The sequence below is a fragment of the Streptomyces sp. NPDC059832 genome (genome assembly GCF_042731715.1).
In the GTDB taxonomy this organism is placed as follows: Bacteria; Actinomycetota; Actinomycetes; order Streptomycetales; family Streptomycetaceae; genus Streptomyces.
Window position 1 is genome coordinate 313,706 of record NZ_JBHWIY010000008.1, and the last position, 47,351, is coordinate 361,056.

Consider the following 47,351-nt stretch of genomic DNA (forward strand, 5'->3'; position numbering starts at 1 on the left):
GCTGACGACTGCACCGATGTGACCGCGCTCCGTCACCGCCTCGGAGCTCACCTCAGGGGGCGGCAACAGCCACATCGGGGCGAGCACCGTCCCCTCCCTTGCTGCGCCTTCCAGGGTTCGGGTGGCCTCGGAGGTGGATGCACGCCGCAGCACGATCGAGAGGGTCGAGGCGATGTCGGCCGGGTTCTCCAGCCCGTTCAGCAGATACCCGGCACCGGTCAGGGCCCGGGCGGTGGCCCACACCTGGTGCTGCGGGTGGCCGGCGTCGTGGCGCCCGGGCAGGGCGTCGAGCACGGCGGCGTCCGCGGTCAGCGACTGGTGACCGACGAGTGCGACCTTGCGCATGACGTACGTCGGCGAGGCCAGCAGGCTGACGAGCTCGGCGTCGAGGCCCGCCTCACGCAGGTGGTAGGGGAGGTGACGCCACAGGTATCCCTCGCCCTCGGCGAGGGTCTCCCAGGCACCGTCCGTGCTCTGCCGGTACGCCTCGATCAGGGACCGGTGAAGGGTCGCCCACTGGTCGCCGATCAGATGGCGCAGGTAGGACCGGAACACGTCGTGCAGCACGATGGCGTTCCGGTCGGCGAGGTAGGCGCCGATCAAGGAACGGTCGGACAGCACCCGGCAGAACTGGCGCACCACGTGAGGGGCCCACCCGTTCGCAGTGCCCCACCAGTGGGTGAGGATCGACATGGGGATCGGCACCGACGGAGGGAACACCGCCAGGGACAGGTACCGGTCTCGCAGGTCCGTGCGGCCGGCGATCGAGACGCTTTCCGCGAGACTGTGGAAGCTGGATTCGAGCGCCTGCCCGATGGCGTTCTTGCGCTGGTCGGCGTCCCAGACGTCGAAAGCCTGAGGGCCGTACGCGCGGATCGCCGCGTTCGTCTCTGTGACGGCGCGGTCGGCCGGGGCGCCGAAGCCGACCTCCTGGGAGACGTTCGCGCCGACGATCGACGCGAGCAGCGGCCAGCCCCCGCACACGTCTGCGAGGCGCGCGGCCTCGGAATCGTCCAGGGCACCGACGTTGCGGACGAGTAGCTCGCGGATCTCCCCCGGGGCCATGGGCCCCAGGCGCACGACTCGGGCGGAGCTGGGGCAGACGCGCACGTTCCTCGTGGTCACGAGCCGTACGCAGTCGTCGCCTCCGAGCAGGAAGGGGTTGAGGTCAGTGGCGGACCAGACGTTGTCGACGACGAGGAGCGCGCGTCGTCCCTGGAGCAGACGGGCGAGGTGGAAGCCGGCCTGCTCCGGATCGGCAAGGGACGGACGGTTGCCGTCGAGGTGGACGCACAGGTCGGAGATCAGCTCGACGACCCTGGCGGCCGTGCATCCCTCGCCGGTCTCCACCCAGAGGATCTCCGAGAAGGAGTCCCGTACGCGGGGGTCGTGGCACACCTGCGTGGCCAGCGTCGTCTTACCGAACCCGCCGGGGCCGCATAGGGCGACCGTGGCGACGGTGTCGTCCTGCGTCGCCTCCCGGAGTACGGAGACGAGCCCTTCGAGATCTTCGGACCTGTGCACCAAGCCGGGCTCCGGAACGGGTATGGGGCGGTATTCGTCCGGTGCCGGCGCGGCCTCGGGCGTCGGAACACCGACGGAGTCCCAGAAGCGCTGCCGCACTTCCGCGTCGCTCCGTTCCAACGCCGTGTCGAGTAACGCCTGGGAGTCCGGTGCGACGACGATCTCCTCACCCCGGGCCTCCCAGTTGGACACCGTCCGGTCGCTGACGCCGAGGTAGGACGCGAAGCCACGCACGCTCCGTCGCGTCGCGAGCCGCAGAGCACGCGCCTCCCGTCCGGTCCAGCGCTGCACTGTGGCCACCTGAGCTCCTTCGACCGACACCGACGACGGTAACAGGGTAGGGCGGCCTGACCAGCGGCGTAGAGCCTTCGCTGCGACGGGAGTTCAGCACGGATGCAGCACCCGGGCCATTTCGGCCAGGTCCGGGCGAGGCACACCCGTCGCCCTGGACAGCGGCGGTGCTGCACCGCGAGTGCGACGCCACGGCAGCCCGCTGTCCAGCGCCGCTCGGCAGTCTTCTCGGCACGGAGCACCACGGCTCCGTAGGTAGTCGAGAGGGGTGGTCACAGCGTGACCGGAACGAAGGAGCGACAGGGCGGTCCGGGCGACTGGTCCGGAGGGCAGATCGCCTACTACCGGGCGCGAGCCGACGAGTACGACGCCACGTACAGCACCCGCATGGACATGCCGCGGCTCGCGAAGGCCCTGGACTCGCTGCCGATCGGCGGCGACGTCCTGGAGATCGCATGCGGCACGGGCCAGTGGACGCGGCTGCTGTCCCGCCGGGCCCGCAGCCTGACCGCGCTGGACGCGGCGCCGGAGATGCTCCACCGGGCCCGCGACCGCAGGCGAGGCACCGAGACCCGCTTCATCGAGGCCGACGTCTTCGGCTGGGAGCCGGACCGCCAGTACGACACGGTGTTCTTCGCGTTCTGGCTCAGCCACGTGCCGCCGGTGGAGATGGAACCGTTCTGGGACCTGATCAGGTGGGCCTTGGTGCCCGGCGGTCGCGTGGTGTTCCTCGACGACTCGTCGGCGAAGGCGGAGATCGAGGACCAGGTGGAAGCGGCGCCCGTGCCGACTGTCCATCGCGCCCTTTCCGACGGTTCCCGCCACATGGCTGTGAAGGTGCTCCGAGACCCCACCGAGCTCACCTCCCGGCTGAGCGGTCTGGGTTGGGACGCCCGCGTCGAGACGATCGACCCGTTCCACCTCGCCGGCGTGGCCCGCACCAAGGAGGGCTCGTGACCACCGTCAACGGCTACGTGGCCCGGCCGAGCGTCCGGGTCGGCGAGGTGGTGCGCCTGCACATCGCCACCACCGCCCCCCGCTTCCACGTCGACTTCTACCGCTGGGGAGCCGAGCCGCGGCACGCGGGACACGTCGAGTGGCCCGGCCGAACCGCCTCCGCCGGACGCTTCGACGCGGACTGGCAGTGGCCCGCGTACGAGTTCCTCGTCCCCCCGGAGTGGCGGTCCGGTGTCTACATCGCGGTGCTGAGCACGGGGCGCGTCTCCGGCACACCGCAGCTGGATGCCCGGGAGGCTCGCATCCTCCTGGTCGTCACCCCCTCCGCGCCCTCCGACCGCCGGATCCTGTACAAGATCCCGACTTTCACCTACCAGGCGTACAACACGGCGGGCGGCGGCAGCCTCTACAGCGCCGCCCAGGTCACGACGCGCCGCCCAGGGGGCGGTGTCGGCGGACCGGTTAAGGGTCTGCCGGACGCGTACGACCCGTCGTCGCCCCGGCAGACGTTCGCGCACTGGGACGCCCCCTTCATCGCCTGGATGGAGCGGAACCGGATCGAGGCCGACTACTGCACCGATCTGGACCTCCACGAGGGGCTGTTCCTACGCGACGGATACCCCCTCCTGGTCGCCGCCGGTCACGACGAGTACTGGAGCGCCGACCTCCGACGCCACGTGACCGCCTTCCGGGACACCGGCGGCCACATCGCCAACTTCGGGGCCAACACCTGCTGGTGGCGCGTCGACGTCGCCCCGGACGGGACGGGGCTGTCCTGTGACAAGTTCCCACCCGGAGCCCCCGCCGGCACCGATCCGGACAGCTCGCACGGGTGCCCGGACCATTGGTGGGAGTCGGAGCCGGAGAACACCCTCCTGGGCGTGAGCTACCGCAACGGCGGTGGCCACTGGGACGGCACCCGCGCTTCCCAGGGCTTCGTCGTCACCGACGCCGGCCACTGGGCGTTCTCCGGCACCGAGCTCAGGACCGGCGACAGCCTGGGACACGGCGGGGCGCTGATCGGCTATGAGTGCGACGGCGCGGCGTACGAGTACGACGACGCCGGCCGCCCGCGCCCCACCGGCCAGGACGGAACCCCGAAGGACTTCGAGATCCTCGGCATCGCCGAACTCCCCTCGGACTGGAACTTCGCCGCCCGGGGGCCGACGCTCAGCACCCGGGCCGCCACGCTCGGCGTCTTCGCCGCCGGCGGCACGGTCTTCACCGCCGCCACCACCGACTGGGCCCGCCTCCTGGCCACCGACCCCCAGGTCGCCGCGATCACCCGCAACGTCATCACCCGGCTCTCCTGACCGAAGGGATGGAATCGTCGTGTCCGGAAACGGAATCGGCAACGTACGGCCGCTCAACGTGATCATCGGTGTCAACGGCATCGGCATGGGGCACACCGTCCGGCAGAGCGTGATCGCCCAGTACCTCCGCGACCGCGGGCACCGGGTCCGGATCGTCACCAACGGCCAGGGCCGGGTCGAGTACTTCCGGGACCTCGGCTTCCCCGCCTGGGACGCCTGGATGCCGACGCTGCTGGCGCGTGACGACCGGATCCACGTTCGCGACGCCATACGCGCGAACATCAGGCACGCGCCCGGAGGTCTCCTCCGCCACCTCCAGCTGCGTCGGGCCGTCCGGAACAGCGGCGTCCCGGACATGTTCGTCACCGACTACGAGCCCAACACCCCGCGCCTCGCTTACCACTTCAGCCGGCCGCTCATCTCCATCGACCAGCAGAGCAAGTACCGGCACTTGGCCCTCCCCGCCGTCGGCCGGTACGCCCGTACGGCCGACGAGCAACGGCTTCGGTACTTCGCGCCCCGCGTGGACCGGTCCTTCATCTGCTCCTACGTCCCGCTCGGCACCGACGACCGAAGGGTGGAGTTCATCTCCCCTGTCGTTCCCGACCTCGTCCGGTCGGCACCGGCCACCACCGAGCCCCTCGCCACGGCCTACTTCTCCCGCTACTTCGACCACGGACCGGAGGATTCCGTCCGTGAACTGGCCTCGGTCTTCCGCCAGTCCGTACCGGACCGCACACTGCGGATCTACGCGCAGCCGACGGAGCTGAGGTCGCTGCGCGGATATGCCGATGCCCGGATCGAGATCCGCGCCTTCAACCGTGAGGCGTTCATCGCGGACATGGCCCGTTCCGAGGCCGTCTTCTCCAACGCGGGCTTCAACCTGATCAGCGAGGCTCTCGTCCTCGGCAAACCGGTCCACCTCATCCCGTTGCCCACCTACGACCAGCACTGGTGCGCCAAGGTCGTCGACGAGGCCGGGCTGGGAACTGCGGCCCCGTGCGTCGAGCGGCGAGCCGTTCTCGACTTTCTCGCGAGGGGGCCGGTGCTCCGCGACAACGTCGTACGCCATCGAGACCTGTACCTCGCAGCCGATCCCCGGGAACGGATCGCCTCGTACCTGGAGAGCCAGCCGGCCGTCGACCGGCCGACGCCCGCGCCGATCGCGGGGTAGCCGACATGCCGACTCCCCCGGTTCCTTCCTACGTGGTGACCGTAGCGGTCATAGCCGCTGTGGTGGCCTGCTACCGATTCGGGGTCTCCCCTGCGGTACGGGCTCTCGCCCGGCACCCCACGCCACTGGCGATGGGTGCGGCCGTCGCGGTCATCGCCCCCTTGGCCCTCCGCCCGTCGCCCCTCCCCGAACAGCTGCGCTGGTTCGTCGTCTCCGTGATCGCTCTCCTCACCTGGCGAGGCGCCACGAGCGACTACGACGTCACGCTGCCCATCGGTCCCCAGCGTCGCGACAAGATGCTCCTCCTGTTCCTCGCCACCTCGTCGGTCCTCTGGGCTCCCGCCCTGCTGGCGTGGATCGCCGTGTTCTGCGGCAGGCTGCGTGGCTGGCAGCACCACGCGATGATGCCGGTGAGGCTGCTGAAGGGGTACCTCGCCTGGTTCCTCGTGACCGCGGCCCTCGTCCCGTCCCCGTCCGACTCCACGGCGGGCCTAGTGCTGGTGCTCGGCTGTGTCTCGCTGTCCCACTACGTCAAGCCGGCCTGGAGCAAAGCACGTCTGGGGCCGCGCCCCTGGTCCTGGGCCTGGCACAACCGCACGCACTACCTCATGGCCTCGGCGTACTCCTGGGGCTGGGCGCGCTTTCTCCCCTCGCAGAAGGTGTCCCGGCTCCTGCGCCGGGCGGGCCTCATCGACCGCCCCGTCAACCTCCTCACGATGGCCGTGGAGGCCGTCGGGCTGATCGCCTTCCTCGACCGCCGACTGCTGATCGCGATCCTGGCGGCGACCGCACTCTTCAACCTCGCCGTCGTCCTCGCCTCCGGCATCTTCTTCTGGGAGAACATCGCCGCCAGCATCGGACTCGCGACGGCCGTCGGGCTGCTTCCCGAAACGGAGCACGACACGTCCTTCGGATGGCCCGCCGCACTGGTCGCGCTCACCGTGATCCTGCTCAGCATCGCCGACCTGCTGTGGCAGCCCTGGCATCTGGGATGGTGGGACGCGCCCTTCACCGCCCGCATCCACTGGCAGGTGGAGACCGTATCCGGCGTGACGCGGGGTCTCTACAACGACTACATGTGTCCGTACGAGCGCGAGTTCGGCCGCATCGAGGGCTACTTCCTGACGGACGAGCCCGTCCTCCACGGCCACCTCGGAATCGTCTGGGACCGGCGGCTTCGCGATCTCCTCGTCCAAGCCGGCGGGCACCGGTACCAGCTGCACCAGCTCAAGCAGACCTACGGCCGAACACACAGGAACGAGGAACGGTCGGCCGGGCACGTCGCCTTCCTGACCACCATGTTCACCCGGCTCAACGCCGGTGCTCCAAAGAGCCCTCTGCCCCGGTGGCTACGTCACCTCAAGGCGCCTGGGGGCCAGCTCTACCGGTGGGGCGATCTGCCCGCCTACCGCGGCGAGGAGCCCGTCCGCGGCATCACCATCCGCTACGAGGAGCGCTGCTATCTCCCGGAGACCGGCGGCTTCCTCCTCCTCGCTGATCGCGTCGTACGGGAGATCGACCTCGGCGCTCCAATCACTGACCAGGAGAACACCTCATGCGCAAGATCTTCGTCGACTGCGGCACCAACCTCGGAATCGTGCTGAAGCGCTTCATGCACGAGCTCCCGGACCACGACTTCTACGCCTTCGAGCCCAACGCGAGCCTGCTTCCCTCCATCCGAGCGAACATCCAGCAGGTCCGCCACGCCGGCCTGGTCGAGGTCTCCGCCAGCGCGGTGTGGACCGAGGACGGGATGATCGACCTCTTCCTCGGCCACCACGAGAGCTCCACCGTGATGCCCGGCAAGCGGGTCCCGCCCGTGTACGACCAGCAGATCGACTACAGCTCGCCCGTCGCCGTGTCGGCAGTGGATTTCAGCGCCTGGCTCCGCCGGACCGTCACGCCGGAGGACCACGTCGTCGTGAAGATGGACATCGAGGGCGCCGAGTACCCCGTGCTCAGGAAGCTGCTCGCCGACGGGACGATCGACCTCGTCTCCGTCCTGTACGTCGAGTGGCACCACGACCGCTTCCCCGCCATGAACCTGGCCGAGCACGACGAGGTCGCCGCCGCCGTCTCCGCACGCGTCGACGTCCGCCACTGGGACTGACGGGAATGAGGAGACACGACGCCATGAGCACCCAGCACATCTACCTGATCAAGCACGGTGAGACGGAGGAGAACCTCCAGGGCATCCACCAGGGCCGCGCGGTCGGCGGCCAGCTCAGCGAGCGCGGCCGCGCCGACATACGGCTGATCGGAGCCTCCCTCGCGATGGCCGGGGTCGCCGTGGACCAGATGCTCGTCAGCCCGATGTCCCGTTGCCGTGAGTCGGCCAAGATTCTCACCGCCGCGCTCGCCCCGGCCGATGTTCGCGTCGACGAGCGTCTGGCCGCCAAGGACAGCGGTCACCTCGGGGGCCGACCCAGGGAACTCGCCGCCGCCGAGGCCGCTCGCCACGGTGTGCCGATCCACCGGCTCCGCACGCCGGGCGGCGAGTCGTCGGAGGACGTCCAGGCCCGCTATGTGGATCTCTGGGACGAGGTCTGCTCCGGGGCACGACGAACGACCGTCCTCGTCGGGCACGGTGGAGGCATCGCCTGCCTGTTGCTGTGGCTCACCGGGAACGGCTTCGACCGGTACCTCCAGCACGTGCCCGGGTCCGCAGGGGTCACGCGCGTGGAGATGGGCGGTCCGGCTCCACGCGTGCAGCTCATGAACGTCTCGCCCGCGGACCTGCCCGTCCTCCTCCACTCCCGTACCGCCCGATGAGAGTCGGGGCGGTACGGGTGCGGGGATGCCTGTTAGGCCTCCGGGGCGCCGCCGAAGCGCTCACGGTAGGACTCCAGGTCCTCCTCCGTGATCTTCGCGAAGAGCACCGGCGGCACCGTGAACGCGGTGCCGGCCGGGACGGTTTCCAGGGACTTGGCCTGGTCGGCGGTCACCCAGGTCGCGGTGTCGTTCTCCAGAGCGAAGGCCCCGCGCATGGCGGCGGTCGACGTCGGGATGAACGGCTCGGAGACGACCGCGTACAGGTGGATCAGGTTCATCGCGGTACGGAGCGTCAGCGCGGCGCCGTCGGCGTCGGTCTTGATCTCCAGCCAGGGGGCCTTCTCTTCCAGGTAGGAGTTGCCCGCGGACCACAGCGCACGCAGGGCAGCGGCGGCCTTGCGGAACTGCAGGGCCTCCATCTGCTCCTCGTACTCGCCGAGCAGCCGTGCGATCTCCTCGCCCAGCTTCGCCTCCGCCTCGCCGGCGGCGTGCCCGGCCGGGACCTCGTCGCCGAAACGCTTGCGGGAGAACGACAGCACGCGGTTGACGAAGTTGCCGAGGGTGTCCGCCAGGTCCTTGTTCACCGTGGCGGTGAAGTGCTCCCACGTGAAGGAGGAGTCGTCCGACTCGGGGGCGTTGGCGATCAGGAAGTAGCGCCAGTAGTCGCCGGGCAGGATCTCCAGGGCCGCGTCGGTGAAGACTCCGCGCTTCTGGGAAGTGGAGAACTTGCCGCCGTAGAACGTCAGCCAGTTGAAGCCCTTGACGACGTCGACCTTCTTCCAGGGCTCGCGCACGCCGAGCTCGGTGGCCGGGAACATCACGGTGTGGAAGGGGACGTTGTCCTTGGCCATGAACTGCGTGTACCGGACGGTGTCGTCGGCCTCGTACCACCACGACTTCCAGTCACGAGTCTCGCCGTCGGAGGAGGCGTCCGCCCACTCCTTCGTCGCGCCGATGTACTCGATCGGAGCGTCGAACCAGACGTAGAAGACCTTGCCCTCGGCCGCGAGCTCCGGCCAGGTGTCGGCCGGGACGGGCACACCCCAGTCCAGGTCGCGGGTGATGGCGCGGTCGTTCAGGCCCTCGGTCAGCCACTTGCGGGCGATGGACGTGGACAGGTGCGGCCACTCCGCGCTGACGGTGGCGATCCACTCCTCGACCTCGGGCTGGAGCTTGGACTGCAGCAGGAAGAGGTGCTTGGTCTCGCGGACCTCCAGGTCCGTGGAACCGCTGATCGCCGAGCGCGGGTCGATCAGGTCGGTCGGGTCGAGGACGTGGGTGCAGTTCTCGCACTGGTCGCCGCGGGCCTTGTCGTACCCGCAGTGCGGGCAGGTGCCCTCGACGTACCGGTCCGGAAGGAAACGGCCATCGACCGGCGAGTACACCTGACGGATCACGCGCTCCTCGATGAAGCCGTTCTCGTTCAGCTTGCGCGCGAAGTGCTGGGTGATCTCGACGTTCTGCTGCGAGGAACTGCGCCCGAAGTAGTCGAAGGCCAGCTCGAACCCGTCGTACACGGCCTTCTGCGCGTCGTGCGCCTGCGCGCAGAACTCGGCGACCGACAGTCCAGCCTCCTTGGCAGCCAGCTCGGCCGGCGTGCCGTGCTCGTCGGTGGCGCAGATGTAGAGGACGTCGTGGCCACGCTGGCGGAGGTACCGGGAGTACACGTCCGCCGGAAGCATCGACCCGACCATGTTGCCCAGGTGCTTGATCCCGTTGATGTAGGGAAGCGCGCTGGTTACCAGGTGTCGAGCCATCCTTGGATGCTCCATTTCGTACGTACGGCGCCGGTGGCGCTGCCACGGCGGGCCCAGGTCGGGAGGCCGCAGCCGACGCGATCACTCCGATCGCACGTCGGCGTCACTCAAGGTGACGGAACGGGACTGCAAGCCACCGTCATCGTATCGAACCGGGGGTGGGGCCAGCCGTTGGGTTTTCCCGCCTCACCCTGCCGCGCCCGAAAAGCACTCGGCCGTCCGGGACAGGCGGCCAAGCGAGTCCCGGACGGCCGAGGCGTTCCCCATCTTACGGCCACCACCCACGGCGGATCTCGCGCCGCGAGTACGTCCCCGCCACCCGAACCCCAGCCCCGAACTGCAGCGAGGTGGACCACGTGATCAGGAACCACGAGCCCCGTCGACTCCGCGTCGTCGTCGTGGGGCAGGGATACGTCGGGCTCCCGCTCGCGGTACGAGCCGCCGAGATGGGGCACCAGACCGTCGGGCTCGACATCGACGCCGGCCGGATCAAGCGGCTCATAGTCGGCGAGTCGTACGTCGAGGACGTCTCGGACAGGAGGCTGGCGCCGCTCCTCGCCGCCGGCGTCTACCAGCCGACCGTCGACCCTGCCGACTGCGCCGGGTTCGACGTGGCGGTCGTCACCGTCCCGACGCCGTTGCGCGACGGCGCACCGGACCTGTCGCACGTCGAGGACGCGGCACGGACGCTCGGCCGCCACCTCACCCGCGGAGCGACCGTCGTCCTGGAATCGACCACGTACCCCGGGACGACCGAAGAGGTGTTCCGCCCCCTCCTGGAGCACGGCTCCGGCCTGACCGCAGGCCGGGACTTCCACCTCGGGTACAGCCCGGAGCGCATCGACCCCGGCAATCCCACCTGGAGGCTGGAGAACACGCCCAAGGTCGTCTCGGGCATCACGCCGTCCTCCTTGGAATCGGTCCGCAACTTCTACGCCTCCCTAGTGGACACGGTCGTACCCGTGGCCAGCTGCAAGGAGGCGGAGCTGACCAAGCTCCTCGAGAACACCTTCCGACACGTGAACATCGCCCTCGCCAACGAGTTGGCGATCTTCGCCCACGACCTGGGCATAGACGTCTGGGCGGCCATTGACGCGGCGTCGACCAAACCCTTCGGGTTCATGCGCTTCGCCCCCGGCCCCGGGGTCGGAGGTCACTGCCTGCCCGTCGACCCCTCGTATCTGTCGTGGCGGGTCGAGCGGACCCTGGGGCAGAACTTCCGTTTCGTCGAGCTGGCCAACGACGTGAACAACCACATGCCCGACTACGTGGTGCGGCGTCTCGTGGCGGGCCTCAACGATCGCGGGAAGCCGCTCAAGGGCTCCCGGATCCTGCTGCTCGGCCTGGCGTACAAGGCCAACACCGGGGACGCCCGCGAGACGCCGGCGGCCCGCATCGCCGAACTCCTCACGAGCATGGGCGCCGAGGTCCAGGTCGCCGACCCCCACGTCCTGGACGACGCCCACCCCCGCGCCGTCGGCCTGCAGGACCTCCAGCGGGTCGAGGTGACCCCCGGCCTGCTCGCGACGGTCGACGCCACAGTCCTCCTCGCGGACCACGACGCCTTCGACTACCCCCTGATCAGCGCGCACTCCGCGTACATCCTCGACTGCCGCCGCCGGCTCACCGGCGCCCACGTCGACTCTCTCTGATCTCTCTGATCTCTCTGAAGGAAACCACCGTGAAGATCGTGATCACCGGCGGCGCCGGATTCATCGGCAGCAACCTCGTCCGCACTCTGACCGAGCAGCCCCGCGTCTCCCGACTCCGGATCGTCGACAACCTCTCCACCGGGGACAAGGCGAACCTCGCCGGCCTCGACGTGGACTTCTTCGAGGGAGACGTCCAGGACGCTGCCCTCCTCGACCGGGCGTTCCGCGGTGCCGACGCGGTCGTCCACCTGGCCGCGCTCCCCTCCGTACCGCGCTCCCTGCGAGACCCCCTAGCCAGCCACCACGCCAACGCGACGGGCACCCTCCAGGTCCTCGAAGCCGCCCGCCGCGCCGGCGGCCCGCGCGTGATCGCCGCCTCCTCGTCCTCCGTCTACGGCGCCAACCCCCACCTGCCGAAGCACGAGGACCTCGCTTCCGCCCCCATGAGCCCGTACGCGGTCACCAAGCTCACGACGGAGGCGTATCTGAGCGCCTACCACCACAGCTTCGACCTGCCGGTCCTCCCCTTCCGCTTCTTCAACGTCTACGGCCCCGGCCAGCGCGCCGACCACGCCTACGCCGCCGTCATCCCGAAGTGGATCAGCGCCGCCCTCACCGGCCGGCCGGTGACCATCCACGGCGACGGCACCCAGACGCGCGACTTCACCTACGTGGGTACGGTCTGCGACGTCCTCGCCGACGCCCTCCTCCGCCGGGTCGTGGACCCCCGCCCGGTGAACCTCGCCTTCGGAAGCTGTACCTCGCTGTTGGACCTGATCGGCGAGATCGAGACGGCAACGGGGCAGCGGGTTGGCCAGCTGCACGGGGCTCCGCGCACCGGTGACGTCTCCCACTCGCAGGCCGACAGCGCCCGGCTGCAAGGTCTCTTCCCGAGAGTGGCACCCCTAGAGCTGCGTAAAGGTGTCTCCGCCACGGTGGACTGGTTCCGCTCTGCAGCCTTGACCGAGGCTTCACGCTGAACCGATCCCGGATGGGCGACCACGCCGGACGCCCTCTCCACTTGCGCCTCGCTGAGCTCACGGCCAGGCGTCGCGTGAAGGCCGTGCCTGCGGCGGGAGCGCAGCCGGGCCCGGGTCACGCCTGCACTGCATCTTGTTGCTCTGCACCGCGGGCAGGCGGTACTGACTTCTTCACCTTGAGTCCCAGCTCTTCCTTGAGGCGTTCGAAGACCAGGTCCGGGGTGCCGATACGCCCCACGGCGTGGCTGTGCGCAGTAAGCATCGCTTCTGCGAAAGGACTGTCGAGGGTGGCGACACGATCCCAGCTTCTGGCCTCCGCCAGAGGCACGGACTTCACGTTCTCAAGGTCCAAGAGAAGGTGGGGGATCTCGAGGTACTGGGGAAGCAGTCGGAACCTGTTGTCGTCCGTCCGGAACACCCGAAGCACGGCGTCGCGGGCCTTGCCCGTGCCTTCTTCCCGCCACTTGGCCACGAGTGCTGACTCGAACAAGGGATCGGCCTTGGCGACGCGGACGTACTCGGCCTTCGCCTTCCGCAGCTGACGACCCGGCTGGGGCGTCGGCAGGTCCTCGTGCAGGTCGCAGGCGGGTGTGAGCACCAACCACCAGGACCCCTCAGGGTCACGAAGAAGGTCGGCGGCAGTAAGGTGCACGGTCACTGGCGGCTTGAGGTAGGTCCGGGCAGCTGAAGCATGGCCGACCACAGCATCGTCAGCACCATCGAGGGCGCCATCCAGCTCCCGGATCGCGTTCTCCTTGAGCCAGGCCGCGAGTCGGTGCACAAGAAGGGGCGCGATCTGTTGCTGGTCGGCCTCGGCCATGTCGGACCAGTTGGGCGCGATAACGCCCCGCAGGAAGTCCCGGATTTCCCGGTCCACCAGGTTGCCGAGCCGCCGCGTCAACGACGGCACCCCTGACTGAAGCCCGACGCGCACGGCCTCCTCGACCTCGTCCAGCCTGTGCTTCGTGACGACCTGGACGAGCGGTGGTGCCGCAAGGTCCTGCACCTGTCCAGGGACGTTGGTGCAGAAGATCACGGGAACCCACCGGGTCTTCGCGATCCTGTCGTACAGCTCCCGGCCTCGGCTCTCGAGACCAGGGACTATCCCCTCCCCCTGCGACGAGTCCCTGACGTCGAGCACGACCAGATCGATCTGTTCCCTCTCCAGGATCAACTCCGCCTGGGCGAAGTCCTGCTCCGTCTCGACGGAGATCAAGCCCAGATCGTCAAGGTCCTCGCACAACATGGCCTGGAGCTCCCCTGCGATGTCCTCCTCATCATCGACGATGAGTACCCGGAACACCGCGTCCCCCTCTGTCACCCAACTCTCCTTCGAAGACGCGCTCTGAAACATGCTCCGGCGAGCGGTCCTGGGGAGACCAGGTAGAGATCGCCGTCGTAGAAGTCCTTGACCACGCTGCCAGCGATACTGAGCCCCAGTCCGATCCCGTCGGGCTTGTCGCTGAAGTAGGTGTCGAAGATCAAGTCCTTGATCTCCTCCCTGACCCCGGGGCCGCTGTCGGCGACATCTATGTCGACCTCGCCATCAGGTGTGCGCCCGGTCGTGATGATGATGGAGCGATCAGCCTCTTCAGGGAGGGTGGACAGCCAGTAGATCGAGTTACCGACGAGGTTGAGGATGACCTGAGCGATGTCACTCGGCTCAGCTGTCACTGTCACGTCTTCCCCACCGACAGTGACCGCGATGCCCTGCTTTGCCAGCTCCGCCTCGTGCACCGACACGGCTTCGTCGATGGTCTCGTGCAGAGAGATGTTCCTGGGCCTACCCCGCTGACGCCCGCTGAGGGGCTCTACTCGGGTGAACAACCGGTCGAGCGCCTTCTCTTGGGCGCTGAAATCGGTGTGGACCTTACCGAGCGCCGCGGAAAGATCGGGGTCCTGCTCGCTCGTTCCCTTCACCAGTTTGTTCAGTCTCCGCAACACGTAGGCGATGCGCGTCAGGGCGGCCCGGCCGTCGTGGAGGACCACGTCCACAAGCGTTCCGAGCGTGGCGAGCCGGGAGAACTGGGAGATGATCTCCTGGACCTTCTGCACGCTGTCGTTGATGGCCTCGGTGGCCTCGTCCAGAGCCCGCCCGAGCACGGCGTCGTCGGGATAGCGTTGGTTGACCACGTCGCGGAGCGGGGCGAGCGTGAAGGTCTGAAAGACACCATGTCCACCTCCCTCCGTCGTCGGCGTCAGCAGCTGGCCTCCCGGAGGTTGGGCGGGCTCCGGTCGGCGGAGTTTGTACCGCCAGGCCTCGAGTCTGCTCACTGCCTGCAACATGACTCGCCTGAGCTCCTCGTACTCCGGAGAGTCGATCAGCCCTTCACGATGGGACCGGTCACGCAGCCCAGGGTTCCCGTCGGCAGAGATGTACACGAAGCCGGCCACCTGGTTGTTGGAGAACCGCATGGTGGGGTTGTTGACACGGCGCTGGTCGAACTCCAGCCAGTCGTAGCGGGTCTCCCCAAAAGGCTGGATTCGGAAGCCATCCCGGTACAGGGCGACGCCACTGTTACCCCGGATGAGCCTGCGAACCTCGCTGATATTGCGGGCACCCAGGTCGATCTCGAGCAACTTGCGCAGCGAACCGCTGTCCAGGTCCCACGTTCGTATGTCCAGCTTCACGGGGCCACAGGTGGGGAACTTCGTCCCCTGCCGGAGATCCTCGTGGATGACGAGCTCCTCGTCGACGCCCGCGGCCGTGAGGGTGAGGTGCGCCTGCCCATCGGCGTCCACGGTGCCGACGAGTCGGTAGTGGGGATGGGCCAGCGCCTCGCTCGCGCTCACGAAGCCCGAATAGTGCCGTAGCTCGCCAGGCGGAGTCTCGATGTAGATCGAGAACTCAGGCCGGTCCGGTACATCCAGTTCTTCGGGGGGCGGAGGCGGGAGAAGCCGCGAAAGAGAGCGTTTCAGCGTCTCGACGGACTCTGCTCCCCAGTGCTGGCGAAGACCTTCGAGGCGTACGACCGTCCCGTGAGGATTCCGATCCTGCCTCGCCGGCGCACGTGTCCGGAACTCCGCAACAATCTCGTCGAACAGTTGCTCGGCCTCACCTCCGACGGAGAATACCTTCGGAGGCCGAACGGACCAGTTGACAGGAACCTGATCCAAATAGGCGTCCTCGTCGGAGAACCTGCCCCAGTCGAGCCGCAGAGTCACTTCCTGGCCGTCACCACGAGACGTGGCCAGCGAGGTCACGAGCGCCAGACGGGCGGCAGAGAACCTTCCGATGCCCTTGGCCCCGAGAACTCGCCGCCCGAGCTCCTCGCTGCGAGGACGCCGGTGCCGGTACGGGGTCGCGATCTCCATCCACGTGCCACGGACGGTCTCCGATGACATGCCGTGGCCATCGTCCCAGACCTCGATGGAGCCCGCCCCTTCCTCAAGGGGCGCATTGAACCGGATGACGACCAGGCTCGCGTCGGCGTCGTAGGCGTTCTTCACCAACTCCGTGAGAGCGACCCGCTCGTTGCTGATCAGCTCCTCACCCAGGGTGCTCATCAGTCGGGCACGCGGCCGGAGATACGCCTCTGCGCCCCCCGCGCCCTCCGAGTCCACTGGTCGCACTTTCGCCCCCTCCACTCCGCCCGTGAGCGTAGCGGGCGGGGCAGAACTCTATAGGCGACAGGAGGAGTGAATTGCAGACAAAAGGAATAGGATCTGACACCACCGCTTTGGAATGGCCGAAATTCGCCCCGCTTGAGCCCGCCCCCGAGGGCCGATCGGTTCGAACGTGTCTTCTGGGGGATGTCTTCGTTGGTAGAGATACGCAAGGGAGACGGGATGGCTGCGGGCAGGGCCGCCGATCGGACTGTCAGCAGCATCCCGTACGATCGATCGCCTTGGGATGCACCAGAACACAGCTTCGAAACTCCTGGCTACAGACCGTGTCGGCCGCCCTGGCGCCAGCCCGGTCAGACCAGGTGAGCGCCGTTGATTCGGCGGCCCGGAGGGACCAGAATCCTTGCCTCCACGCGTATGCCCGTGATCTCCTGGTGCTCATTCATGTCGCGTGTACGGAGGGCTTGGGCTGTGGAGAAGGGGAAGTACGACGTACCCCTGGAGCGGAGCGACTACCTCCAGCTGGAGCCGCACGAGGAGAGCTGTCTTCCCGAGGATTTCCGAGGATGGCTGAAGACTCACGGTAGGGGCAAGCGGCTGGCCGTCGACCTCTTCTCCGGGGCCGGCGGCCTGAGTTACGGCGTGAAGCAGGCGGGATGGACGATCGCCGCTGCCGTCGACTACGACGAGCGGGCACTGGAGACCCACGCGGCGAACTTCTCAGGCATGAGCCTCCACATGGACCTCGGCAACCCTGACGAGCGCGACCGCCTAGTGGGACTACTGAAGGGTGTCGACATCGACCTGATCGCTGGCGGACCTCCCTGCCAGCCCTTCAGCCGTGCCGGCCGCAGCAAGATCCGAGATCTCGTGACCAACCACAATCGGGATCCAGAAGACCTCCGTAAGGAGCTGTGGCGTGCGTACCTGGACGTGGTCACAGAGGTCAGGCCCCGTGCAATCCTCATGGAGAACGTGCCCGACATGGGGCTCGGCGACGACTTCTTCGTCGTGCGCACGATTGAACAGCGCCTAGAGGATCTCGGATACGCCACGCAGGTCCGCCTTGTCGACGCTTGGCACTACGGCGTTCCGCAGCACCGGAAGCGGCTCATCCTGCTCGCGAGGAACGACATCGAGCGCTTCGACTGGCAACCCAAGCAGGACGGCTTCACTACTCTCCGTGACGCGATCGGCGATCTCCCGGACCTCGACCCGCAGCCCAGAGAACGCGTGGGCGAACGAGAGATGGCCTACCACCCCCTGCCAGCTCCCTCCCCCTTCGTGGAGAAGATGCGCGTAGCCGCACCAGAAGGGATCATCTGGGACCATATGACTCGCCGCGTCCGCGGGGACGACTGGGAGATCTTCTCCGAGCACATGGACTCCAAGACCCTGTACTCAGACCTCCCCGAGAAGTTCCGTCGCTACAGCGACAAACACTTCACGGACAAGTACAAGAAGCTGGCTTGGGGCGAGCTCAGTCGGTCGATTACGGCACACATCGCCAAGGACGGCTACTGGTACATCCACCCGGAACAGCCCCGCACGCTCACCGTGCGTGAGGCGGCTCGGGTGCAGACCTTCCCCGACTGGTTCCGCTTCGCTGGCACTCGTAGCGATGCGTTCCGGCAGATCGGAAACGCTGTTCCGCCCCTGCTGGGCAAGGCGGCAGCCGAGGCTCTCGCGCCGGTCGAGAACGTACAGGCGCAGCTTGGAGGGCTGCAGCCGCACTGGCGCCAGGTTCGGGAGGAACTGGCAGCCTGGGCAGAGGAACGACGTGCTGGTGAAGACTGGTGCCACCTCCCCGGCGAGCAGATGTCGCAGCTCTCGGCGGCGGTGGTTGCGCTTCTCGCCGGAACCAAGCTGTCCGCAGTTCAGATGGAAGAGGTCTTGGCACATGTGCGGACACGCAAGTCCCTCACTTCCAAGACATGCGAGAACCTCCTTGCAGCTGCTCCCCATGTAAGGGTCAGGACACGGCTGGAACGTCTCGCCCCTCTGGTGGGCGACACAGCAGCCTGGCAGAGGAACAGGCGTCTCGAGATTCCGGAGCGCCTCGCGTTCAAGCCCGCAGAGGCGTCGCTCTACCGTCTGCTGATGGGAGAGGACCTCCTTTGGGTGGGCCAAAGCGCACTGCGGGTTGCCGCACGGCTGAACGACAGCGACGCTGACCGCACCAACAGACTCAGCGACGGTCGAGTCAACCTTGTGAGGCTCGTGGGCGCAGGGGACGAAGCTGCCCCCCTCCGCATGGCGGCGCTGCGGCTCATCGGCAACACCGTCTGCACTTCCCAACAACCGTCGTGCTCAGCGTGCCCCATGAGTAAGCACTGCCTGCGGAAGTCCGATGCTTCAGGCGGCTCGGCGGCAGCTGGGCGCGGCAACCAGGGAAGCAGAGGGCGAACCGGAGAAAGCCAGACTCCAGAACAGGAATAAGTGCTACTTCGGTCTGTCAGGGGGACTGTCGGTCACACACTCTGGCAACTGTGAGCGCGGCCTTTGTCACGTCCGCCCGGATCTCGCACTCCCAGACACGGACAACGGTCCAGCCGACGGCCTCGGCTGCTGCGGTGTTCCGGCGGTCGCGCTCCTTGTTGGTCTCGATCTTCGCTTCCCACAGGGAGGCGTTCGGGCCGCGGAACGTCTTCGGGCCGTGGACAGGACATCCGTGCCAGAAGCACCCGTCGACGAACACCGCCACGCTGTACCTGGGCAGGACGAAGTCCGCCGTGCAACGGGCAGCCACCTTGCGCTGTAGACGGAACCGGAGGCCGAGCCGGTGTACGGCACGCCGGAGGGCCACCTCCGGTTTCGTGTCGCGGGCGCGCCGACCGCGCAGATGGCCGCTCAGCTCGGTGCTGACCCACTCCGCGCTCGTGGTGTCCTCACGTGCTGCCATCCTCAGCCCCAGCCCGTCGTCAGCCCTACGAGTGTGAGGGTGCCACACTCGTTCCATGCTTCGTGAACCTGCAGAACTCCGTGTCGACGACCACGGCCGGGTCGAGCTCCCCATCGGCCTGCTCGCGGAGGCGGGCATCGCACCCGGGGCGGACCTCCTGGCCTTCAGCGACGGAGACGGACGGATCGTGCTCCGCCGCGCCGAAGACGCCATGAGGGACCTGCTCGAGCGCGGGGAGCTCTGAGGGCCGGGACGAGTCGGACCTAGGGACCGGGGACGAACCCGAGGGAAAGCGCCTCGTTGCGCGCGTGCAGTGCCTGTACCGCCTGTGGCTCGGGAACCTCCTGTTCGAGTTCAAGTCGCCGGCCGACGTACTGCGTGAGCTGGCGCTGCGAGGGATCCAGGTTGTGCGTCTCCTTCGCCCATCGCTCGATGGCGTACCACTCGTCCGCCGGGACCGACGTCACCTCGTCGTTCGCCCCCCGATCGCCTTCTGCACCGCCAGCGAGGGCCTCGTCGTCCAGCGGCTGATCACGGAGCTCGACCTCCAGGTCGCGAGGCACGGACCAGGGCACGCGGGAGACGGCGTCCCAGCAGGCGGGCTTCTTGGCCCACTCGCCCACGTGGTTGCCCTCACGCGGCTTGGTAACAACCCGCATGACCCGGGGGCACAGGTCGTCGATCGCGGCTTCGAGGGCTGGTGAGACCCGCTGCTCACGCCAGATCCTGTCGAGATCGATGCGCTGTTCCGTGGCGAGCGCCAGACGAGCCATGGTGTATGTCGTGATCATGCTCTTGTAGCTGCCCGCCTCGTGGTTCGCCGCGATGCGGTCGACAGCCTTGAAGAGGACGGCCATGGCTATCACGCGCTGGCAGTACTGGACGTCGACCCGAGGGGGCGCCTCGCTGATGCGGTCCATGAACGCGACGAAGTTCTTCTGCGCGCCCCGGCTGACGCTGAACGGGAGGAGACTCCAGGAGTTGGCGTACTTCGCGAGGTCCGCCTTGGTGAACTTCCGATTCGTCGGGTTGAGCTTCTTGAAGGTGCGCTGCTTCGCCGGTGTCCTGGCCTTGGCCACCTCGTCGGTGTACTGGCCGCGCGCCCTCTCGTAGAACCAGTGGGTCTCCTGGCCGCTGCCGTCCGTCGCCGGCGCCCAAAGCGATCGGGTGATCCGCTGGACGGCTACGTGGTACGCGTGGTTCGAGCTGAAGTCGACGAGCGTCACGCGGTTCTGGGTGTTGGAGTACTCGGAGATCATCGGGACGATCTCCGAGAGCCGCTCAGGAGAGACCTCCGTCAGCTTCATCTGGACGGTCACATGAGACAGGTCGGCCTTGTCCCGGCTCGAGGCGTAGTGCAGCGAGGCCGTGGTCTGACCGCCGTTCACCACCTGGAGTCCGTGCACCCGGGAGATGCCCGCGGGGGTGCCGTCCGGGCCGTGCACGAAGTCGACATGGGACGCGGTCGCCGTGATGCCGTTGTTGTATGCCAGGAACCTGCCTGGTGAGTGCAGCAGAGTCTCCCTGATACCCCGGTTGACCGACCCGCGGGCCTGCAGGAAGGACCGGACGTTCAACTCAAGAAGTCTGGTCCCATACTCCCCGTACAGTTCGGCCAGTCTCTGGCCGGGGATCACTGCCATGGTCACCGAGTGGTCCGGCTCGCTGCTGGGTGCCGAGACGCAGGGAAGCGGAGGATCGAACGAGACCACGATGGGCTCGCTGATGCTGCCGGACGTCTCGTGGCGGTGCAGCCGTGCCAGGTCCCATACCTCGTGGGTCACGGGGAGGCCGTCGAGCTCGGCGAGCGGGAAGGCGGTACTCGTGCCGACGCGGTTGCTGAGCAGAAAGAGCCGGATCCTCCGTACCTCGGTGAGCGCCTTCTCCACTGCCGCGCACATGTCGTACACGTCGAAGGACTCATCGATGTGCTGACGCAGCCCGTCCCGACACCGGCGGACGAACGTCAACAGGCGCCTGAACGCGGTCTCTGCCTGCCCCTTCGTGAGCTTGGACTCCAGCGGGTCCAGGTCGAAGTCGGTCACGAAGAGGTCGAGGCACTCCCCGGAGTCCCCGATGCCGTACCCGTGCACGAGATGACCGTGGGCCGAGTGGTAGGCGGTGAACGTGTTGGACACGATGCCGGCCCGTTCCAGGTCCTCGAACACGCGCCGCGTGAACGTCTCCGGGGTGGTGGTCCCCTCGGCGTCGGCGGTGGCCTGGACGTCGGTGACGACGTCGTGGGCGTACTGGGACAGGTCGAGCTCAGGCATAGGGTCCCCCGATCAGTGCGGTCACCTCGTCGGTCGTGGCGCGGTGGTGGTCAAGTCCCGAGGTGTTCACGTGGTATGAGCACTCACCGACACCTTCGGGAAGATCTGCCTCGACGAGTCTCGGGAAATTCTCCCCCACGTGCCAGAAGCGCAGGTCGCGAACGGTGTAGCGAGGCTCCTCGTACACGTCTCGCTGGCCGGGGAGGTAGCCGGCCTGCACGAGACAACCGTCGAAGGCGGCTCGGACGACAGGGCTCGTGAGCTGCTCGCGTATGAGGTCCACCAAGCGGTTCAGACTCTCTCCTGATCCACCCCGCCGTTCGTCGAGCATCGCCAACGCCAACAGGAGCGCAGGCGTCCCGGTGCCGTCCAGCTGGCGCTCGCTGGCGATCCGGATGCTGCGGGGCCGTTTGGCGGTGCTGGCCTTCGCCTCGACGGCGACTCCGGGCAGCTGGAAGTCCTGGTTGGCTCCGCTCGGCCCCGTCCATGCATCGACGGCCTCGGTCGGCCCGACGAAGGGCAGGATGTGGTCGCGCAGCACCAGGAGCTCGCCGACGAGTCCACGACGGGCCTCAGGGCCGAGACCATCTCTGCCGACGGCACGCAGGAGGTCCTGCCACCGCTCGAACCTCTCCACTGCCGCTGTCAGGGCTGCTGCGGCCCCCGGGGCGTCTCGGACGGTGTCAGCTACGTCGGTGACGAGTGGGTTGAACACCTCCCGCAGCTCGTTGGCAGTCAGGACCACTTGGAGCTCGTACTCGAGACGCGACACGGCGCTCAGGTTCATCTCAAGACCAGCCGTGCGGGGGAGTCGGGTCACGGTCCGCACGATGTGGTCCGCGGAGCGGGCGTCGGTCCTGAGAACGAGCATGCGTTGATGCGCCGGGTGGGAGACGGAGAGGAATACATCCAACGGGGCGTCAGGATGCAAACGGATACGCGACCGGCCTGGGGCGTCCTGGGGTGCCTCCAGATCACGCCACTCGGCCTCGGTTACGGTCACTCCCCACCCTCCTCGTCGTCGAAGGCGTCGTCCACGCCCTCCTGCTTCCAGATGCTGTTGACGACGTACTCCGTGGCTGACTGGTGCTCGGAGCGAGGGAAGTTCACCTGGAAGCCCACGAGCGGAAGCTGCTTCTCGCCTTCGCCGCCCTTTGGCTCGATCACGTAGATCAGGAGGAGAGCCTGGTCCGGCCTACGCTCCCAGCGCAGCTGTTCGCCGGAGGGCGCCTGCGGTACCTGCTCCCTACCCTTCTTCTTCGCAGCCTGACGTGTCGCCTGGAGAGCGGCTTCCACCTGCTCCTGGTCGAGGCCGATCTGCTCGTCCCGAGGGCTGACCACGCGACGGATGATGTACCGGTCGTCGGTCTTGTACCCCGGGTCGTTGAGCGGAGTCCGGGTCACGGGCCCCACTTCGTGCCCTGCAACGTCGTGGGTGTATTTCGCCGTCGACTTGCCGATGAGACACACTGTCCACTCCGCCAGCTCGTCTACGCTCGCGCACTGGTCGATGTACTTCGCGATGAACCTGGGGCGGACCCTCTGCGCCATCGCGTCCGTCACGTATCCCAAGAGGAAGTCGGATACCGCCTCGCGGGTCACACCGTTCCATGTCACCGTTCCGCCAGGAACCTCTGCCTGGGCAACTGTGAGGCCGTCGAGACGCCGGACGAAGTCCTCAAGCGTCTTGAGATTGTGTTCCCTAGCCCTCTGGGAGAAATTGAAGAGGGTCGTCTCCGGCCCCTCCCCGGAGTAGCTGAGCCTCACGGGCGTGCCCTGTCTCATCTTGTTGGGGGCGGTGATCGTGAGCCCCAGAGAGGAGGCCCGGACCTTGAACCCGAAGTCCCCAGGCGTGAGGCTCAGTGCCGCCATCTCCTCGATCTCACGGCGGAGTTCGTCAGTCGCGGCGGTCACCTCGACGTACTTTGCCTGAAGGTCGGGGCTGGTGTACAGGCGGCAGAGGTCCTCGTGGCCCGGGCGGTACCCGAACCACCGCCCCATCTGCAGGAGTGTGTCGTACGTGTTCGAGGTACGTACGTAATAGCTGACGGTCAAGCCGTCCAGCGTCAGGCCTCGGGACAGCTTCTGGCCACCAATCGCGATGACAGAGAGGCCGTTCCTGCGATGCTCGTAGTAGTCGAGCGCGTCACGCGAGGCACCGTTCACTGTTTTGACGACGATCTTACGCAGGGCCGGGAGCAGTTGACTGGACACCTCCTCCCACGTGACGGGCTGAGCCTCGTCCGCGGGGAAACGGTCCGACGTAGGGACGAAGTCCCGCTCCCACAGTGTCTCGAACTCCGCCATACGTTGGGATGCCTGCCCGTAGCGGTCACGGAGCGAGTCCACGAGGAGGCGCAGGTGATCGTCTACCTGGTCCCGGACAATTCCTTGGACTGCAGTGAAGCGGGTGACGTGCACGAGCATGGAGTTGTGCACCTTCACTCGCCCACGTGCTCTCCGGGCCGCTGAGGCAAGTACGAACGCGGCGATCGACTCGCGAAGGGACTCAGGAAGGTCGTCGGAGGGGACAAACGAGGACTTGTGTTTGGTCGGGATCCACCGTTCCGCGTCGTTCACGGACCTGACCAGCGGCAGTGGAGCGATGTCCTCCTCGTCGTCGATATCAACGTGGAGTCCGAAGACCCGCTCCGGGCCAAGGTAGTTAGATGGCGAGGGAAGTGTGCGGATGAAGCTTTCCGGAAACAGGTCGGAGCCGAAGGTGGGGTGTTCAACGTCGGGATCGATGTAGATGTTGGCGAACGGCGTCGCCGTGTAACCGACGTAGGCCGACTTGTCGAAGCTCCTCATCAGGTCGCGAATAGCACCGTTGGTCTTGGTGGGATCCGCATCGGGGTCCCGCTTGGTGTTGATCGACGCGTTGTCAGCCTCGTCATCGATGACGAACAGCGGAATGTCTCGTACGACCTTCCGACCCGATTCATCCTCCGTTCCCTGAACCTCTGTCACCCAGTTGCGTAGGTACTCAAGGATCTTCCAGTGCTTCTTCACCACGAGCACGACGGGGAAGTGTCCGAGGTGAACGGAGTTGAACGCGTTCGCGGTCTGGCGTCCGAAGTCGCCCTTCTCGGAACTGTTGGTCGGCGAAGCGATGACAAGCCTCTTGGCGCCGGGCATCCGCCCCGCGCCCATGCGACTGGACTTCCCTGCTTCGTTGGAACGCTGCTGATGCTGGGAGTCGAAGCCCAGGAGGCCCTTGTCCACCCGCAACTGTGTCTGGCTCCGCAGGTCGTTGTGAATGCCAGCGAGGATGACTACGAGCTGGTAGCCGGCGTCGACCGCCTTCGCAGCGAGCCCGATGTACTGTCCCGTCTTGCCCGACTGCACCTGGCCGATAACGAGCCCTGTGCGGCGCCAGTTGTCTTCCCGACGGGGATCTTCGAGCTGGCTCAGGACCTCGTCCGTGCTCTGGTCCAGGCGACGCACAACAAGCGGAGGCAGGTTCTCGACATCCTCGAGGTAACGCCGGTAGCGCTCCCAGAACTCCCACTCGCGGTCATTCTTGGCCTCAGAAAGCCAAGGCTTGTGTCCCGTGTTGCTATCCAGCCCGGTGGAGCCCTCCTGGAACACGGCTGTCATGGCCTCGATCTCCTTGGCCAACCGGTCTCGGTCGACCACTTCACCCTGCCCGGCCAGCATCCCGAAGATGACCGTGACCGCGGTCTGTACCTCCTCAGGGGAAGGCTGACGGTCCTGGGAGAACATCGCGAGGACTAGACGCCGTGCTTTGGCAAACGACTCGTCGAGTTCCTCTGAGGGGGCGCTCACGGAGACCTCCGGTTGGGCGGGAAGGGTATGGGGCAGGCTAGGGGCGGTCACCGACAATGGGGTTCACCCATTCCAGAAACCCTGTATCTGATCGAAGGGCGGCATGGTCCGCAGACGTTCGCGAGCGGCTGCAGGCGAGCGGCCGTCGGAGACCAGCGCCTCGTAGATCCGCTGTGCGACCTCCGTGGCCCCGGCGTCGGCGGGTCCTGGGCCCCCGAAGGGCTCGGGGTCGTCGCTGGTGTCCGTCTCGTGCATCACGCGGAGGGCGGTGACCGGCACCGTCTCCTCAAGCAGACGGATCAGAGCACGCACGTCATCCGAGCCGGCACCGCCAGAACGCAGAGCTGCCTTCACCAGAGGGTGGCCCCGGTTGATCCGGCAGGTGACCTGGTCGTCGACACGACGGACGTTCCACGCGTACACGAGCGGATCCCCGTGCGTGCGCGCAGCGATCTGCCCGCGGTGCCGAAGCACGTCGGCGGCCCTTTTCCTGGCCTGCAGGGCGATGCGCCGTAGATGAGAACGCAGTGCGACCGGCGGGACGACACTGGACTTCCGGACGTCGACCCCCCATTCGACATCCGTCTCGGCGGGGATGTCCACGGCGATCCGTGCGAGATTGTACTTCTCCTCGCGGCGCAGCCCGCGCTGTCCGAGCCAGTCACCGGCCAGGATCAGCCGGTCCCGGCGGTACACGTAGAACCCCTGCTGGTCGAGCCACCCACGCGGCCCGCCGGCCTTCTCGTACTCGTCCGGGGCGAGCCTCTGGGCACTGGGGAGGACGAACGCCTCCACCCGTACGGAACCCACCCCCGACCGCAGACGCTCGACCGGAAGCGGTTGTACGGACGGGTGGCGGGAGAGGAACGGATCCCAGGGCTCGACGGGGCTGCCCGACACACGCAGGTTGCGACGTCGGCTTCCGGTGAGGAACCTGCCGAAGACCATGCCCAGGTGGGACTCCGTGCGGGCGGCCTCCGCGTAGAACTGCTTCTGGGTCCGCTCGTCCTCCACCGTCACCGCGTCGACGTGGTAGCCGTTGAGGCGCCGCCACAACACGACGGTGCCGTGGTCCGCCTCACCCCGGATCCTGTCGAGCAACTCGGTGGTCGTCTCGTCCGCGCCGCGTAGCAGTCGCCACTCGCCCGCTCTCTCCACGACGTCAAGGTCCCACGTGCGCACGTGCCATTCACCGGCAGTGGCGGTGGCGACGGTGAGCTGCCGGGCCTGTGAGAACGAGGCCGACTTGAGGCCGACGCCGAAGCGCCCCAGGTCCGTAGGGCTTCGGGGCGTCGCAGGGCCTCGCGCGGCCACGGTCATGGCGGTCACGAGCTCGCCGGCTGTCATCCCGGTACCGTCGTCGGCGACGGCGATCCAGGAGTCCTGCCCGGCCCAGGTGAACTCGACGTCGATCGTGGACGCCGCCGCGGAGATGCTGTTGTCCACGAGATCCGCGATGGCGGCAGGCAAGGAGTACCCGAGCGAACTGAGCGAGGCGACCATGCCTGCAGGTTCCGGGGCAGCGATGTCGTACAACATGCTCGGTGCTCGTCCTGCTTCCGCTCTGGCAACTACTTCGTACACGCCCCTCACGGCTACAACCGAGTGAGCGAGTGCCTTGATGGTTGTGCAGGGGAAGACTCGACGCCCTGGCTTCGCCGTCGTTTTCCCCCGGCCTCCCCGTCCGATGTTAGCCAGGCAGGGAGAGCTGAGGTTCTGATCCGTCAGATTTACGTCAAATACAGCGGCCCACTGTTGCTTCGCGGCCGGATCCCAGCTGCCATCGCTCGACGGGGCTCCGTCCCTCGACGCCCCTCGCCAACCCAATCGCGCCCGGTCCAGCGCAAGTCTCATACATGACTTGCGCATGGCTGCCACAGCATTCGATGCAGCCGAGCCAACTCCTTGTCCCGACGGGCTGACGCCCACGTCGGCACCGAATGGCATCACTCAGCAAACGAGGAAGGCTTGATCCATGGGAAACGCGCAGGCGCGTGTCGCCGGAGGACCCGATCCGCCGAAGCGAAGGCGTGCACCATTTCCCAACGGGATGTATTTTCCAACCGCTGGCATTCCCCGGCGAGAATTTCACTGAAAGCAGCTACCCTTCGACGGTTCACTCCATCCAGCAGGCGAGCGGCAGTCTCAGCTCCCTTGCCCACCAGGCCGGCAGTGGTGATCAACTCATGCTTGGCAGCCGGATCAGCAAGGGTTACCCTCGTCGCCAGGCGTCGCTTTTCCCCGAAGACATGGCTAGCCGCCACGACGAGAACCGTTGATGCCGTAGCCTCCTCAGGCTCGCCCGCGTTGTTCATGGCGTTCACCAGAAGAGGTAGCTCCGCGAAGGGCATCGGGTCAGAAGTCTCCCAAAGAGGCTCCGCAATTAGGAGACCGGCTTCAATCCCCGCACGATCCACGACGAACGCCGGGAGACTTGGTGAAGACTGCCGGATCTCCCACCGCTCAACACCAGGGTCCGCCAGTGCAGCTCTAAGAAGAGCCCGACACCCATCTCGCAGCGTTTCAACAGAGATATCCACGACGTCCAGTCGGACGATACGACCTTGACGCCGGATGTCCAGAACGGGAAACCTGCTCTCTCCAGATGATTGGAGAATGGACAGATCCCTGTCGACATGGTTCGGGTTCCCCGAATCCTGGATGACCAGTGATGCCTTACGCGCGTATGCCACAGCAACCCCGTGTTCGAACCCGAGGCAAATCGAACGAGCACGGATTGCCTCGTCCAGGACCTGCTCGAGATCTGTCGGCTGGGCACTCAGGAGGAGCGTGCCACTGACGGGGTCCCAACGGAAGTCTTCGTGGGCATTGGCGTTGCGCCACTCAGGTCGGATCGTCGAGCCCAGAAGGCTGCACAGCGATTGATCGTCCTCAGCCGCCAGCAGGTCCCGCAGAGTGGCCAGTGTGGTTCCCTGCGGAACCGTCCCGCCTTCTAGTTCCAGGACCACAGCGGCCGTACGCTTTACGTCGCCCTCGAAGACGGCGCGATAAAGGTCCATAGCTGCTCGCGCCTTCTCCTCCGGGTGTTCCGCACGAATGTAGGCATCCTGATAGGCAATCACGCCGCGGTGGGAGAAGAGGGCCTCCGGTTCACGAGCGACGTGCCGGGCAATCACCGAGCACGTCTGCTCTCGTGCCGACTCCAACTGAGACATCACCAGATCACGCCCTAGGAGAGCAGCACGGTGCGCGACCAAGGGGCGGTCGGACACCGCTAGGTGGGCGAGGTGGTGGCACAAGTGCCCTGTCATTGGCACCGATTCGTCGATGAGATGTCGCATGCTACGGCGCAGCCGACGATCAAGCGACTTCCGATCTGTCGCCCAGGCAGCCGCTAGACGGGCCCTTGACGCCGCACCGGTACCGCCACTCAGCTGCTCAGCCGGTATCCCGAGCGTTCGTCGGTAGACATCCTCGCCCAGGGAATTTGTGTCTGCATCCTCAGCGGCAGCAACCAACTTCTCAGCTGCCACCTGGGCTGCGAGAGCATAACGGCGCGACTCCGCCCACGCTGGTTCCGCCCAGCCCTGCTCCAGGCAGTCAAACAGGGCGATGAGCTCGCCCCAGATCGCTCGCGCTAGGTCCGCCGCTAGCCTTTGTTCGGCGATACTGGTGCGGGAGGGATGGAAACGAGACACCTCTCGTGCCACAGAACTCGCGACGATAGCTGTCGCATGAAGTCGCCGCAACAAGGCAGGAAGTCGCTTCCCGACGGTCCGACCTGACGCGCCGCGAAGGTCCAGGATCGCCACGACCGTCTCGTCGACGTCCCGCTGGAGCTCCGGCAGTTCGGCGTCCCACAAAACAGACAACCACTGCTTGCGGGTTGCCTGCACGTGGCCAGGTCGCACCTGCTCAGCAGCCTCTTCGACGACAGCTGAGCGTCGAAAGTTCCCAGTCACTGCTCGGGCAGCCTCGCTGGCGTCACGCTCGACTGCTCCGAGCCGCTCAGGAAGAAGGAAGTCCACCTCCACAGGATGACAGCCGGCATCGTCCCAGAGCTCGTCGTTTTCGTTCTGTCACCGACGCCTGTTGGCACCACTACTCAAGGCGTGCAGGCACTCTCCGGTATCCCTTCCAGCGCCGCGGCAGGTGCGCCAGCATCGCCGAGAGCAGTCGAGCGCCATGCCCAACTCCGCCCGCTGCATCCATGAGCACCTCTGGTGGATACCTCGCCTCTTCCAGGGCCTCGTCCTCCGCTTGTCAGCCCTTCGCACTCCGCACTCACGCCAGCCACCGCCGAGCCGCCTGTCCCGAGAACGCCCGAAGTCTTGGACAAGCACGAAGTCATCGAACGCGTCCGCGCAGGTCATAGCCACCCCACTCCCCCACCCACCAAGTGTCTTCTAAGCACTCGGCAGCGAAGCTGCGCGGCACACCAAAGGGTGTAGGGCCCCAGTTGGAACCTCACCGAACCTCAACGCCAGCCCAGCGGGGTGCACTCGCTGGGCTGGCAGGCCCAAGGTCCTGCCTTCGGCTTCTACAAACGTCGCGTTCGGCTGACCTCCACCGGACGCAACCATGGAGGGCCGAGGGAAGATCAGCTCGTGCAGCTGCCGGCCGTGCCCCAGCGAAGGAACTCCGTACCTCCAGCGCCGTCGAGGACCGCCGCGGCGTACTGTGCGTAGCCCCATCCTTGCCCCGCGCGAGATTCCGCGAGAACAGTCCGGCAGGCCACGCCGGCGGCGGCCTCTGCCCACTCCTCTCGCGTGCCCTGGTCCCACTCGGGCCTCGTGGCCCACACGTACATCACGCCTTCGTGCGGAGCGAAGCCGATGCTGGTGTTCTCGTCGCTGATATAGCGGGGGTCTTCGAACAGACGGGAGTTGGCGTTCCAGTCGACAAAGAGCTAGTGGACCGCCTCGGTTGCCACTCTAATTTCGCGCTTGTCGACGCTGGGGATCTGGGCCGCGGCCAGTCCTTCTTCGGTGGGGTGCCAGCTCAGCTCCTGCCCGGGGTCGGCGACAGTGCGGTCGATGGTCTGCGTGATGCAGTCGGTGTTGGCGCGGAAGTCGTCCTCCCACACGATCGCCGGCGCCGTGGACGTGGTGTTGTCGACCAAGACGTACTCGTCGTACGGAAGGGACTTGTAGATGCCCGCCATCATGCGCAAGGTGAGGCAGGCGTTCTTGGCCACTCCCTGCACAACACGTGACTCCACGGCCGGGCCGCTGATGGCTATGTAGAGCTCTCTCCGAGACGGGGCGTAGCCCACGTCGTACTGACCGCTGTAGTCGTACTCCTCGCCCATGCCGTAGCTGAGGTCGTGCCCGAGTGCGGCCTCGGTCTCGATCTCCACTTCTCCTTTGGCACGACGAGCTGCACGCCACGTGGCGATCATCGCCTCGTCCGCGTTCGCAGGAGTAGGGGACGACGCGGCGTCCACCACAGCCTGGGAGCTTGCTGCGGGTGAAGCGGAAGCCGGCATGGTGGCGGTCTTGCTGGGGGATGCGCTGGCGGGAGGACGGGAACTCGTCGAAGCCGTCTCCGTCTTGTCGGGCTGCAGGGCCAGCGCTCCACCCGCCAGGCTACCTATGACAGTGCCCACCACCGCCGCGATGCCCACGAGTCGTCTGCTGGAACGGGCAGGACGTCTCCAGTTCGGGTCGTCCAGAGTGGGGACGTCCCACTGGGCAGCGACGAGATCGCCCACCAGTGTCGGCTCCGCACCCGTCGGCGCGACCTGTGTGGCCTGTGCTGCGAGGAGGACGGCACATGTCTCGGCAGCGCCCCACGCGGTGGCTCGGTCCCCCGGCTCCTTGGCAAGAGCGCTGCTCACGATGGCGTGGAGTTCGCCAGGAAGGCCACGCAGATCAGGATCCTCGGACATGACCCGGTAGGCGACCGCGTCGGGGGCTCCCCCGCCGAAGGGCGCACGATCGGTGGCTGCGAAGGCTATGAGGGCGCCCCAGACGAACATGTCGCCCTCGGGACCCGTCGTACCGGTGCGGTAGTGCTCAGGGCTGATCCATCCTGGGGTGCCGGTCAGAATGCCGGTGCGCGTCACGGATGTGCCGTCGGCGGCATGAGCGATGCCGAAGTCCAGGACTCGGGGACCGATCGGGGTCAGGATGACGTTCTGCGGCTTGACGTCCCTGTGGACGACACCCGCGGCGTGAATGGCCGCGAGAGCCTGGGCCGTGCCCGTAGCAAAGGCGTACAGGGTTCCGCCGGCCAGCGGCCCGTGCGCGGCGATGTACCGATCGAGGGTGAGCCCTGGAGCATAGGCAGTGGCCAGCCACGGCGACGCGGCTTCGACGTCAGCCGCGATCAGGGGTATGAGGCACGGGCCCTGGACACGAGCGGAGAGCTGTACTTCTCGACGGAAGCGCGCCCGGAACTCCGCGTCGTCCGCCTGGGCAGGGTGGACGACCTTGACCGCGACTCGCAGACCGGCGGCGTCCAGGCCAGCGTACACCGTGCCCATGCCCCCTGATCCAAGGCGACCGATGATCCGGTAGGGGCCGACGCGCTGGGGGTCACCAGGGTAGGCAGCCAGCACCCGCCCACCAGAACGAGCACTGCTCACCGGGCTTCCGATCTCCTTCAGACGTGCAGCAGACCAAGGGCCGGACGTATGTCGGTACCTGAGGGCTGGATATTAGCCGCGCGTCGAGGCGATAAGCACTGCCTTCTCAAACAATGATCAGCGACACCTCCCACCGGATGCACAAGAACGAGACGGAGCCGACGAGACTCGCTCGCCACGCTCCGTCGTTTTCGCCGCAGTGCACCTATTCGTCGGTGCGCACCGCGATCAGCCCTCCTCGACAATCGTCTGACTCTTCATCAGAACGAGCGTCAAACGGGCGTCACGAGCGTCATCTCAGCGTCAAGATATCGCCCGTAACGCCCACACCGCACATAACCCGCACCACCCGAACCCACAGGTCAGACGCCCTTCTTCACCGGCTCAAGGATCGCCACGCACTCCACGTGATGCGTCATCGGAAACAGATCGAACGCCCGCAGCGTCCGCACCCGATACCCGCCCTCCCGGAAGTAGGCCAGGTCCCGCGCCAGGGCCGCCGGGTCGCACGCGACGTACGCGATGCGGCGCGCGCCCAGGCCCGTGAGGTGTTTGACGACCTGCTTGCCGGCGCCCGCGCGGGGCGGGTCGAGGACGATCAGGTCGCACTCGGTGATGCCGGTGCGCGGGAGGATCTGGTCGACCTTGCCGTGTTCGATGCGGACCCGGTCCAGGTCCTTCAGGTTGTGGCGGGCGTCCTCGACGGCGCGCTTGCCGGACTCGATGCCGAGGACCGCGCCCTTCTCGCCGATGCGCTGGCCGATGGCGCCGGCGAACAGGCCGACGCCGCAGTAGAGGTCGAGGGCCATGTCGTTCTTGCGGGGCAGGAGGCCCTGCATGACGGCGCGGACCAGGGTGTTGGCGGCCTGCGGGTGGACCTGCCAGAAGCCGCCGGAGCCGACCCGGTAGGTGCGGTCGTCGGCGCGCTCGCGGACGAAGGCGCGGCCGTGCACCCGGTGGACGCCGCCGTCGCGCTCGTCGACGCGCATCACCGAGACGGGCTTGTCGAGCTCGACCAGGGGCAGCCGGCCGCCGGGCCTCGGGGTGAGGATGACCTGGCGGTCGTGGGAACCGGTGGCGGCGATGGCCTCCACCGAGGCCATGCCGGGCCATTCCCGCTTCTCGATGCCGAGCTCCGTGACGCCGGGTGCCGCGATCAGGCAGCGCTCCACGGGCTCCACGTCGTGCGAGCGGTGCTTGCGGAGGCCGACCTTGCCGTCCTCGTCGATGGCGTACTGGACACGGGTGCGCCAGGCGGGTACCTCGCCCGGCGGGAGCTTGTCGCCCTCGGCCGGCATGACCGTGCCGTCCCAGCCCGCCTCCTCGGGGGTGAGGCCCGCGAGGCGCTGGAGCTGTTCGGCGATCACTTCGCCCTTGAGCCGGCGCTGGGCGCCGGGCTTGGCGTGCTGCCAGTCGCAGCCGCCGCACTTGCCGGGGCCGGCGTACGGACAGGGTGCCTCGACGCGGTCCTTGGACGCCTCGATGATCCGTACCGCGTCGGCGCGCAGGAAGCGGGAGTCGCTCTCGCCGTCGGTGACCCTGGCGATGACCTTCTCGCCGGGGAGCGTGTGCCGTACGAAGAGGACGCGGCCCTCCGAGGTACGGGCGATGCAGTGGCCGCCGTGTGCGACGGGGCCGACCTCGACCTCGTACTCCTCCCCGACCAGCGACGACGTGGGTTCGTTCTGCATGTGGGGGTGGCTCCAGAGATCAAGGGAAGAACGGCCGGACAACAACCCACGAGTCTACGTGGGTGTCGTCCGGCCGCTTACCACGAGCGGGCGGGCAGGCGGGGGCGGTCAGCTCTTGCCGCTGGGTTCCTTGGGCCTGCGCTCCACGGGGCCGCGGCGCACCGAGCCCGGCGCGTTCCATTCGGCGCGCTTCCTGGCGCGCTTCTTGGCCGCCTCGGAGGACTCCAGCTGATACGGCACGGAGGTCACCATGACGCCCGGGGTGAAGAGCAGCCGCCCCTTGAGGCGCAGGGCGCTCTGGTTGTGGAGGAGGTGCTCGTACCAGTGGCCGACCACGTACTCCGGGATGTACACGCTCACGACGTCGCGCGGGCTCTCCCGGCGCAGACCCTTCACGTAGTCGATGACCGGCCGGGTCACCTCGCGGTACGGGGAGTCGAGGATCTTCAGCGGGATGTCGATGCCGCGCCGCTCCCAGTCGTCCTTGAGCGCCTTGGTCTCGGCCGGGTCGACGCTGATGGAGAGTGCCTCCAGCTGGTCGGAGCGGATCAGCTTGGCGTAGGCGAGGGCGCGCAGGGTGGGCCGGTGGAGCTTGGAGACCAGGACGATCGAGTGGACCCGGGAAGGCCGGATCGTCTCGTCGGACGGGGTCTCGTCGGCGGCGATCTCCTCGGCGACCCGGTCGTAGTGCCTGCGGATCGCGGTCATCGTCCCGTAGAAGATCACCATGCCGAGGAGCGCGACCCAGGCGCCGTGGGTGAACTTGGTCGCGAGCACGACGACGAGCACCAGGCCGGTGAAGAAGGCGCCGAAGGTGTTGATCGCGCGGGAGCGCACCATGTGGCGGCGCTTGGCCGGGTCCTTCTCCGTCCTCAGGTGACGGTTCCAGTGCCGGACCATACCGGTCTGGCTGAGGGTGAAGGAGACGAAGACGCCGACGATGTAGAGCTGGATGAGCCGGGTCGAGTCCGCCCCGTAGATCCAGGTCAGCAGGATCGCCGCGCCCGCCAGGAGCACGATGCCGTTGGAGAAGGCGAGCCGGTCACCGCGGGTGTGGAGCTGGCGGGGCAGGTAGCGGTCCTGCGCGAGGATCGAGCCGAGCAGCGGGAAGCCGTTGTACGCGGTGTTGGCGGCGAGGAAGAGAACGAGTGCGGTGGCCGCCGCGAGCACGACGAAGAAGAACGTGCCGTCGCCGAAGACCGCGGCCGCGACCTGTGAGATCACCGGGTCCTGGACGAAGCCGGAGCCGACCGGGACTCCGTGGTTGATCAGGTCCTTTGCCGGGTTCTCGGCCATCTTCACATTGGTGGCCATGGCCAGTCCGATGATGCCGCAGAACATGGTGACGGCCAGCAGGCCCATCATCGCGAGGGTCGTCGCGGCATTCTTGCTCTTCGGCTTGCGGAAGGCGGGCACGCCATTGCTGATCGCCTCGACGCCGGTGAGGGCGGCACAGCCGGAGGAAAAGGCCCGCAGCAGCAGGAAGACCAGTGCGAAACCGGCGAGTCCCTGGTGTTCGGCCTTGATCTCGTAGCCCGAGGTCGGGGCGTGCATGGTGTCGCCGAGGACCAGTCCGCGGAACGCACCCCAGATGATCATGATGAAGACGCCGGCCACGAAGAGGTACGTGGGAATGGCGAAGAGCTTGCCGGACTCCTTGACGCCGCGCAGATTCATCAGCGTCAGGAGCACGATGGCGGCGATGGCGCACGCCGTCTTGTGCTCGACGACGAACGGGATCGCGGACCCGAGGTTCTCCACCCCGGAGGCGATCGACACGGCGACGGTCAGCACGTAGTCGACCAGCAGCGCGCTGGCCACGGTCAGCCCGGCCTTGGGGCCGAGGTTGGTGGTGGCGACCTCGTAGTCACCACCACCGCTCGGATACGCGTGCACGTTCTGCCGGTACGAAGCGACGACCGTGAACATCAGCACCACGACGGCGAGCGCGATCCAGGGGCTGAAGTGGTACGCCGACACGCCCGCGACGGAGAGCACCAGGAGGACTTCTCCAGGCGCGTAGGCCACCGAGGACAGCGGGTCGGATGCGAAGACGGGAAGTGCGATGCGCTTGGGGAGGAGCGTTTCTCCCAGCTTGTCGCTGCGCAACGCCCGTCCGATCAGAATCCGTTTGGGCAGGTCGGTCAGTTTGGACACGCAGAGGATCGTAAGCGTTCCGTATGGAAGCCGCAGACGCACCACCCCCGTGGCCCCGCAATCTCCTGCGCCCGGCCGAAAAAGCCACGAAATCCTTAACGAAATCCTTGCACTCAGGCGTCCGCGAAAAGGGCGCTGTAACCATTCAATGCGGGCTGGCCGCCGAGATGCGCGTAAAGGACGGTGGAATCGCGGGCGATCTCGCCGCGCGCCACGAGGTCGGCCATTCCCGCCATCGACTTCCCCTCGTACACGGGGTCGGTGACCATGCCCTCGGTACGGGCGGCGAGCCGCATCGCGTCGAGAGTCGTGTCGTCGGGGATGCCGTAGGTGCCCGCGTGGTAGCGCTCGTCGAGTTCGATGTCGTCCACGGTGAGCTCCCGGCGCACGCCGATGAGCCGTGCGGTGACGGCCGCGATCCGGGCGATCTGCTCGCGGGTACGAGCGGGTTCGGCGGAGGCGTCGATGCCCAGTACGCGTCGCGGGCGGGCGCCCGCCTGCTCCAGTGCGGCGAAGCCCGCGACCATGCCGGCCTGGGTGGAGCCGGTCACCGAGCAGACCACCACGGTGTCGAAGAACACGCCGAGCGCGCGTTCCTGCTCGGCGACCTCGTACGCCCAGTTGGCGAAGCCGAGCCCGCCCAGCGGGTGGTCGGACGCGCCCGCGGGGATGGCGTACGGCTTGCCGCCGCCCTCCTCCACCTCGCGCAGTGCCTGCTCCCAGCTCTCCTTGACGCCGATGCCGAACCCGGCGCGCACCAGGCGGACGTCGGCACCGGCCAGGCGGCTGATCAGGATGTTGCCGACCTTGTCGTAGACGGCGTCGGGCCACTCGACCCAGCTCTCCTGGATGAGTACGCACTTGAGACCGGCGCGGGCTGCGACCGCCGCGACCTGGCGGGTGTGGTTGGACTGGACGCCACCGATGGACACGAGTGTGTCGCAGCCCTTCGCGAGGGCGTCGGCGACGAGGTATTCGAGCTTGCGGGTCTTGTTGCCGCCGTAGGCGATGCCGGAGTTGCAGTCCTCCCGCTTGGCCCAGACCGCGGCGCCGCCGAGGTGCTCGGTGAGCCGGTCGAGCCGGTGCACGGGCGAGGGGCCGAAGAGGAGGGGGTAGCGGTCGTACGAGGTGATGGAAGGGGAAGAGGAGGAGGACGGGGAGGTGGGCGTTGTGCTGGTCACGGGGACTCCCTGGCTCGGTGGTGGGGTGGGTGGCTGTGGGGCGTCGGGCTACTCGGGCGGTTCGTCGGCGAGCTCTTCGAGCGCCTGCCAGATCTCGGCGGTGATCCGGGCCGCGGCTTCGGCATCGCGCTCCGCGCACGCCTCGATCAGCCGCTCATGCAGCTCCGCGGAGCCGTGCGCGGAGCCGGCCGTGCCGAACTGCCGCCACTCCAGGCGCCGGATCAGAGGGGTGTAGCGCTCGATGGTGGCGGCCACGGCGCGGTTGTCGCAGGCCGTGACGAGGACGTCGTGGAGCCGGTCGTCGGCGCGCAGCGCGTCCGCCACGTCGCCGCGGCGGGTCGCGTCCCGGAACCGGTCGTTGGCCTCGCGCATCGCGGTGATGTCCGCGTCCGTGAGGCGGGGCACGGCGGTCCCGGCGGCCAGCTCCTGCATGGCCCGTACGACGGCCGCCGCGTCCCGGACGTCGCGCGGCACCAGCCGGGTCACCCGGGTGTAGCTCTGTGGCTTGGACTCGACGAGACCCTCGCCACAGAGCCGGGACAGCGCGTCGCGGACCGGGGCCCGGGAGAGTCCGAGGCGTTCGGCGAGGTCGGCGTCGCGGACGGGGGCGCCGGGCGCGAGGTCACCGCGGACGATGGCGTCGCGGATCGCCTCGTAGGCGGTGTCCCGCAGCAGGGTCCGTCGGACGGGGCGCAGGGTCTCCATGAACTGACATGTTAGATGTCTGTGCGCTTCGCACTCAAGGGTCCGTCCGCCGGCGGCCGCGATCGGCGGCCTCCGGCGTCCGCCGGGCGGGGTACGGAGAAAGCGCACTCGGATGAGGCTTCGCACTCCGGGCCGCATAAGCTCATCCTGGGCAACGGGACAGACCGTTGCCCCGTTGTTTGCCCGGCAAGCTGAGAAAGAAGTGTGAGCAGGGTGTTTTCGCAGGTCAGCCGGACGACCAGGACTGCGAGGTAGGCGCAAGGTGCACATCGTCATCATGGGCTGCGGGCGAGTAGGAGCCGCTCTCGCGCAGACCCTGGAGCAGCAGGGGCACACGGTCGCCGTCATCGACCAGGACCCGACGGCGTTCCGTCGCCTCGGGTCCGGATTCGGCGGGCGGCGCGTCACGGGTGTCGGCTTCGACCAGGACACCCTCCGCGAGGCGGGTATCGAGGACGCCGGTGCGTTCGCCGCGGTGAGCAGCGGTGACAACTCGAACATCATCGCCGCCCGGGTGGCCCGCGAGATGTTCGGCATCGAGAATGTCGCGGCGCGGATCTACGACCCCCGCCGCGCCGAGGTCTACCAGCGTCTCGGCATCCCCACGGTCGCCACCGTGCGCTGGACCGCGGACCAGATGCTGCGGCGGCTGCTGCCTTCGGGCGCCGAGCCGCTGTGGCGGGATCCGAGCGGCGGTGTGCAGCTCGCGGAGGTGCACACCACACCGTCCTGGATCGGCCACAAGATCAGCACGCTGCAGGAGGAGACGGGCGTCCGCGTGGCGTTCCTCACCCGGCTGGGCGAAGCCATACTGCCCACTTCGCAGACGGTGCTGCAGGAGGGCGACCTGGTCCACGTGATGATGCGTACGGACGAGATCGCGAAGGTCGAGGCGGCCTTCGCCGAGGGTCCTGAGGAGGGCGGTCACTGATGCGTGTCGCGATTGCCGGGGCCGGTGCGGTGGGCCGTTCCATCGCGGGCGAGCTGCTGGAGAACGGGCACGAGGTGCTGCTCGTCGACAAGGCGCCGACGGCGATCTCGGTGGAGCGGGTACCGATGGCCGAGTGGCTGCTGGCGGACGCCTGCGAGATCACCTCGCTCGACGAGGCGGCGCTCCAGCGCTGCAACGTCGTGATCGCCGCGACCGGCGACGACAAGGTGAATCTGGTCGTGTCACTGCTCGCCAAGACCGAGTACGGCGTGCCGAGGGTCGTCGCCCGGGTCAACAACCCGAAGAACGAGTGGCTGTTCAACGAGGCCTGGGGCGTCGATGTGGCGGTCTCGACGCCGCGTCTGATGTCGGCCCTGGTGGAGGAGGCGGTGAGCGTCGGCGATCTGGTCCGGCTGCTGCGCTTCAGCCACGGCGACGCCAACCTGGTCGAGCTGACGCTGCCCCCGGAGTCGGCGCTGGCCGGCACCCAGGTCGGCGATGTGGCCTGGCCCGAGGACACCTCGCTGGTCACCATCATCCGCGGCCAGCGCGTGCTGACGCCGAGCACCGAGGAGACCCTGGAGGCCGGTGACGAGCTGCTGTTCGTGGCCGCGCAGGCGCGCGAGGAGCAGCTGGAGGACCTGCTGTCGGTGCGCCGGGGCGACTCGGACGACTGAGCCGCGGGGCCGAACGTACGGGAAGGGGCCCGGAACCGTGTGACACGGTTCCGGGCCCCTTCCACATGTCGAGTGCTCTCAGAACTCCTGGTTGCGGATCGCGGCGGCCTCGGCCGCCTTGCGGTCCTTCTCGGCCTGCTCCTCCGCCTCCATCTCGGCGAAGACATCGATGGGCGGCGGCGCCTTGGCGAGGAAGACCCAGGTCAGATAGACCGCGAGCAGGAACGGGGGGATCTTCAGGGCGACCAGGACCCAGCCGAACTGGGTGGTGTCGGCCCACCAGTACAGCGGGAAGAGGATCGCGCACTTGGCGAGCAGGATCAGCCCCCAGGCGTAGCTGGCCTTGGCGTACGCCTTCTTGCGGCCGGGGTTCCTGGTGCGCCAGGAGAGGTTCTCCTTGAACACCGGCCCCAGGATCAGGCCGATCAGCGGCACCCCCGCGAGGGTGGTGATCAGGTAGGCGAGGGCCAGGCCGAGCGTGTACAGCATGCCCGGCAGGTAGAAGTCCTTGGCATTGCCCGTCATCATCGCGAAGACCACGCCGAAGGCCACACCGAAGACACCGCTGAAGGCGTGCTTGACGGTGTCCCTTCGGATCAGCCGTACGGCGACAAGGACCAGCGACACCACCAGGGCCGCGATGGCCGAGAGGTGCAGATCCTTGTTGATCGTGAAGATGGTGACGAACAGCAGCCCGGGAAGGACTGTCTCCACCATGCCCCGGACACCGCCGAACGCCTCGAAGAGCGCGGCCTCGGTGACCGCCTTCGCGTCGGCCTCCTGCTGGTCGGTGCGGGTGGTGCGGTCCGTGTCGGACGTCGGCTTGTCGAGAGACGTCACCGGCTACTCCTTGCCGAGCGGTCGGAGTTCGTATTTGGGGTTGAACAGCACCCGGCGCCCGTGACTCATGGCGATGCGGCCCGAGGCGATGAGCTTGCGACCCGGTTCTATGCCCACGATGGAGCGCCGGCCCAGCCAGACAACGTCCAGCGGAGCGGTGCCGTCGAAGAGCTCGGCCTCCAGCGCGGGCACTCCGGCGCGCGGCCGCAGGGTGACGGTCCGCAAGGTACCAGTCACCTTCACGATCTGGCGGTCGGTGCATTCGGAGATCCGCGTGCAACCCGAGGCCTGCGCGTCCTCCTGCAGCTCCTCGGACTCAAGGTCCTCCTGGGAGCTGGACAGCCGGTCGAGCATCCGCCGGAAGCGGCCCGACGGTTTCTCCGCCTTGCCGGGCCTGTCGGATCGTGGAACAGCACTCATACCCGAAGGGTACCGGTCCCGGCTGCTCCGGGCGGGTGTCCCCGGTCTCACTCGAACGGGTGACCGGGGTGCGTCACGGGAGAGGGCCCGGCGACCCGTTCGGCCGCGGGCCCGGTGGCCTGTTCAGCCGCGCTCGAAGCGGTATCCCATGCCCGGCTCGGTCACGAAATGCCGGGGATGCGAGGGGTCTGCCTCCAGTTTGCGCCTCAGCTGGGCCATGTAGACCCGCAGATAGTTGGTCTCGGTTCCGTACGAGGGCCCCCAGACCTCCTGGAGCAGCTGCTTCTGGCTGACCAGCCGGCCGCTGTTGCGGACCAGGACCTCCAGCAGATGCCACTCGGTGGGCGTGAGCCGTACGTCGCGTCCCGCGCGGTGGACCTTCTTCGCCGCCAGGTCGACGGTGAACCCCTCGGTCTCGACGATCACGATGTCGTCGGAGCCGTGCTGCCCGACGGGTTCGGCCCGGCGGACCGAGGCGCGCAGCCGGGCCAGCAGCTCGTCCATGCCGAACGGCTTGGTGACGTAGTCGTCGGCTCCGGCGTCCAGGGCCTCCACCTTCTCGTCGGAGGTGTGGCGGGCGGAGAGCACCAGGATCGGCACCCGGGTCCAGCCGCGCAGCCCCTTGATCACCTCGACGCCGTCCATGTCCGGCAGCCCGAGGTCGAGGACGACGACATCGGGGTGGCGGGCGGCGGCGAGCTGGAGGGCGGTCGCGCCGTCGGGCGCCGCGTCCACCTCGTACTTGCGCGCCTTCAGGTTGATCACGAGGGCGCGTACGATCTGCGGCTCGTCGTCGACCACAAGCACCCGGGTCATGGGGGCCCTGCCTTTCTGCTGTACGGCGATCTCCCGGTACGTACCGGTGATCATGAGGTGACCTGCGTGGTCACGGAGTGTCCCGCGTGGTCATGAGGTGTCCGCGCGGTCATGAGGTGACCCGCGCGGGCAGGTCGGGGCTGACCGGAACGTATCCCGAAGCCGCCTTGAGGGTCAGCACCATGGTGAGGCCGCCGCCGGGGGTGTCCTCGGCGTCCAGCGTGCCGCCCATGGACTCCACGAAACCGCGGGCCACGGCGAGCCCCAGGCCGACGCCCGCGCCGCGCGGGGCGTCGCCGTAGCGCTGGAAGGGCTCGAAGATGCGTTCCTTGGCGTCGTCGGGGACACCGGGGCCGCGGTCGGCCACCCGTAGCTCGACGCGTTCGCCGAGCGCGCTGGCGGCCACGGTGACGCGTTCCGCGTAGCGGCTGTACTTCACGGCGTTCTCGACGATGTTGGCGACGGCCCGCTCCAGCAGCCCGGGGTCGACCGCGACCATCGGCAGGGTCTCGGGGATGTCCAGGTCGACGCTGTCCTCGGGGACACCGCCGAGCGCCATCGGGACCACCTCGTCGAGATCGATCTCGCGGATCAGCGGGGTGACGGTGCCGGTCTGGAGCCTGGACATGTCCAGGAGGTTGCCCACGAGGTGATCGAGGCGGTCGGCGCCGTTCTCGATGCCCTCCAGGAGTTCGGCCTGGTCCTCGTCGGACCAGGCGACGTCGTCGGAGCGCAGGGAGCTGACAGCGGCCTTGATGGCGGCGAGCGGGGTACGCAGATCGTGGCTGACGGCGGCGAGGAGCGCCGTCCTGATCCGGTTGCCCTCGGCGAGCCGCCGGGCCTCCTCCGCCTCGTCGACCAGGCGCTGCCGGTCCAGCACGACGGCCGCCTGGGCGGCGAACGCGCCGAGCACCCGGCGGTCCTCGGCGGGCAGCACCCGGCCGGAGAGCGCCAGCGCCATGTGGTCGCCGACGGGCATGTCCACATCGGCGTCCTCCGGCCGGGCCACCGGGCCCGGTCCGACGCTCCCGGCGCACGTCCACGGGTCGACATCGCTCCTGCGCTCCAGAAGGGCGACGGATTCCATGCCGAAGGTCTCGCGGACCCGGTCGAGGAGCGCGTCCAGCGTCGTCTCGCCGCGCAGCACGCTGCCGGCCAGGAAGGAGAGGATCTCCGACTCGGCGCGCAGCCGGGCCGCCTGATGGGTGCGGCGGGCCGCCAGGTCGACGACCGAGGCGACCGAGACCGCCACCGCGAAGAAGATCACGATGGCGACGAAGTTCTCCGGGTCCTGGACGGTCAGGGTGTGGGTGGGCGGGGTGAACCAGTAGTTCAGCAGCATCGAGCCGACGGCGGCCGAGGCGAGGGCGGGCAGCAGTCCGCCGAGCAGCGCGGCGCCCACGGTCAGGAAGAGGAAGAGCAGGACGTCGTTGGCGAGTCCGGGGCCGCTGTCCAGTCCGGCCAGGAGCAGGGTGAGGAGGGCCGGGCCGCCGACCCCGACCAGCCAGCCCCAGATGATCCGGACCCGGCCGAGCCGGGCACCGCGGGCGATGGGCAGACCGCGGCCCTTGGCGACCTCTTCGTGGGTGACGATGTGGACGTCGAGGTCGGGCCCGGACTCCCGGGCGACGGTGGCGCCCACGCCCGGCCCGTAGATGTACTGCCAGGCCTTGCGGCGGCTGGAACCGAGGACGATCTGCGTGGCGTTCACCCCACGGGCGAATTCGAGGAGCGCCGACGGTATGTCGTCGCCGATGACATGGTGGAACGTGCCGCCGAGGTCCTCCACGAGGGTGCGCTGGACGGTGAGTTCCTTGGGGGACGCGGAGGTCAGCCCGTCGCTGCGGGCGATGTAGACGGCGAGGATCTCGCTGCCCGACCCCTTGGCCGCCATCCGGGACGCGCGGCGGATGAGCGTACGGCCCTCGGGACCGCCGGTGAGGCCGACGACGATGCGTTCGCGGGCCTGCCAGGTGGTGCGGATGTTGTGTTCGCCGCGGTACTCCTGAAGGTATTCGTCGACCCGGTCGGCGACCCAGAGGAGGGCCAGCTCGCGCAGGGCGGTCAGGTTGCCGGGGCGGAAGTAGTTGGACAGCGAGGCGTCGATCCGGTCCGGCTTGTAGATGTTGCCGTGGGCCATCCGGCGGCGCAGCGCCTGGGGCGACATGTCGACGAGTTCGAGCTGGTCGGCCCGGCGGACGACCTCGTCGGGGACGGTCTCGCGCTGTCGCACACCGGTTATCGCCTCGACGACGTCACCGAGCGACTCCAGGTGCTGGATGTTGACGGTGGACACCACGTCGATGCCGGCCTGGAGGAGCTCTTCGACGTCCTGCCAGCGTTTGGCGTTGCGGGAGCCCGGCACATTGGTGTGCGCCAGTTCGTCCACCAGGGCGACGGCGGGGGCGCGCTCCAGGACCGCGTCGACGTCCATCTCGGTGAAGACGGCGGAGCGGTACTCGATCTCGCGGCGCCGGATCTGTTCCAGACCGTGCAGCATGACCTCGGTGCGCGGCCGGTCGTGGTGCTCCACGAAGGCGACGACGCAATCGGTGCCCCGTTCCACCCGTCGATGGGCCTCGGAGAGCATCGCGTACGTCTTGCCGACGCCGGGTGCCGCACCCAGGTAGATCCGAAGCTTGCCGCGTGCCATGGCCCCATTGTCTTCTCTTGAACCGGCTGCGTCCGATGCGGCAGCCGGTTCGAAGCTACCCCGTGCATTGTCGACAAATGGGACGGGCGGTGGAGTGAGGGACCGAATTGACAGGATTCTGACGCCCCGGACGAACCCCGGACGGATCGCGGGCGCCCTCCACCGGATCGAAGGCGCCCTCAGGAGGTTCTCCCCCATCCCTCCTACGCGTGCTCGACGATGTGTCCGTCGCTCAGTTCCAGCACCCGGTCCGCCAGCCCCAGCAGCTGTGCGTCGTGCGTGGCCACCAGCGCGGTGACGCCCTCGCTGCGCACCACTGCCCGCAGCAGCTCCATCACCGCGAGCCCGGTCTCCGCGTCCAGCTGCCCCGTCGGCTCGTCCGCGATCAGCAGCGCGGGCCGGTTGGCGAGTGCGCGGGCTATCGCGACGCGCTGCTGCTGGCCCCCGGACAGCTCGCCGGGGCGCTGGGCAGCGTGGTCGGCGAGGCCGACCAGGGAGAGCAGCAGCGCCACCCGGTCCTCGCGCTCGCGCGGGTCCGCCTTGCGCAGCCGCATGGGCACGCCGACGTTCTCCGCCGCGGTCAGGATCGGGATCAGGCCGAACGACTGGAAGATGAAACCGATCCGGTCCCGGCGCAGTTCCAGGAGCCCGTCCTCGCCGAGCTCGGCGAGGTCCGTGCCGTCGACGGTGATCCGGCCGCCGTCGGGGCTGTCGAGCCCGCCGAGCAGGTTGAGGAGGGTGGTCTTGCCCGAGCCCGAGCGCCCCTTGAGCGCGACGAGCTCGCCGCGCGGCACCTCGAAGGACACCCCGCGCAGCGCGTGCACCGCTCCGGCGCCGGAGCCGTACGAGCGGTGCAGGTCCTCGACCCGGACCATCGGCCCGCCGGCCGGTTGCTCGGCGACTGCGGTACCGCCCTGCCCGGTGGTGTCCGCTCGTCCGGTGCTGTCGTCACTCATGCCACTCCCCCGCGTTCGCCTGTCCCGTACATGATGCTCCCCCGCGTGCCGGCGCCTGCCACCCGGATCCGGGGCACGCCGACGGCACCGGCCGCCAGTATGTGCGCCGGGCCCACGGCCGGGCAACGGCCGAAGTCCGCTGCCCGGCCGGACGATTCCTTCCGAGATTCCTTCGCCCGACCGGACGATGTCCATCCGGGCCGGACGATTCCCTCCCGGACGGATCCCTCATCGAAGGGCAACGGCTTCCCGACAACTTCCTGACATCGACTGATCAGCCTGGCCGACGTCAGCCGGTTCGCCGGTCCACCGGGGCGAGTGCCCCGTCCTCGAAGGCATGCGTATGACGATACGAAGGACCCTTCCCGGGCTCGCCGTCGGAGCCCTCGTGATGTCCCTCTCCCTGGCCCTGTCCGCCGGCCCCGCCACGACCGCGAGCGCGGAAGCCCGGGTCCCCGCCGCCCCCGCCGTCTCCGAGCAGCAGGTGATGCCTCACCTGCGTGCCCTCCAGCGCATCGCGGACCGCAACGGCGGCAACCGCGCGCACGGCACGAAGGGGTACGCGCAGTCCGTGGCGTACGTGAAGAGCGCCCTGGACCGGGCGGGCTTCCGTACCCGGCTGGTCCCCTTCACCCACGACGGCGCCCCCGGCAACAACCTGATCGCCGACTGGCCGGGCGGCGACCCGGACCATGTGCTGCTGACCGGCGCCCACCTCGACAGCGTGAAGGAGGGCCCGGGGATCAACGACAACGGCTCGGGTTCGGCCGCGGTCCTGGCCACCGCCCTCCAGGTGGCCGAGTCCGGTCTGACGCCCGAACGGCATCTGCGGTTCGCGTGGTGGGGCGCGGAGGAGCAGGGGCTGATCGGCTCGGAGAGCTACGTCAGCAAGCTCTCCGGGGCCGACCGGCGCAGGATCGACGTCTACCTCAACTTCGACCAGGCGGGCAGCAGGAACACCCGGCAGTGGCTCGTGGTCCACGACGACGAGCACGGCGAGACCGAGGCCCAGCAGGCGTTCGAGGCGTGGTTCGCCGAACGGTCCATCCCCACCTTCGACATCGGCGTCGGCGGTTCGGACCACGAGTCGTTCGGAAACGCCGGCATCCCGTCGTCCGGCTTCAGCACCGGCATCTCGGACTGCATCCACGAGGCGTGCGACAACCTCGCCAACGTGGATCCGAAGACGGAGACGACCAGCACCGACGCCATCGTCGGCGTGCTGTGGAAGCTCGCCGCCACCGCGCCCCGGCACTGACCCCACCCCCAGGAACGAGACATGTACAGACTCCTGAACCGACGCCGCAGGACCGTTGCCGCCCTGGTGGCCGCGGTCGTGAGCGGTTCCGTGCTGGCCACCGTCCCCGCCTCGGCCGCCATCGGCGGCCCCGGTCTCGGCGACCCGTACTTCCCCGACGACGGCAATTCCGGCTACGACGTCTCCCACTACGACGTCCGCATCTCCTACGACCCGGCGCACACCGACCGCCTCGACGGCGACACCACCGTCACCGCCCGCGCCCTGACCGGCCTGGACCGGTTCAGCCTGGATCTCAAGGGCTTCACCGTGGCATCGGTGAGGGTGAACGGCGCCCCGGCGAAGGCGTTCTCCCGGGCCGGCGCCCATGAGCTGGTCATCACCCCGGCCCGCCCGGTGGCGAAGGGCACGACGTTCGAGGTCCGGGTGGAGTACGCGGGCCGGCCCGACCCCGAGGGCTGGCACACCCTGGAGACCGGCGGCGCGAACGTGGCGGGCGAACCGCACTCCGCGACCTCCTGGTACCCCGCCAACGACCACCCGTCCGACAAGGCCACCTTCGCCCTCACCGCGACGGTCCCCGACGGCTGGACGGCCATCGGCAACGGCCTGCCCGGCCCCGAGAGCGTCAAGGACGGCCGAAGGACCTTCCGCTGGTTCGAGGACAGGCCGATGGCCACGTACCTCAGCACGGTCGCCATCGACCGGTTCACCGTCCACCGCGGCCGGACGGCCGCCGGAACGCCGGTCATCACGGCGTACAGCCCCGACGCCGTCATCGACCCCGAGGCGGAGGCCCAGCAGACGGAGATCCTGGACTTCCTGACCGCGAGGTTCGGCCCGTATCCCTTCTCCTCCGCGGGCGCCATCGTCGTCGGGGCCTCGAAGGAGCCCACCGACGGCCCCCTCGCCCTGGAGACGCAGAGCCGCCCCACCTACGGCTCCATGCTCTTCGACGCCTCGATGGTCCACGAGAACACCCACCAGTGGTTCGGTGACAGCGTCTCCTTCAAGGACTGGCGGGACGGCTGCGTCGCCGAGTGCTTCGCCCAGTACGCGGGGCAGTTGTGGGAGGAGCACAAGGGCGCCGACCTGGACCAGGACTACTACCGGTCCGAGGTGGAGGAGTACAGGAACGATCCGTCGTTCTGGTCCGTCAAGCTCTACGACCCGGGACCGGGCAAGGAACTGGACGCGGCTCTGTACTTCAAGGGCTCGCTGATGCTGCACGCCCTGCGCCGCACGGTGGGTGACGAGGCGTTCTTCCGGACGCTTCGGACCTGGACCCGCGACCACGCCTACGGCAATGCCTCGTTCCGGCAGTTCGAGGCGCTGGCGGCGAAGGTCTCGGGCAAGGACCTCAAGGGCTTCTTCGCGGCATGGGTGGACGGCACGGTGCTCCCGCCGCAGAAGTACCTCTACCCGGGCACCCTGGGCACACCGGCCCGGTGAACAGGTGAGAGGCGGGGGGGGGGGGAAGGGGGGGGGGGGGCCACCCCCCCCCCCTTCTTTTTTTTCCCCCCCCCCTCTCCCCCCCCTCTTCCTTACATTGGTGTCGTTGGGAG

General features: G+C 68.1%; 34 protein-coding genes (1 of these 34 cut by a window edge). 14 read left to right on the forward strand and 20 right to left on the reverse strand.

Going from position 1 to position 47,351, the window contains the following annotated elements:
* A protein-coding gene (locus ACFV8T_RS17340) for an NB-ARC domain-containing protein (RefSeq protein ID WP_385328286.1) crosses the window boundary here: on the reverse strand, nucleotides 1–1,824 show its 5' portion. It extends 1,707 nt beyond the left edge of the window; 1,824 of the gene's 3,531 nt are visible here — the first part of the coding sequence; the start codon lies at nucleotides 1,822–1,824; its stop codon lies beyond the left edge, outside the window.
* A gap of 270 nt (nucleotides 1,825–2,094) precedes the next feature.
* Between ACFV8T_RS17340 and ACFV8T_RS17345 the strand changes: the two genes are divergently transcribed.
* The 6 genes from ACFV8T_RS17345 to ACFV8T_RS17370 are packed head-to-tail and all read left to right on the forward strand — an operon-like array spanning nucleotide 2,095 to nucleotide 8,031.
* Nucleotides 2,095–2,772, forward strand: coding sequence for a class I SAM-dependent methyltransferase (locus tag ACFV8T_RS17345; protein WP_385328287.1), 678 nt, complete (start codon nucleotides 2,095–2,097; stop codon nucleotides 2,770–2,772).
* Nucleotides 2,769–4,085 (forward strand): N,N-dimethylformamidase beta subunit family domain-containing protein, encoded by a 1,317-nt coding sequence (locus tag ACFV8T_RS17350; protein ID WP_385328289.1) that lies wholly within the window; start codon nucleotides 2,769–2,771, stop codon nucleotides 4,083–4,085. Before ACFV8T_RS17345 ends, ACFV8T_RS17350 begins: the two co-directional genes overlap by 4 nt.
* 19 nt (nucleotides 4,086–4,104) lie before the next feature.
* Nucleotides 4,105–5,259, forward strand: coding sequence for a glycosyltransferase family protein (locus tag ACFV8T_RS17355; RefSeq protein ID WP_385328291.1), 1,155 nt, complete (start codon nucleotides 4,105–4,107; stop codon nucleotides 5,257–5,259).
* A gap of 5 nt (nucleotides 5,260–5,264) precedes the next feature.
* Nucleotides 5,265–6,863, forward strand: a complete 1,599-nt coding sequence (locus ACFV8T_RS17360; RefSeq protein ID WP_385328293.1) for a hypothetical protein — start codon at nucleotides 5,265–5,267, stop codon at nucleotides 6,861–6,863.
* A complete protein-coding gene (locus tag ACFV8T_RS17365; RefSeq protein ID WP_385328295.1) occupies nucleotides 6,815–7,369 on the forward strand; it encodes an FkbM family methyltransferase in 555 nt (184 codons plus the stop codon). Before ACFV8T_RS17360 ends, ACFV8T_RS17365 begins: the two co-directional genes overlap by 49 nt.
* Before the next feature lie 23 nt (nucleotides 7,370–7,392).
* A complete protein-coding gene (locus tag ACFV8T_RS17370) occupies nucleotides 7,393–8,031 on the forward strand; it encodes a histidine phosphatase family protein (RefSeq protein WP_385328297.1) in 639 nt (212 codons plus the stop codon).
* Nucleotides 8,032–8,063: 32 nt separating this feature from the next.
* Here ACFV8T_RS17370 and metG read toward each other — a convergent pair whose 3' ends face one another.
* Nucleotides 8,064–9,788, reverse strand: coding sequence for a methionine--tRNA ligase (gene metG / locus ACFV8T_RS17375; RefSeq protein ID WP_385328298.1), 1,725 nt, complete (start codon nucleotides 9,786–9,788; stop codon nucleotides 8,064–8,066).
* A 356-nt stretch (nucleotides 9,789–10,144) separates the two neighbouring features.
* On the opposite strand from metG, the gene ACFV8T_RS17380 reads away from it, so the two are divergent.
* Both ACFV8T_RS17380 and ACFV8T_RS17385 read left to right on the forward strand, forming a co-directional pair.
* Entirely contained in the window at nucleotides 10,145–11,440 is a 1,296-nt protein-coding gene (locus ACFV8T_RS17380) for a nucleotide sugar dehydrogenase (RefSeq protein WP_385328299.1), read from the forward strand.
* A gap of 29 nt (nucleotides 11,441–11,469) precedes the next feature.
* Nucleotides 11,470–12,420, forward strand: coding sequence for an NAD-dependent epimerase/dehydratase family protein (locus tag ACFV8T_RS17385; RefSeq protein ID WP_385328301.1), 951 nt, complete (start codon nucleotides 11,470–11,472; stop codon nucleotides 12,418–12,420).
* A gap of 115 nt (nucleotides 12,421–12,535) precedes the next feature.
* Here the strand turns inward: ACFV8T_RS17385 and ACFV8T_RS17390 are convergent, their stop codons facing one another.
* Entirely contained in the window at nucleotides 12,536–13,741 is a 1,206-nt protein-coding gene (locus tag ACFV8T_RS17390) for a hypothetical protein (protein WP_385328303.1), read from the reverse strand.
* Nucleotides 13,738–15,984 carry an ATP-binding protein gene (locus ACFV8T_RS17395; protein WP_385328305.1) on the reverse strand — a complete coding sequence of 749 codons (2,247 nt, stop codon included), beginning with the start codon at nucleotides 15,982–15,984 and terminating at the stop codon, nucleotides 13,738–13,740. Before ACFV8T_RS17395 ends, ACFV8T_RS17390 begins: the two co-directional genes overlap by 4 nt.
* Nucleotides 15,985–16,458: 474 nt before the next feature.
* Between ACFV8T_RS17395 and dcm the strand changes: the two genes are divergently transcribed.
* Nucleotides 16,459–18,426: a DNA (cytosine-5-)-methyltransferase gene (gene dcm / locus ACFV8T_RS17400; protein WP_385328307.1), complete on the forward strand. Its 1,968-nt coding sequence runs from the start codon at nucleotides 16,459–16,461 to the stop codon at nucleotides 18,424–18,426.
* 16 nt (nucleotides 18,427–18,442) lie between these two features.
* On the opposite strand, the gene ACFV8T_RS17405 is transcribed toward dcm, so the two are convergent.
* Entirely contained in the window at nucleotides 18,443–18,889 is a 447-nt protein-coding gene (locus ACFV8T_RS17405) for a very short patch repair endonuclease (protein ID WP_385328309.1), read from the reverse strand.
* Between the two features lie 55 nt (nucleotides 18,890–18,944).
* Between ACFV8T_RS17405 and ACFV8T_RS17410 the strand changes: the two genes are divergently transcribed.
* Nucleotides 18,945–19,133: an AbrB/MazE/SpoVT family DNA-binding domain-containing protein gene (locus ACFV8T_RS17410; RefSeq protein WP_037655330.1), complete on the forward strand. Its 189-nt coding sequence runs from the start codon at nucleotides 18,945–18,947 to the stop codon at nucleotides 19,131–19,133.
* A 19-nt stretch (nucleotides 19,134–19,152) separates the two neighbouring features.
* Here ACFV8T_RS17410 and ACFV8T_RS17415 read toward each other — a convergent pair whose 3' ends face one another.
* From ACFV8T_RS17415 to ACFV8T_RS17460, 10 genes are all read right to left on the reverse strand, one after another.
* The gene (locus ACFV8T_RS17415) at nucleotides 19,153–21,162 is read right to left on the reverse strand and encodes an AIPR family protein (RefSeq protein ID WP_385328311.1); all 2,010 of its coding nucleotides are present in this window, start codon (nucleotides 21,160–21,162) and stop codon (nucleotides 19,153–19,155) included.
* Nucleotides 21,155–22,165, reverse strand: a complete 1,011-nt coding sequence (locus ACFV8T_RS17420) for a PD-(D/E)XK motif protein (RefSeq protein WP_385328312.1) — start codon at nucleotides 22,163–22,165, stop codon at nucleotides 21,155–21,157. The genes ACFV8T_RS17415 and ACFV8T_RS17420 overlap by 8 nt, the downstream gene beginning before the upstream one ends.
* A complete protein-coding gene (locus ACFV8T_RS17425) occupies nucleotides 22,162–24,951 on the reverse strand; it encodes a Z1 domain-containing protein (RefSeq protein ID WP_385328313.1) in 2,790 nt (929 codons plus the stop codon). Before ACFV8T_RS17425 ends, ACFV8T_RS17420 begins: the two co-directional genes overlap by 4 nt.
* 63 nt (nucleotides 24,952–25,014) lie before the next feature.
* Nucleotides 25,015–26,490 carry an ATP-binding protein gene (locus ACFV8T_RS17430; RefSeq protein ID WP_385328315.1) on the reverse strand — a complete coding sequence of 492 codons (1,476 nt, stop codon included), beginning with the start codon at nucleotides 26,488–26,490 and terminating at the stop codon, nucleotides 25,015–25,017.
* 407 nt (nucleotides 26,491–26,897) lie between these two features.
* A complete protein-coding gene (locus ACFV8T_RS17435; protein WP_385328316.1) occupies nucleotides 26,898–28,940 on the reverse strand; it encodes a hypothetical protein in 2,043 nt (680 codons plus the stop codon).
* Between the two features lie 881 nt (nucleotides 28,941–29,821).
* A complete protein-coding gene (locus ACFV8T_RS17440; RefSeq protein WP_385328318.1) occupies nucleotides 29,822–31,474 on the reverse strand; it encodes a serine/threonine-protein kinase in 1,653 nt (550 codons plus the stop codon).
* A 389-nt stretch (nucleotides 31,475–31,863) separates the two neighbouring features.
* Complete coding sequence (locus tag ACFV8T_RS17445) at nucleotides 31,864–33,192, reverse strand: class I SAM-dependent RNA methyltransferase (RefSeq protein WP_385328319.1); 1,329 nt, start codon at nucleotides 33,190–33,192, stop codon at nucleotides 31,864–31,866.
* Nucleotides 33,193–33,300: 108 nt separating this feature from the next.
* Nucleotides 33,301–35,349: an APC family permease gene (locus ACFV8T_RS17450; RefSeq protein ID WP_385328320.1), complete on the reverse strand. Its 2,049-nt coding sequence runs from the start codon at nucleotides 35,347–35,349 to the stop codon at nucleotides 33,301–33,303.
* A gap of 113 nt (nucleotides 35,350–35,462) precedes the next feature.
* Entirely contained in the window at nucleotides 35,463–36,530 is a 1,068-nt protein-coding gene (locus ACFV8T_RS17455; RefSeq protein ID WP_385328321.1) for a 1-aminocyclopropane-1-carboxylate deaminase, read from the reverse strand.
* A 48-nt stretch (nucleotides 36,531–36,578) separates the two neighbouring features.
* A complete protein-coding gene (locus ACFV8T_RS17460; RefSeq protein ID WP_385328323.1) occupies nucleotides 36,579–37,235 on the reverse strand; it encodes a GntR family transcriptional regulator in 657 nt (218 codons plus the stop codon).
* Between the two features lie 262 nt (nucleotides 37,236–37,497).
* Here ACFV8T_RS17460 and ACFV8T_RS17465 point away from each other — a divergent pair, with 262 nt between their 5' ends.
* Entirely contained in the window at nucleotides 37,498–38,166 is a 669-nt protein-coding gene (locus ACFV8T_RS17465; protein WP_266427865.1) for a TrkA family potassium uptake protein, read from the forward strand.
* A complete protein-coding gene (locus ACFV8T_RS17470; RefSeq protein ID WP_351087342.1) occupies nucleotides 38,166–38,843 on the forward strand; it encodes a TrkA family potassium uptake protein in 678 nt (225 codons plus the stop codon). The genes ACFV8T_RS17465 and ACFV8T_RS17470 overlap by 1 nt, the downstream gene beginning before the upstream one ends.
* A gap of 78 nt (nucleotides 38,844–38,921) precedes the next feature.
* Here ACFV8T_RS17470 and ACFV8T_RS17475 read toward each other — a convergent pair whose 3' ends face one another.
* The 5 genes from ACFV8T_RS17475 to ACFV8T_RS17495 form a co-directional block, all read right to left on the reverse strand.
* Nucleotides 38,922–39,683 (reverse strand): DUF3159 domain-containing protein, encoded by a 762-nt coding sequence (locus ACFV8T_RS17475; protein WP_385328325.1) that lies wholly within the window; start codon nucleotides 39,681–39,683, stop codon nucleotides 38,922–38,924.
* A 3-nt stretch (nucleotides 39,684–39,686) separates the two neighbouring features.
* Complete coding sequence (locus tag ACFV8T_RS17480; RefSeq protein WP_385328326.1) at nucleotides 39,687–40,103, reverse strand: OB-fold nucleic acid binding domain-containing protein; 417 nt, start codon at nucleotides 40,101–40,103, stop codon at nucleotides 39,687–39,689.
* A gap of 123 nt (nucleotides 40,104–40,226) precedes the next feature.
* Entirely contained in the window at nucleotides 40,227–40,919 is a 693-nt protein-coding gene (locus ACFV8T_RS17485) for a response regulator (protein ID WP_266431337.1), read from the reverse strand.
* Nucleotides 40,920–41,028: 109 nt separating this feature from the next.
* Entirely contained in the window at nucleotides 41,029–43,572 is a 2,544-nt protein-coding gene (locus ACFV8T_RS17490; protein WP_385328327.1) for an ATP-binding protein, read from the reverse strand.
* A gap of 203 nt (nucleotides 43,573–43,775) precedes the next feature.
* Nucleotides 43,776–44,528 carry an ABC transporter ATP-binding protein gene (locus ACFV8T_RS17495; protein WP_385328328.1) on the reverse strand — a complete coding sequence of 251 codons (753 nt, stop codon included), beginning with the start codon at nucleotides 44,526–44,528 and terminating at the stop codon, nucleotides 43,776–43,778.
* Between the two features lie 343 nt (nucleotides 44,529–44,871).
* Here ACFV8T_RS17495 and ACFV8T_RS17500 point away from each other — a divergent pair, with 343 nt between their 5' ends.
* Nucleotides 44,872–45,786 carry a M20/M25/M40 family metallo-hydrolase gene (locus ACFV8T_RS17500; protein ID WP_385328329.1) on the forward strand — a complete coding sequence of 305 codons (915 nt, stop codon included), beginning with the start codon at nucleotides 44,872–44,874 and terminating at the stop codon, nucleotides 45,784–45,786.
* Between the two features lie 21 nt (nucleotides 45,787–45,807).
* Entirely contained in the window at nucleotides 45,808–47,238 is a 1,431-nt protein-coding gene (locus tag ACFV8T_RS17505; protein WP_385328330.1) for a M1 family metallopeptidase, read from the forward strand.
* Nucleotides 47,239–47,351: the final 113 nt, after the last annotated feature.

What these genes read in the sequence shown, in the direction of transcription:
- ACFV8T_RS17360 (WP_385328293.1), top strand. Translation starts at nt 5,265, where the DNA reads ATGCCGACTCCCCCGGTTCCTTCCTACGTGGTGACCGTAGCGGTCATA.
- ACFV8T_RS17365 (WP_385328295.1), top strand. Translation starts at nt 6,815, where the DNA reads ATGCGCAAGATCTTCGTCGACTGCGGCACCAACCTCGGAATCGTGCTG.
- ACFV8T_RS17370 (WP_385328297.1), top strand. Translation starts at nt 7,393, where the DNA reads ATGAGCACCCAGCACATCTACCTGATCAAGCACGGTGAGACGGAGGAG.
- metG (WP_385328298.1), bottom strand. Translation starts at nt 9,788, where the DNA reads ATGGCTCGACACCTGGTAACCAGCGCGCTTCCCTACATCAACGGGATC.
- ACFV8T_RS17405 (WP_385328309.1), bottom strand. Translation starts at nt 18,889, where the DNA reads ATGGCAGCACGTGAGGACACCACGAGCGCGGAGTGGGTCAGCACCGAG.
- ACFV8T_RS17410 (WP_037655330.1), top strand. Translation starts at nt 18,945, where the DNA reads ATGCTTCGTGAACCTGCAGAACTCCGTGTCGACGACCACGGCCGGGTC.
- ACFV8T_RS17415 (WP_385328311.1), bottom strand. Translation starts at nt 21,162, where the DNA reads ATGCCTGAGCTCGACCTGTCCCAGTACGCCCACGACGTCGTCACCGAC.
- ACFV8T_RS17430 (WP_385328315.1), bottom strand. Translation starts at nt 26,490, where the DNA reads ATGTTGTACGACATCGCTGCCCCGGAACCTGCAGGCATGGTCGCCTCG.
- ACFV8T_RS17445 (WP_385328319.1), bottom strand. Translation starts at nt 33,192, where the DNA reads ATGCAGAACGAACCCACGTCGTCGCTGGTCGGGGAGGAGTACGAGGTC.
- ACFV8T_RS17460 (WP_385328323.1), bottom strand. Translation starts at nt 37,235, where the DNA reads ATGGAGACCCTGCGCCCCGTCCGACGGACCCTGCTGCGGGACACCGCC.
- ACFV8T_RS17470 (WP_351087342.1), top strand. Translation starts at nt 38,166, where the DNA reads ATGCGTGTCGCGATTGCCGGGGCCGGTGCGGTGGGCCGTTCCATCGCG.
- ACFV8T_RS17480 (WP_385328326.1), bottom strand. Translation starts at nt 40,103, where the DNA reads ATGAGTGCTGTTCCACGATCCGACAGGCCCGGCAAGGCGGAGAAACCG.
- ACFV8T_RS17485 (WP_266431337.1), bottom strand. Translation starts at nt 40,919, where the DNA reads ATGACCCGGGTGCTTGTGGTCGACGACGAGCCGCAGATCGTACGCGCC.
- ACFV8T_RS17490 (WP_385328327.1), bottom strand. Translation starts at nt 43,572, where the DNA reads ATGGCACGCGGCAAGCTTCGGATCTACCTGGGTGCGGCACCCGGCGTC.
- ACFV8T_RS17495 (WP_385328328.1), bottom strand. Translation starts at nt 44,528, where the DNA reads ATGAGTGACGACAGCACCGGACGAGCGGACACCACCGGGCAGGGCGGT.
- ACFV8T_RS17500 (WP_385328329.1), top strand. Translation starts at nt 44,872, where the DNA reads ATGACGATACGAAGGACCCTTCCCGGGCTCGCCGTCGGAGCCCTCGTG.
- ACFV8T_RS17505 (WP_385328330.1), top strand. Translation starts at nt 45,808, where the DNA reads ATGTACAGACTCCTGAACCGACGCCGCAGGACCGTTGCCGCCCTGGTG.